The sequence below is a fragment of the Bacillus sp. FSL R5-0439 genome, from assembly GCF_038008805.1.
Classification (GTDB): Bacteria; Bacillota; Bacilli; order Bacillales; family Bacillaceae; genus Bacillus; species Bacillus safensis.
Genome location: NZ_JBBOZW010000001.1, coordinates 2,532,736 through 2,590,406 on the forward strand (window position 1 = coordinate 2,532,736; position 57,671 = coordinate 2,590,406).

The following is a 57,671-nucleotide window of genomic DNA, read 5'->3' on the forward strand; positions in this document are numbered from 1 at the left end:
ATCGGTTTATAGATGTTTGTTGACAAGCTCAGCAAGTGCTTCTTTTGGTTTGAAACCAACAGAAGTTTCTACAACTTCACCGTCTTTTAAAACAAGAAGTGTTGGGATACTCATAACGCCGTATTTACCAGCAGTTTCTTGGTTATCGTCTACATCAATTTTTACAATTTTCATTTTGTCGCCCATTTCTTGATCAAGTTCTTCAAGAACTGGAGCAATCATTTTACAAGGTCCACACCATGGTGCCCAAAAGTCTGCAAGAACAACACCTTCTGCAGTTTCTTGTGAAAATGTTGCGTCAGTAGCTTTTACGATTGCCATTATTCATTCCTCCAATGTAAATTATGCTTTTTAGTATAGCATCTACCAATGTGACTTGCGAATGAAATGCTTACGAATCATTTTTTAGGAAATGAATTAAAAAACAAACCGTATAATCGCACCAATAACAACAATCGCACCGATGATCATTAGAATGGTTCTAAGCATATGACATGACACCCTTTCCGCTTCATTTACAATGTATGATGCCCCAACATTCTTCTCATCAAACATCGAAATATGCAATCAAGTGAGGTCGACAGTTATCATGACCACTGACATTGGCGGCAGCTCTACCGTTAATTCCCCGGGATTTACAGTCATTTGTTGAAAGTCTTTTGGCTGAACAGAATGAGGATCATCAAATGTATTATGCGCATTCATGCGATCAGCCGTCAGCACACGTCCAGTGACTTTCGTTTGTGCATCAACCCCTTCAATGGCAAGGGATACCTCTTTTTGTTCATGCGGATTCAGGTGACAGTAGCTAATATGCATCTTACTTGATGAACGCGAGGCTGACACACTAACCTGAGGAATTTTTTCACCTCTCCGTTCATACGGCGGTGAAACGAACTCAACCTCAAGAGCTTCTTCCTCTTGATGTACTTGAAACATGTGAAATACATGATACGTAGGCGTCAGAAGCATCTTTTCGTCCTTTGTTAATACCATCGCTTGCAACACATTGACCGTCTGAGCAATATTTGCCATATGAATCCGCTCGCAATGGCGATGAAAAATATGAAAATGGAGGGCGGACACAAGGGCATCTCTTAGTGTGTTTTGCTGATATAAAAACCCAGGATTTGTCCCTGGCTCTGGGTCATACCATGTCCCCCATTCATCAATAATCATCCCAATTCGCTTGTCTGGGTCATAACGATCCATGATTTCTCCATGGTCCTCGACAAGCCGTTCCATCTCATAGGCTTTTTTCAGCGTGATAAACCATTCATCCTCATCAAATTCAGTCGCTGACCCTTTCTTCTCCCATGTACCAGGTACAGTGTAATAATGTAAACTGAGCCCATCCATCCACGGTGCAGCCCGCTCCATCAATACTTTCGTCCAATTCACGTCATTAGAGTTCGCGCCGCAGGCGATTTTATAAATACGCTGCCCGGCGAATTCTCTTACGTACGTTTGATAGCGTTTATATAAATCTGCATAGTATTCAGGCGTCATATTCCCGCCGCAGCCCCAGCTTTCATTGCCTACACCAACATAGGTCAGCTGCCAAGGTTCTTGTTTTCCATTTTGAATGCGCCAGTCGGACATAGGTGTCCCTTTTGGAAATGTCATGTATTCGACCCAATCGGCTAATTCTTGAACAGACCCGCTTCCCACATTGCCACAAATGTATGGCTCACATTCAAGCAGCTCACACAATGCCATAAATTCATGCGTACCAAATGCATTAGATTCAACTGTACCACCCCAATGGGTATTTACCATCGGCTTTCGTTCACTGAGATCACCTACACCATTTGCCCAGTGATACTCGTCTGCGAAACAGCCCCCCGGCCACCTCAGCACCGGAATATGTAATGCTTGAAGCGCCTTCAGCACATCGGTACGAATCCCGTCAATATGGTCAATCTCTGAGTCTTTTCCTACCCAAATCCCGTCATAAATCCCTCTTCCTAAATGCTCCTGAAAGTGCCCATAAATGTGTTTAGAAATGCGTCCGATCACGTCATTGACTTTTACTGTCCCCTTCACTTGTCAACCGCTCCTTTTCTTCTTGATTACATACAAAAAAACCCAGAATACCTAGGCATTCTGAGTGTATGAGCGTTACGAGTGGATATTCATCTTTTTTAACTCTTCATTTAAAAGCGGTACCACTTCAAACAAGTCACCGACGATTCCGTAATCGGCGATTTTGAAGATTTCTGCTTCTGGGTCTTTGTTGATCGCCACAATGACTTTACTGTTAGACATTCCCGCTAAATGCTGAATCGCTCCTGATATCCCGCATGCAATATAAAGATCAGGTGTGACGACTTTTCCCGTTTGACCAATTTGCAGGGCATAATCACAGTAATCGGCGTCACAGGCGCCACGCGAGGCTCCGACTGCTGCCCCGAGCGTCTCAGCGAGTTCATTCAGCGGTTCAAAGCCTTCCTTGCTCTTAACCCCGCGCCCTCCGGCAACAATGACCTTTGCTTCCGATAAATCTACACCTTCTGACGTTTTTTTAATGACTTCCTTCACGATCGTCCGAAGGTTTTGAATATCGACTGAAACTGGTGTGACTTCTCCGCCTCGTGACGTATCCCGCTCAAATGGCGCCACGTTGTTTGGCCGGATGGTCGCTAGTAACAGGCGGTCTGTGGAAATGACTTTTTCGAAGGCTTTTCCAGAGTAAATCGGTCTAGTGAAAACAAGATGTTCGCCGGTAACGCTTACATCGATCGCATCTGAAATCAAGCCAGTCTGGAGACGTGCGGCTATTTTCGGTGACAAGTCTTTTCCAATAGACGTATGGCCAAAGAGCACAGCATCTGGATCGACCTGATCTAATATGGCTTGAAGCGCCTGCGCAAAACCATCTGACGTATAATATGAAAGGTGCGGATGCTCCACAATCATGACATGATCCGCTCCATAGTAAAGCAGTTCATCCGCTAGGCCTTTGACGTCATCCCCTATTAACACGCCAATGACCTCACCACCATCTGCCACTTTGTGAGCGGCAGCAATGGCTTCAAATGTCACATTTCTTAATTTACCGTCACGACTTTCTCCAAGTACAACAACTTTTTTACTCATCTTCAAGCTCCCCCTTGTTCTCGTGATATCGTAAAGTGGATGTTTAGATGACTTTTGCTTCATTTCTGAGTAGATCTGTCAGTTCTTTGACTTGATCCTGAAGCTCGCCGCTCAGCACCTTGCCACCCTCTTTTTTCTCCGGTAAGTAACGTTCAATTGTTTTGATTTTATATGGTACATCGTCTTCGTCCAGATCTAAATCATCAAGTTCCAATTCTTCTAAAGGCTTTTTCTTTGCCTTCATAATGCCTGGTAAGGATGGATAGCGAGGCTCATTGAGTCCTTGCTGAGCTGTGACGACTAGCGGGAGTTCGGTAGAAATGACTTCCACATCACCCTCTGCATCTCGTTCAATCGATGCAGAGCCGCCGTCAATTTGAATACTTGTTATCGTTGTCACATATGAAAAGCCGAGTAATTCAGCAAGACGCGGAGCTACCTGTCCAGAGCCGCCGTCAATTGCTACATTCCCTGCTAAGATCAAGGAAGCTTCTTTGTCTTTTAAATAGTGATAAAGAATGGTAGAAGCTGAATATTGGTCCCACTCTTCTAAATCATCTTCCACGTTTAATAAGACGGCCCTGTCACAGCCCATTGCAAGCGCTGTTCTAAGCTGTTTCTCCGCATCTTCACCGCCAACTGTCACAACGGTCACTTCTCCCCCGTGCTCATCACGAAGCTGAATGGCTTCTTCAATGGCATACTCGTCATAAGGATTAATAATGAACTCTGCTCCATCTTCTTGAATTGCACCAGACTGAATAGAAATTTTCTCTTCCGTGTCAAACGTACGCTTCATCAAAACAAATATATTCATTTATTTCTCCCCCTTGTGTCGTGCTTATCCCTTATTCCCCTTTAAAGTTCGGTTTGCGCTTTTCGATAAAGGCCTGGATGCCTTCTTTGGCGTCATTTGATTGGAAAACCTCACCAAACTTTTTGGCTTCCAGCTTCATTCCGCCGTCATACGAATACAGTTTTGTTGCGTTCAATAAATCAAGCACATATTCAAGTGATTTTGGGCTTTTCGCTGCAAATTTCCCCGCAAGTGTTTTGGCCGCTGTGAGCGCTTCTTCCTCTGTTTCTGCCAGCTTTGTAACAAGTCCGCAGGCAAATGCTTCTTCACCTGTAATCGGTTCAGCTGTTCCCATCATTTCAAGCGCTTTAGCAGAACCAACGTAGCGCGGGAGGCGCTGCGTGCCACCGAATCCTGGAATAATGCCGAGGTTTAGTTCTGGAAGTCCAAGCTTCGCATCTTTTGTTGCGATTCGGATATCACAAGACATGGCAAGCTCAAGGCCTCCGCCTAATGCTGCTCCGTGAATCGAGGCAATGACTGGTTTTGGACATTGTTCAATCCGTTCAAAAACTTGCTGTCCTCTATCTGCGAGGCTTGCATAATCAGACTCTTCCTGTAAAGTGGTAAATTCTTTAATATCAGCACCTGCTGAGAAGAATCTGCCTTCTCCGTGAATCACAATCGCTCTTACTTCTTCATTCTGTTCCAGCTCATCGAACATGTCATTAAGCTCAGTGAGCAGCTGAGAGGATAAGGCATTTGCAGGTGGGTTCTGAATCGTGATGAGCGCTGTCTGTCCTTCATGATGTAAGCTGAGTATCTTTTCCATGTCAATCATCCTTTTTCACATTGTCTTTAGGATTGATGTATTCCGCTTAACAGCAGATCATGTACATTTTCTGCGAGTGCAGGCAGATCATACTTTTGATCATTCATGACCCATGTTGTTGCGGTTTCATCAATCGTCCCAAATACCATTTGTCTCGCTAAGCGGACATCTAAATTTTGTCTGAATTCTCCTGTTTTCTTTCCTTCTGTTAAAATTGACTCGAGCATATTTAAATACCCTTTTAGCACTTCATTGATTTTTTGCCGCAGCTCAAGGTTTGACTGCCTGAGTTCAAGCTGTGTCACAAGAGCCAAATGATGATTTTGCGCCAGCATGCGAAAATGCTCCTCAATCAACAGTAGAAGCTTTTCTTTGGCAGACGGCTTCTTTTGAATATCTGTTTCCATCCGTTCGATGAATTGTCCCATTTTTTCTTTGAACAATGAGATGAGAATATCCTCTTTGTTTTTGAAATAAAGATAAATGGTTCCGTCTGCGACCCCTGCTTGTTTCGCAATCTTTGAAACTTGTGATTGATGATAGCCATTCTCTGCAATCACCACAACTGCTGCATCAATAATTTGCATGTACTTCGGTCTTTTCTGCTTCAATGTGCTTCGTCCCTTTCTAAATTGAATGAGCATTCATTCATAACTTTATGTTAAAAAGAAACGGGTGATTTGTCAAGAGATCTTCTTCTTTCTTTTCAACCTTTATCATACCAGAGCAGGCTGTTATCATTCAAATCATCCGGCCGCTCGACCGGATGATAAAGGTCGTTATTTCTTTAACTGATCAACAGCTGTTTCAGATGATGAAGCGTGCTTTCTTTTTTCTTCTTCAATTAAAACTCTGCGCAAAATTTTTCCGACGGCCGTTTTAGGCAGTGACTCTTTAAATTCATACACGCGCGGTACTTTAAATGAAGCAATTCTCGTTCTCACAAAGCGATCGAGTTCATCCTCTGTTAAATAAGCATCCTTTTTCGGCACAACAAATGCTTTTACTGTTTCTCCTCTATAAGGGTCTGGTATACCTGCGACAACAACTTCTTGGACAAGCTCATGCTCATAAAGGGCTTCTTCGACCTCTCTTGGGTAAATATTATAACCGCTCGCAATAATGACATCCTTTTTCCGGTCAACGATATAGAAAAAACCGTCCTCATCCATATACCCAATATCTCCGGTGAAAAACCATCCATCCCTTAATACAGCTGCTGTCTCCTCTGGCTGATTCCAATATCCTTTCATAACCTGCGGTCCTTTGACGATAATTTCTCCGTGCTCATATGGCTCTTTGAGGCCACCCGTTTCCTCACAATAAATACCTGCGTCTGTACCAGGCCACGGACAGCCAATGCTGCCTGTTTTGTTCGCTCCCCATAAAAAGTTAGAATGGGTCACTGGTGAGGTTTCGGATAGACCATACCCCTCCACTAAACGCCCTCCTGTTAATTTCTCAAAGTTCTGTTTGACTTCAACAGGAAGAGCCGCCGAGCCGCTTAAACATGCAGTGATGGACGACAGGTCATACTTTTCAATGTTCGGATGATGCAGCAAGGCGATATACATGGTTGGTGCACCTGGAAAGAGTGTCGGTTTCTGTTTTTCAATCGTTTTGAGGGTATCAGCTGCGTCAAATCGAGGAAGGAGAATCATTGAATGCCCTTCTTTGACAGCAAGATTTAATACGGTCGTCATTCCGTATACATGAAAAAACGGAATAATGCCGAGGATTCGTTCTTTTCCTCTTGTCGTTTTATACATCCAAGAAGCGCACATTTCAGTATTCGCTAAAATGTTTTCATGCGTCAGCATGACCCCTTTTGGTAAACCGGTCGTTCCACCTGTATATTGCAAAACAGCGACATCCTCTTTCGGTTCAAAGGCAAGCTGCGGGATTTGTTCTCCTGATGATTCTTTTATGATTTGTGAGAAGTGATGAATGGTATCACTTTTCTCGACTTGGATGACTATTTTATTTTTTCTTTTTTGAACGATAGGAAACAGAATGTTTTTTGGAAATGGTAAATAATCCTGTAGTTTGGTGATGATCAAGTGTTCCATACTTGTCAGCGCTTTCATTTTATAGGCCTTTGGATACAATAAATCCAATGTAATCAGCACTTTGGAGCCGCTGTCCTCCATTTGATATGCCAATTCTTTCTCCGTATAAAGCGGGTTCGTTTGAACGACGATGCCGCCTGCAATTAAAACAGCATAATAAGAAATGACCGATTGAGGACAGTTTGGCAGCATAATCGCTACTCTGTCGCCTTTTTTCACGCCAATTTCCATCAGATGACCAGCTAGTTTCAATGCGTCTTCTTGGAGCTGCTCATAGGTGATGTTTTTTCCTAGAAAATGAATGGCTGTATGCTCAGGTGCAGCCTCTGCGGAGCTGAATAAGTAAGATTGTAACGTCTCATTTGGGATGGTGAGTTCGTGGGGAATTTGATTCGGGTAATGCAGAAGCCAACGTTTATCTGACTGCATAAAAACCCTCCTTCCTGAACTTTCGTACTATTTTATTATAGCAAACTTTTCCTTAAGGCAGTTTGCTTTTTTCAAATAGAGCTTGGTTCCATGACCTCTTTATTTCTTCGCTGGTGTTTCGATCGATGCTCTTTTTCCTTCATGATGCCACTGTTCATATAATCCACCGATTGCACGGAATGACTCATTTACTCTCTCCACGATCTGTTGATGGATACTCGGATCATTAGGTAAATGCGTCTGGATGTTGTCGACTTGATACTGCCTCATCATGTCGATGTAGACTGTGAGAAAAATCGTGTCTTCTAAAATCCAGTAAATGACTTCATCCGCCTCTTCTGTTCTTTTATGCAGCATTTGGATTCCTCGTTCATATTGAATGAGAATATAGCCGCTCGGATCGATTTGAACATAAGGACTCAAATCATCAAAAAATCCAGTCGTTTGAAATGGGCGTGCAATATACGGTTCATATATGTCTCTTGGCAGGGATGTCATTTGGAGACATGTATCAATGCGCTTTATGATTTCGTCTTTTTGCAGAATTTGCTTCATATGATTCGCCGCCTTCGGGTGAGATAAAAGCTGCCAAGGGACCCCTGACAGCTTTCTCACTTTGTCTTCTTCATTTCACAGGAACATGTAAACGGCACCAATGACCGCAAAAGTGCAGGCAACTACGATTAAAACTTTTGCTAGCTTTTCCATGTCGTCTCCTTAAATGCCGGCTGCTACTACGTAAGACAGCCCAACTGAAATAATGAGTGAAATAAACCCGACCGCTCTATTATCATTCTCAATCTCTTTGTCTACTTTAAATCGTGGTGTTAAAAATTCAAAAATGAAATAGCTGACAAGCAGCATCACAAAGCCGTATACGCCCCATCCAATCATTTGCAGAAGGGAATTGTGCTGTGCAATAGAATGCTGAAACACATTCGCAATCCCAAAGATCTTTCCACCTGTTGCCATGGCAACAGCTAAGTTCCCACGCTGAATCTCTTCCCAGTTTTTATAGGAGGTGACGAGTTCAAAAATGGTTAGAAATAAGACAAGACATAGAACGGCCACGCTGTAATAGGCGGCAATTTCCACAAGTTCATTTTCCCAAAAGGCTTTCATGCGTTTTCTCCTTTTTACTTTAATTCGACGATGGTAACGCCTGATCCTCCCTCGCCTTGTTCCCCAAAACGAGCATTTTTCACACTTCGGTGCTGTTTCAGTAATTCCTGAACCCCTTTTCTAAGGGCGCCAGTTCCTTTTCCGTGAATGATCGACACACGCGGATAACCAGCTAAGACAGCATCATCTAAATATTTCTCGACTCTGCTTAAGGCATTTTCATAACGCTCTCCCCTTAAGTCGAGCTCAAGCGATACATGATAATCTTTTCCTTTGACTGCCGTAATGGCTTTCTCCTGCTTAAATTCAGGTGCCGATTTGATAAATTCCATGTCTTTTTCTTTTACTTTCATTTTCAGAATGCCCATTTGGACACTCCATTCTTTGTCACCTGTTTGTTCAAGCAGCGTTCCTTTTTGCCCGAATGTGAGCACTTTCACTTCGTCGCCTGATTTTAGCTGTCTTGCTGCTTTTTTCACCGGCTCTGGCTTTTTCTTCCGGTCAAACTCAGGCACTGCATCTTCAAGACGCTTTCTCGCATCGATGAGTTCATGCTCTTTGAATGAGCGATGCTCATTTTTTATCGAACGAAGCTCTTGAATGATGTCTTCTGCTTCTTTTGAGGCTTGTTCAATTTTTTCTGCCGCTTTTTGTTCAGCTTCTTCAAGCAGTTTGTCCTTTTGCTCATTCCATTCAAGAATTTGTCTCTGCAATTCTTTATGAAGTTTTTCTGCTTCTTTTCTATAGACTTCTGTCTCATGCAGCTCTTCTTCTGCTTGTTTCTTGCTGTCTTCTAATGAAGCAATCATTTGGTCTACTTCATTATGCTCAGCATGCATATCCGCTTTTGCCCGGTCAATGAGGTGATCTGGCAAACCAAGACGTTTAGAAATTTCAAATGCATTACTTCGTCCAGGCACACCGATGAGCAATCGGTACGTTGGTGATAAGGTTTCAATGTCAAACTCCACGCTCGCATTTGTGACACCTTCTCGGTTATATCCGTAAGCCTTCAGCTCAGGATAGTGAGTTGTTGCGATGACGCGTGCATTTGTTTGATGCACCTCGTCTAAGATACTCATGGCCAGCGCGGCACCTTCAGCAGGGTCTGTTCCTGCCCCTAATTCATCAAATAACACGAGTGAGTTAGATGTCAAATTCTTTAAGATATCCACAATATTGACCATATGAGATGAGAACGTACTCAAGCTTTGCTCAATGGACTGTTCATCTCCAATATCAGCAAAGACTTGGTCGAATACAGCTACTTCCGAGCCTTCTTCAACTGGAATATGAAGGCCTGCCTGCGTCATCAGCGTCAAAAGACCAAGCGTTTTCAAGGTAACGGTCTTACCCCCTGTATTTGGACCAGTAATGACGATGGTTGAAAAATCTTTGCCGAGTTCAATGTCATTTGCCACAACCTGATCACGAGGCAATAAAGGATGTCTTGCCCGTTTTAAATAAATCTCCCCTTGATCGTTCACAGCAGGCTTTGTGGCTTTTTCTGCCTTTGCATACTTGGCTTTAGCAAAAATAAAATCTAGCGTTTGAAGCTCCTTTACATTGTGAAGCAGTTCTTCAATGTGTTCTGACACGCTCGCTGTCAGCATTTGCAGGATCTTTTCGACCTCTTGTTTTTCTTTTAAACGGGTTTGCTGCAAAGTGTTATTTAAATCCACGACCACTTGCGGCTCGATAAAAAGGGTTGCCCCAGATGATGACTGATCGTGAACAATTCCGCCGTAATTCGAGCGGTACTCCTGCTTTACCGGAATCACAAACCGGTCATTACGAATGGTAACAATCGTGTCTGACAGCATTTTTGAAGCAGATTGTGAACGAATCATGGATTCTAATTTATCTCGAACTTTTGATTCTAATGAACGTAATTGCGTACGTATTGTTCGTAGCGCCGGAGTTGCATGATCAAGCACTTCTCCATTATCACCGATACAGCTTTCGATTTCTTTTCTGACTTCAGGCAGTAATATCAGCGTCTCTGCATATGTATGAAGGCGCGGTATATCTACACCATCTTCATACAGGGACGTGAGAAAGTGCTTCATATTTTTCGCAGTGTATAATAGCGCTGCAATTTCCATGAGCTCAGATGGGCTTAATGTACTGCCGATTTCTGCCCGTTTGACCCCGCGTCTAATATCCGTCAGCCCGCCAAATGGCGCAGATCCCTTTAAACGGATGACATCCTGTGCTTCTGCTACCTCTTCAAGCAAATGCTGAATGGTTTCTATATCCGTCAGCGGCGTTAAATCCTGCGCTCTTTCTTTTCCTAATGAGGATGCGGTATAGGACATGACTTTTTCTTTTACTTTATGAAATTCTAATGATGCTAACACTTTTTGTTGCAGCATGGTCCAGCCTCCTAACGACTACCTGTCACGCGTTAAAAACTTTTTGATCTCGTTTAGAGAAAAAGTATTCACGACATTTGCTTTTGGTGTCCAGCCTTTTCTTGCAGCTGTTACACCAACTTCCATATGATCCAGCATGGTGATATTGTGCGCATCTGTATTGATCATGATGTTCACACCTGCTTCGTTTGCTTTCATTAAATGCTCTGTTTTCAAATCAAGTCTTGACGGGTTGCTGTTGAGCTCTAGTGCAGTTCCCGTTTTCTTCGCAAGCTCTATGAGCTGATCTATATTTAAGGCATAGCCGTCTCGTCTGCCGATCAAACGGCCTGTTGGATGTGCAATTAAATCTACATGCTGATTCCGCAGGGCATTTTCAAGGCGCTCCATGATGACTTCCTCCGGCTGAGAAAAGCTAGAATGGATAGACGCAATCACAAAATCCATGTCTGCTAAAAAGTCATCATCATAATCTAATGATCCATCCGGGAGAATATCTATTTCGACCCCTTTGAAAATGTGAAAATGCTCGAATTCTTGATTGAGCTTGTCAATTTCTTTTGCTTGCAGACGTAAACGTTCTTTTGTTAAACCGTTTGCTACTTTTAAATATTGCGAGTGATCTGTAATCGCCATGTATTCATAGCCTTTTGCGATACATGCCTCTGCCATTTCACGAATAGAAAATGCGCCGTCACTCCAAGTTGAGTGCATATGAAGGTCGCCTTTAATATCTTTTAGCTCGACAAATTGCATACTTTCTTTATACGTATCAATCTCCGCTCCGGTTTCACGAATTTCTGGCGGAATGAGCGGAAGTTGAAAATGCGCATAAAAAGCGGCCTCGTCTTCGAACGTTTTTACTTCTCCAGTTTCAATTGTTTCCACACCATATTCACTAATACGCTCTCCGCGTTCCTTCGCCAGCTGACGCATTCGAATATTGTGGTCTTTTGAGCCAGTGAAATGATGCAGCGTTGTTGCAAATTGGTCTGTTGTCACAAGCCGGAAATCTACACTGATCTCAAAATCAAGGGCAAGAATGACAGATACCTTCGTATCACCGCTTGCGATGACGTCTTTGACATCTTGAAGTGCAACGAGCTGCTCTCTGACTTGTTCAGGATTGTCAGTCGCGATGATATAATCTAAATCTTTGACTGTTTCCCGTGCACGTCTTAAACTGCCAGCTCTTGAAAAACGAAGAATCCCCTTCATCTGTTCAAGCGCATGATCAATCCGCTCTGCCACATCTAATGCAAAGCCAATTGGCAGTCGTTCTGGCTGTTTTCCAGCCTCCTCAAGAGCGGCGAGTATCTTTTCTTCGGTTTTTTTACCGAAGCCTGCAAGCGCTTGTACTTTTTCCGCTTCGCATGCTTCTTTTAATGATTGTGCATCATGGACACCAAGCTCTTGGTAAAGCTTAGCAATCTTCTTCCCGCCAAGTCCTTGCAATTTTAAGAGCGGAACAAGTCCTTCAGGCACTTCCTTTTTTAATTGTTCGAGTGTTTCTGATTGTCCTTTTTCGATATACTCTGTGATCACAGCAAAGGTTCCTTTTCCAATGCCGGGTAATGCTAATAGATCATCTATTTGCGAAAGGCTGCGGTCGTCTTGTTCCAGTGCCGCCGCTGCTTTACGAAAGGCAGAAATTTTAAAAGGGTTATCTCCTTTTAGCTCCATATATACTGCAATTGTTTCAAGAAGTTTGATAATATCTTTTTTATTCATCTCTCATCCTCCAGCCGCTTTGGCATCTTCCTATATAAATATACAAACTTTCCCTTCATCCTACAACTTTCTGTCATGGAATGAGAAAAAACTTCTCCAGGAAAGGAGAAGTTTTTAAACTCCATACGTCGACCATAGGTCTTTGACAAGACCGGACAGGTAAGGGGTGTTGTTTACGATCACATCTGCTAACATTGATTTGCTCATCATTGTCTGCAGTGCATCTACTGGTAGTAATGCAGCGACAAACAATAGAATAAACACAAATAAATAGGTTTCAAGAAATCCTAAAACACCGCCAAGCAGTTTGTTCACCTGTTTAATCACAGGTATACTTGCAATGGTTGTGAGCAATCCGCCAATGATGGCGAGCAGGATTTTGGTCAAGATAAACAGAATGATAAACGCAATGGTATTATAATAAGCTGTTTCTAGATTTCCACTAAAGAAAGCAAGCTGCGGTTGACCGCCGCTAAAATTAGGTGCTGGAATCCACGTAAGCTGTGGTGCAAGTGACTGATAAAACATGGAAGCCACTAAGATAGAAACAACAAAGCTGATCAATTTAATAAATTGAAGAATAAACCCGCGTTTTAGACCGACAAGCGTTCCCATAAGAAGCAAAAACAAAATGATGATATCGATCACGGTAATTTCATTCCTTTTCTTTTAGCTGAATCTCTAATTTTTCGTATTGCTCTTTTAATTTCAAGTAGTCGTGGACGACATTGACTGCTGTCAGTACAGCTAATTTGTTTATATCAAGGTATGGATTTTTTTCATTTATTTCTCTCATTTTATCATCAACAATTGACGCAACATGTCGCATATGCATCTTCGTTTCTTGTCCGATGATCGTATAGGACTGTCCGTAAATCTCAACTGTTGTTTTCGTTTTACCGCCGTCAGACAACGTTTCTCCTCCATTCCACGAGAATCCTAGTCTCTATCATAACATGTTTAGACATTGAATGGAAAGACGAGCCCTTCCCTGTTATGGTACACTTTAGAAATCAATGATATCAAGGTAAAAAGGAGTTATCCACTGTGCCCCAATCCGTTTTAAAAGCAACATCAGAAGACCTCAAAAAGATGAAGAGCGCGTATGCGCACCATTTAACAGACACTTTGCCGCCAGGTGCCCTCTTTCAAGCAAAAGTCCCTGGCTGTACGATTACAGCCTATCGATCTGGGAAAGTGCTCTTTCAAGGACAAAGGGCAGAAGCTGAAGCCAGTCAATTCAGCCATTTACAAGCAGCTGATACGAAAAGTCAAAAAGCACCTGCTGTCACAAAATACAGTCCGCCGCCCGGCATTGCTTCCATGTCGGTCATCGGTTCAGATGAAGTAGGTACAGGAGATTATTTCGGACCGATCACAGTCTGTGCGGCCTATGTTGATGCCAGCCAGCTTGCTTTAATGAAAGAGCTTGGCGTAAAAGACTCAAAAGGATTAAAGGACCCGCAAATTATCAACATTGCCAAGGATCTCATCAAAACCATTCCGTTCAGCCTTCTCGTCCTCCGAAATGAAAAGTACAATACGATGCAGGAAAAGGGCATGAGTCAAGGAAAAATGAAGGCACTGCTTCATAATCAAGTCATCACCTCTGTGCTAGAAAAACTGGGCGGACAGCAGCCTGAGGCTATTTTGATTGACCAGTTTGCAGAACCAGGCATTTATTTCAGGCATCTGGCTGGGAAAAAAATCATTCGGGAGCGGACGTATTTTAGTACAAAAGCAGAAGGCATCCATTTGTCAGTCGCTGCGGCTTCCATTATCGCAAGGTACGCCTTTTTAATTGAAATGGACAAATTATCAAAGGCTGCAGGCTTTGACATCCCAAAAGGAGCCGGCCCTCATGTAGACAAGGCCGCCGCCAAGCTCATCAAGCTGCATGGTGAAGATGCTTTACGTCAATTTACAAAGCTGCATTTTGCCAACACACAAAAAGCGAAAAAAATGCTATAAAAAAAGCTAGGGCCCATGAGGCCTTAGCTTTTTTTCTTTAACCGCGTAAGATGGCTTGATACGTATCTTCTAGTGCTTTCAATACTTTTGTATGAACAGCTGTGACTTCTTCCTCAGTCAACGTTTGTTCAGGGTTTAAATATTGAAGAGAGAATGCAACAGATTTTTTGCCTTCTTCCATATGTTCCCCTTCGTACACATCAAATACAGAGAGGTCTGTGAGTAGATGACCACCTGCTTCATAGATGACTCGCTCCAGCTGTCCGCTTGAGATATGCTGATCGACAACAAGTGCGATATCTCTTGTCACAGCAGGGAATCTCGGAATCGCTGTATATTTCATATCCTTCGTTTCAGATGTCATCACATCTGTTAAATCAAACTCGAACACATACGTTTCTTTTAAATCCAATTCTTTTTCAACAACTGGATGCAGTGCGGCAACAAAGCCAATGACTTTACCATTTAAGTGAACATCTGCTGTTCGACCTGGGTGAAGACCCTCACGCTCTGCTTGAACATATGTGATTTGGTCTGACACACCAAGCTTTTCGAACAATCCTTCAGCAATTCCTTTCGCTACATAAAAATCGACGGCTTTTTTCTCACCCTGCCAAAGATTTTTATGCCATAAGCCTGTCAGCGCACCAGCGACATGTTCTTTTTCCACTGGTTTTGCTCCTTCAGCTTCTGCTAAGAAAACAGATCCCGTTTCATAAAATCCAAATGAATCGGCTTGTCTTGCCAAGTTATATGCAACAGAATCAAGTAAGTTTGGCAAAAGGCTTTGTCTCAGCACACTGCGTTCCTCACTCATTGGCAGAGAAAGCCTCGTTTCATAAGCTGGATGAAGGGCAAAAGCTGTGGACTTATGCTGATTCGTCAATGAATACGTAATCGCTTGAGAAAGTCCTGCGCCCTCTAAGAAACGTCTTACCTTTCTGCGCTTCACTTGGTATGGCGTGAGACCGCCAACCGTGCCAGCTGTCGCAGGCAGTGTAGATGGAATATTATCGTAGCCGTATAATCTTGCGACTTCTTCAATGAGGTCTTCTTCAATCGTAATATCCATTCTGCGGGAAGGAACTGTTACGACAAGAACATCATTTGATTCGCCCACTGTGAAGCCTAGTTTGTTGAAAATCTGAATCATATCTTCTTTTGAAATGTTCATTCCAAGCACCTTGTTCACACGCTCAGTTGATACGTGGATGACATTCATACTTGCTTCAAGATGATTTTCCTCAACTGTACCGCTTAGCACTTCACCGCCTGCATACATGCTGATCAATTGAGCTGCTCTTTCTGCTGCCGGCTTCGTACGCTGCGGATCGAGTCCTTTTTCAAATCGTGTGCTTGATTCACTGCGAAGTCCTAAGTCTCTAGATGCTTGACGGACTGTTTGACCGTTGAAATATGCCGCTTCTAAAAGAATCGTCGTCGTCTCATCACGCACCTCTGATTCAAAGCCGCCCATGACGCCTGCTACCGCGTGCGCTTTCGTTCCATTCGTAATGACAAGATGCTTTGATGACAATGTACGCTCTTGTTCATCGAGTGTTTGAATGATTTCGCTATCAGTTGCTTTACGAACGACCACCTGTTTTGAACCAAAGCGGTCATAATCAAAGGCATGAAGCGGCTGGCCGTATTCAAGCAGTACAAAATTTGTAATATCCACGACGTTGTTAATTGGACGAATGCCTGCATTCATCAATCTTGTTTGCATCCAAAGCGGTGCTGGTCCAACCTTTACATTTTTAATGATCTTTGCTGCATAAAGTGGATTCGCTTCTTGATCCTCAATTTTAACAGAAATATAGTCTGCTGCTTTTTCGGAAGAAGTGTCATGTGCTGTATCAGGAAGCTTGATGTCTCTTCCTAAAATGGCCGCAACCTCATAAGCGACACCTAGCATATTCAGGGCATCGGCACGGTTTGGTGTTAAGCCAAGCTCAAGTACCGCATCATCTAATTGAAGTGCTTGAAGGGCATCATCCCCTGGTTTCACGTCATTCGGGAAAACAAAAATACCTTCTGCATATTCTTTTGGTACGAGCTTGCTCTCTACACCTAATTCTTGCAGAGAACAAATCATGCCATGAGACTCTTCACCGCGCAATTTTGCTTTTTTAATTTTGAAGTTGCCAGGAAGGACTGCACCAACTGTTGCGACGGCCACATGCTGTCCTTTCTCCACATTCGGAGCCCCGCAAATAATTTGCACCGGTGCGTCTTCGCCGATATCAACAAGACATTTGTTTAATTTATCTGCATTCGGATGCTGTTCACGTTCAATGACGTGTCCAACGACAACCCCTTTGATGCCTTCACCTTTATATTCAACGGCTTCCACTTCAATTCCGCTTCTTGTGATTTTTTCTGCTAATTCATCCGGCTTGATGCCTTCTAAATCGACATAGTCTTCTAACCATTTATATGAAACAAACATGTTGATTTCCTCCTCTTAGTCCTGCTTGAATTGCTTTGTGAATCTAATGTCATTTGTGTAGAAATGGCGAATATCATCAATGCCGTATTTCAGCATCGCAATCCGTTCCACACCCATTCCAAAAGCAAAGCCTTGGTAAGTTTCTGGATCAAATCCGCTCATTTTCAGGACATTCGGATGAACCATTCCTGCACCTAAAATCTCGATCCAGCCTGTTCCTTTACATACAGAGCAGCCCTTCCCGCCGCATTTAAAGCAAGACACATCAACTTCAACAGACGGTTCTGTGAATGGGAAAAAGCTTGGACGCAGTCTAATTTCACGATCTTCTCCAAACATTTTTCTTGCGACTGTCTCCAGCGTTCCTTTTAGATCACTCATGCTAATATTGTGATCGACGACAAGCCCTTCAATTTGCATAAATTGATGTGAATGAGTCGCGTCATCACTGTCACGTCTATATACTTTCCCAGGACAGATGATCTTCACAGGACCTTGTCCTTTATATTTCTCAAGTGTACGTGCTTGAACTGGTGATGTTTGTGTTCTCATCAGTGTATCTTCCGTAATATAGAAGCTGTCCTGCATATCACGTGCCGGATGCTCCTTTGGAAGATTCAATGCTTCAAAGTTATAGTAATCCGTTTCCACTTCAGGACCTTCCTCAACGGTATAGCCCATTCCGATAAATAAATCTTCAATGTCTTCGACAACTATCGTTAATGGATGTCTTGCCCCTATTTTGATTGGACTTGCCGGCAAAGTAACATCGATCGTTTGAGAAGCAAGTTTTTTCTTTACTTCTTCTGCTTCAAGCTGTTCATTTTTTTCAGCAATGGCACCAGCAATCTGCTCTCTTACTTCGTTTGCGAGTGCACCCATTTTTGGTCTTTCTTCCGCGGAGAGCTTGCCCATTCCGCGAAGTACTTCTGTAATCGGTCCTTTTTTCCCTAAATATTGAACCCGAATGTCATTGACCTCTTTGAGCGAGCTAGCTGCTTCAACCTTCGCTATCGCCTCTGTTTCAAGCTGTTTTAACGTTTCTTGCATGAGTGTAATCCTCCTTTTGATATACAAAACCGCTCGGATAAACGGCTGTTTGATCGTTTGAAGACAATAAAAAAACCCGTCCCTCCATAAAAGAAGGGACGAGTTGTGGTCGCGGTACCACCCTTGTTAAGCACAAATGCATGTGCGAATAAGCTTCATTGACATAACGGAATCAAACGAATCCGGTTCACCTTTACGCAAAGCAATGCCTGCGGTCCCGGTGACAACTCCAGAGGTGAATTCCTGTTTCAGCTTTCCTTAAATGCACTTTCAGTCTACGATGCATTCTCCCTATAAGGCTGCTTCTTGAAACAATCTTCCTCTATCATGGTTTTTAAAATATTAGTTTTATTATAGTGAAAATGAACGCATGTTGCAACATTATCCACGTAAATGATAGACAAGAACAGCTGCTGCAACAGCTACATTTAATGATTCTGCCTGCCCATACATTGGTACATATAAATTTTGGTCTGTCATTTGCAGAATCTCTGGATCAATACCAGCTCCCTCATTTCCAACAATTAATGCAAATGGGCCTTCTGCCGTTACGCTTTTATACTCTTTCGCATCTTTTAAAGCACTGCCGTATACAGGTAAGCCTCGTTCTTTCAGTTCGATTATTGCCTGTTGAAGGGATTGCTTTAAGATGGGCAGATGGAAATGAGACCCTTGTGCGGAACGGAGCGTTTTTCCGTTAAACGCATCAACTGTTCCTTCTCCTAAGATCACAGCATCAAGACCAGCGGCATCTGCTGTTCGAATGAGTGTGCCTAAATTCCCCGGGTCCTGCACTGCGTCTAATAAAAGAAGCCGTTCAACCTTCTTTTCTTCAAAAACAGGAACTGTACAGACCGCGGCAATGTGCTGAGGCGTTTCTGTTTCTGTCATGGCAGAAAAGGCCTCTTCGCTCAGTTCATAAAGCTCAATGTCAGGCTGGATATGAGAAGGAAGCCTATCGGGCGAAGTGACCATTAATTCCTTCACAATCCCGCTCTTTAATGCTTCTTCGACTAAGTGTATTCCCTCAACGAGAAACAGCCCCGTTTTCGTTCGTTCTTTTTTCGTATGGAGCTTTTTCCACTGTTTAATGTTTGTGTTTTTAGCTGATTCTATATATTTCAAGCGACGTTAACTCCTTTAATTATCATGAATTTATTATATCTCATGCACACTACATAATAAACCTGTCTTTGAGACAGAATAGGGCTATTACCATCAAAAAAGGAGTGTGGGCAATGGATTTTAATTTAAGAGGCGCAGTCATTCAAAACATTACTGGCCATAATCAAGAGCAGCTTGAACATACGATTTTAGATGCTATTCAAAGCGGCGAGGAAAAAATGCTGCCAGGTCTTGGCGTGTTGTTTGAGGTGCTATGGCAAGAAGCATCAGAAAACGAAAAAAATGAGATCCTTGAAACATTAGAGCAAGGCTTAAAGCCTCAGCAGCAATAAAAGAAGCCGGTTTGCTTATAAAAGCAAGCCGGCCTTTTTCATTTAGCCAGTGATAGGCGTTTCCATTCGAAGCGCTGGATCACGCCAGATTTCAACCCATTTTTTAATTGCAAACACAATAATCACAAACCCTAAGATCAGCATGATGATCGAAAGCACCGCATTTAGCACACTATAGCCGGATGCTTCAGGATTGAGATATACATTCGCTACCATCCAATAGCCTGCATAATTCACCGTCACATATAAGTAAGCAAGCGGAATTAAACAAGTCAGCATATAACGTCTTTTATCTGCAATTTTTAATACAACCGTTGCCCCAATGATCAACCCAACCGAAGCCATTAACTGGTTTGAAACCCCAAACAGCGCCCAAATAGACCCGATGTCACCTGAGTAAAGTAAGTATCCCCACATAAAACAAGCAAGCGCACTTGCAAACACCGAACCTAGTACCCAGTCAGTTCGTTTAAGCGGTTTATATGCTTCACCTAAGAAGTCTTGAATCAAATAGCGTGCCACACGTGTCCCCGCATCAATAGCGGTTAAAATAAAAACAGCCTCAAACATAATGACGAACTGGAAGAAGTAAGAAGCCAAATGACTAAAGAACGGAATTCCCGTAAAGATATACGCCATCCCTACCGCTAATGTTACGGCACCACCCGTTCTTCCTTCTAAATCAAGGCCGATTTCCTTACTCAGCTGCGGAAGGTTTTCAACGCTCATACCAAGTGTCCGGAACACTTCTGGCGTACTGTTTATCGCAAAATAATCTCCTGGATGCAGGGCCGTAGCCGCAATTAAAGCCATAATCCCAACTAAGCATTCGACCAGCATTGCGCCAAACGCAACAGGCTTCATATCACTCCAGCGGTCCAGCATCTTAGGTGTTGTCCCTGAACCAACAAATGCGTGGAAACCAGAAATAGCACCGCAAGCAATGGTAATCGAAATAAATGGCCAGACAGGACCAGCTAATACAGGTCCTCCTCCGTTCACAAACTCTGTAAACGCCGGGAATTGAATGGACGGATTCACCACAAAGATGCCGGCAATCAGCGCAATGAATACACCAATTTTCATAAAACTACTTAAATAGTCCCTCGGTGCAAGCAGCAGCCAAACTGGCAGAGCCGCAGCAAAAAAGGCATAGATCGGCAGGGCAAGAGCAAGCGTTTTTGTATCAAGTGTTAAAAAATCACCTAGTGCCGTTCCTTGAATATTTGGACCAAGGAATACACCAAACATCAGCAAAATAAATCCCGCAGATGTCGCCAGCTTTAAATTGCCTGTTTTTTTATAATACAGACCAACCCCCATCGCAATCGGAATCGTAATTCCAACTGCAAATGTCCCCCAAGGGTTTCGTTCAAGAGCATGAAGCACAACCATAGACAAACCTGCCATTGTGATTGTAATAATAAACAGCATCGCAAGCCCTGTACAAAAACCAGCAACAGGTCCCAGCTCTTCCTTCGCTACCTCTGATAATGATTTCCCCTTTTTACGCATCGACGCAAATAAGACGACTAGATCATGTACAGCTCCACCTATGACGGCACCAATTAAAAGCCAAAGGAGACCAGGTAAATACCCAAATTGAGCGGCTAATATCGGACCCACTAACGGACCAGCAGCTGCAATCGCAGCAAAGTGATGCCCAAATGTGACCCATTTGTTTGTCGGCACATAATCTTTCCCGTCCTCTAGTAGGTGAGCCGGTGTAGGATGATCATCTGTCACCTTTAATACCTTGACCATCATAAATGTGCCATAAAGACGATAGGCAATCGCTAAAATACACATAGATCCTATTACAATTGTAACCGCATTCATTTAACCATCCCCTTTGTATAAACAATTTGTTACAAATATAACATAAATTGATTGATTTTTCTTTCTTTTAAAACCAAGTTGACAAATAAGAATAATGTGTTTATTCTTAAGGTAGCTTCACCTACTTCCATAAACTCTCTTTTGGCAGGGCATTCTATGGCTCTGTCCTTTTTATTGCTTTCATCTTACAAAAATAAACGCTTGATCACATGTGCCTTATTCACTAGGAAATGTTCTCTTCTTTTGCCAAAAACAGTTCTTTTGGTGCATCTTAAAAAAACACCGTTCATTTCCTGGGAAATTCAATAAAAAAAGCCTTTCCCCTGCTGAGGAAAGGCTTCCTTACTTATGAACCGTACGTAATTTGTTCGACGGTTTTTTGATCAAGTCTTTTGATCACTTCTGTTAAAAGCTTCACTGCATTTTCATAATCATCTCGGTGAATCATTGCAGCATGGGTATGAATATATCTGCTCGGAATCCCGATAGATAGTGATGGAACACCATGCCCCGTTAAATGAATACCGCCAGCATCTGTCCCGCCGCCAGGCATTGAGTCATATTGATAAGGAATGTTCAGCTCATCCGCTGTTTGGACAACAAAATCACGAAGTCCTTTATGAGAGACCATTGAAGCATCAAATACAACAATCGTTGGGCCTTTGCCAAGTTTGCTTGTTGCTTCTTTCTCAGTGATGCCTGGTGTATCTCCTGCCACACCTACATCAATGGCAAATCCAATATCAGGCTGAATCGTAGCCGCTGCTGTTTTAGCTCCGCGCAGGCCTACTTCCTCTTGGACAGTTGCGACGCTGTAAGCAATATTCTCATGCTCAGCATTGTGTAAGTTTTTCATAACATCAATGGCCACCGCACAGCCAATGCGGTTGTCCCATGCTTTTGCAAGGAGCATTTTTTCATCATTCATGACTGTAAACTCAAAGTAAGGAACGATTTGATCTCCAGGCAGTACGCCCCACTCCATTGCCTGTTCTTTGCTTGACGCCCCAATATCAATAAACATATCCGTAATCTCAATTGACTTTTTGCGAGCTTCAGGTGACAAGACGTGTGGTGGTTTAGAACCAATGACCCCTGTAATCTCTCCCTTTTTCGTTACAATGGTGACACGCTGAGCGAGCATGACCTGTGACCACCAGCCGCCGACTGTTTGAAAACGAATGTAGCCTTTGTCATCAATTTTTGTCACCATGAACCCTACTTCATCTAAGTGACCTGCGAGCATAATTTTAGGCCCGTTTGCGTTTCCTTCCTTTTTAGCAATCAAGCTGCCAAGGCGGTCTGTAGAGACTTCATCTGCATATGATTCTATGTATGTCTGCATGACTTTTTTGACATCACGTTCATTTCCTGGGATCCCTTTTGCATCCGTTAGGTCTTTCAGCATAGTTAATGTTTGATCTAGCTTTGTCATTCCATTTATCCTCCTTTATCTTCATGGTGCATTCTTATTATACAAAACCTCTTTCGTTCAATACGATCTTTTTATGAATATTTTTTCGTTTTACGAAATATTTTTTTAAAAAAAGTTGAAACCTTTTGGCGTTTTCATTCGTAGTACATCAGATAACGGTATTGGAGGTGCATCCTGTCATGTTTGTAATCCTCATGAGACTAGCTCTTGTTGCACTGCTTGTCTACATCTTCTACATGGCGGTAAAATTCTTCTCAAATCCGAGAAGAAAGCTGAAACAAGCACAATTAAAAGAAGGCTTTTATTTTATGGACGAACAGCAAAACGCGCGCAAAAACTTTAATTTCGTCTATAAAGGTGTCTTGTTTGAAGGGGAGAAGCATGTTCCTTCTAAGGATCATCCTCTGTTTGTCCACTCCATTTACGTTTGGACGGAGTCACCTGAGAAGCTGAGTGAATTTACATTAGAAGACTTTGAAAAACTAGAGGAAAACATTATCGAGCGTTATCCTCAAACCAAAATTGATTGGGATCAGCCCATTAAAAAAATCAAACAAAAAAAAGGAGCAGACACGCCGTCCTGATGGCGTCTGCTCCTTTTTCAAGTAACTTGGATATAGCCCAATAGAATCAACTGCAAAATCATTAATACAGGCATGCCGATTTGAAAGGCAGGATGCTTTGTTTTATGCCGGAAATACTGCATTCCCAGATACGATCCAGCGGCGCCAAAAAGCACCGCAGCACTCCATAAATGCGCCTCTGAAATTCTCCATTTATGTGCTTTGGCTCGGCGTTTGTCCTCACCCATGAGAAAAAAGCCGTAGCCATTCACTAAAATAAGCAGCAGGATCAAAGCCATATTCATTCATTTCACCTCACATGATGAGAAAAAAAGATCACCCCTCAAAGGAATGATCTTTTATAAAACTTACTTGTCTAGTTGTGCTTTTGCAGCATCAGCAAGCTGATTGAATGCATTTAGGTCATTCACAGCAAGGTCAGCAAGCATTTTGCGGTTTACTTCGATACCAGAAAGCTTTAAGCCATGCATTAAACGGCTGTAAGAAAGACCGTTCATACGAGCTGCAGCGTTGATACGAGTGATCCATAGTTTACGGAAGTCACGTTTTTTCTGACGACGGTCACGGAAAGCGTAGTTTCCAGATTTCATCACCTGTTGGTTTGCTACTTTGTATAATCTATGTTTTGAACCGAAATAACCTTTTGCTAATTTAAGAACCTTTTTACGACGCTGACGCGACACAGTTCCGCCTTTTACTCTTGGCATTGTAATTCCCTCCTATGATTCCTATTCCAAATTACTTGATGTTTGCAAGTTGTTGTTTGATACGTTTGAAATCTCCAGCACTTACGATTGCGCTCTTACGCAATTTACGTTTTTGCTTTGTAGATTTGTTAGCGAACAAGTGACTTGTGTACGCATGAGAACGTTTAAGTTTACCAGAACCTGTTTTTTTGAAACGTTTAGCAGATCCGCGGTGAGTTTTCATTTTTGGCATTGGATGTTTCCTCCCTCTGTTACTTTACTTTTCGACTTTTGGTGCAAGCATGAGGAACATGCTGCGTCCGTCCATCTTAGGTTTTGTTTCTACTGTTGCTACTTCAGCGCAAGCTTCAGAGAAACGGTCTAACACGCGCTGTCCGATTTCTTTATGCGTAATCGCACGGCCTTTAAAGCGGATAGAAGCTTTCACTTTATCTCCCTTTTCAAGGAATTTGATTGCATTACGGAGCTTCGTGTTAAAATCATGTTCATCGATTGTCGGGCTCAACCGAACTTCTTTTAAGCTAATGATTTTTTGATTCTTACGTGCCTCTTTTTCCTTCTTCTGCTGTTCGAATCGGAACTTACCATAGTCCATGATTCGGCAAACAGGTGGTTTTGCATTTGCAGCAACTAACACAAGGTCAAGATTAGCTTTAGCAGCAATTTCCAGAGCTTCCTGGCGGGTTTTAATCCCAAGCTGATCGCCATTTTGTCCGATCAAACGAACTTCACGCGCACGAATACCTTCATTAACTAATTGATCTTTGCTAATAGTGAGCCACCTCCATGAGATTTTGAATTGAGTTCACAATTCATTTTGACCATTTCGTTGTATGTTTTACAGGCAAACAAAAAGTGTGGGCATATAAAACACCCACACTGCGAACATTTGCATGAAAAAATAAATGTACGGTCAACCTGTCAACTACAAACATGTGTCAATCAGGTGAGAAGCGGGTGCTTCTGCTTGTGATATCTATTCAATTCGTTAACTATTCTACACAATTTTCATTTGTCCGTCAAGTAACCGAACTCTTGAAACAACTTTTTCAGTGTAACATGATGAGACGAATTGGGCAAGACTTTTTCACACAATGACGCCATCAAAGAATCAATTGCATAAAGATTGGGATGACGATAACGGTCACAACTCCTACGACCACAACGGCGATACTTGCCATAGCTGCTTCTACTTCTCCCATCTCAATTCCAACAGAAACCCCAAGCGCATGTCCTGATGTACCAAGTGCAAGACCTTTTGCCACTGGGTTTTTAATGCGGAACAATTTTAAGAAGAAGGCACCTAGTGCATAGACAATGACGGCATTAAATATGACCGCAAAGGCTGTGATATCTGCGATTCCGCCAATATCCTTTGCAATCGGGAGAGCAATCGCTGTTGTCGCTGCTTGTGGAAGCATGCTTTTCATCACAGCCGCATCTAAATGAATTCCTTTTGCGACGAGATATACGATCGTAATGGAACAAAGTGAACCTACAAAAATAGCGGATAAAATTTGCCACCAATATTTTTTAAGCAAGGCTCTCTGCTTATAAAGCGGGATAGCGAAAGCAATCGTGGCAGGCTCTAAGAAAAATTTGATAATCTTGCCGCCCTCATTATAATCTGCGTAGGAAAAACCGCCAACTTTCAAAAATAAAATGCCCAGTACCATCGCCACAAACAGCGGGGTGAACAAGAAGAAACCTTTTGATTTTTTAAATAAAAATGTCCCTATTCCAAAAGCGACTAATGAGACGACAATGCCAAAATAAGGACTCATTGTACTTGTACCCATTTTGCATCTCTCCTTTAATGCGTACTTGAAGCTGGTTTATTTGAATGAGAAGGAGCAGATTTACTCTCCTTTGTCTCTTTACGTTTCTGCGGTCTTTCTGATAATTGCATGAGAAGCTGTGAAAACAGCCCTGTCGCTGCAAGTAACATAATGGTTGCAATGATAATGACACCGACTACTTGCACACCTACTTCTTGCATGACACCTAGTGATTGAATAACTGAGATCCCAGAGGGAACAAATAGAAAGCTAATGAGTCCTGTCAATGATGTACCTAATTGCTCCACCTGCTCCAGTTTGACAATTTTCGTTGTTAACAAAACAAATAATAGAACCAAACCAATCACGGATGCGGGCATCGGAATCGGTAAATACATTGAAATGAGATTAGAAACGAACATTACGGTTGCAAAAATAAATGCTTGAGATAAAAATCCATATACTTTAGTGGCACTCATGCCCCTTCACCTCTTTCTTCGACTGCCCTCAGTATACGGCATGAAATAAATGAATAAAGCGTTTACAATAAAACTCACCAGATTCAATGACTGAAATGCAAAAAACGAGTATTGAAATACAAACAAAAAAAGCCCTCCTACTCTAGCAGGAGTGACTTCTTTAATTCTTTGGCATATGTGCGGCTGACAGGAATGATGGACCCGTCTGTCATATGCAGATTGTACGTCGAATTAAACCACGGCTGTACTTCTTTCATATGAGAGGTATTCACGATATAGCTGCGATGGACCCTCATAAAATAAGCCTCAGGGAGTTTCTTTTCAATGACCACCAGCGGTTCTGTGACCTCATACATGTGATCCTTTGTTTTCACAACCTTTTTCCCCTCGCTTAGTCCTACATACATGATCTCTTCAACTTGCAGGATCACAATAGAGTCATCAACTGATATCGCTAATTTTTGCTGATGGGGTATTTTCTCATCTAACAGCTGGTGCTCTTGCGTTTCAACAGATTTCCATTTTTTAAACTTTTGAATGGTCTGGAGCAAACGCTCTTCATCGAATGGTTTTGTTAAGTAATCAAGCGCACTTACCTCAAACGCCTTCAGCGCATATTGATCAAAGGCTGTCGCAAATACAACCGCTGGCGGATCAGACATCCGGTTGAGCCTTTTGGCAATATCAAATCCATTCTCACCAGATAAATCAATGTCTAAAAAGAGCAGATCCGGCTTCTGATCAACCATCCGATCAAAAGCAGATTCTATATTTTCTGCTTCCTCTATTTGAACTTCCTCTTTCGTTCTTCGTAATAAGTATTTTAATTCATCTCTTGCTAACACTTCATCATCTACAATTAATACCTTCATCAATGAGAATCATCCTTTTTTACATAATCCATTGGAATGCGAAATGAGATGTCAGTGCCTTGGTCACTATGAATCGATAAAGCAGCTTGTCTGCCAAAAATCCCTCTTAACCGCTGATCTAAATTAAAAAGGGCTGTCCCTGTTCCTTCTAGTGATTCGACAGGCGCTTTTAATAGTTGAGCCATCTTATCATCTTCAATTCCCTGCCCATTATCTGTTACTTTCATATAAACATGCCCATCTTTCATCAAAGCGGATACGATGACTTCACAATTTGTTTGATGTTTAGGAAAAGCATGTCTCACAGCGTTTTCAACAAGCACCTGAATCACAAAGGGCGGAATCATCACCTGCTCCAGCTCCTTTTCAATTTGAAAGGTCACATGGTACTTATTTGGAAATCTTGCTTGTTCAAGTGACAAATATGCCTCCACATGCTGAATCTCTTTATGCATCGGAATCAGCAGCTGGCGGGCACCTTGCATATTTGAGCGAAAATAAATACTTAGCTGCAACAGCAGCTTCCTTGCCATCTCCACATTGGTTCTGCACAAAACAGAGATGGTATTAATGGCGTTAAATAAAAAGTGCGGGTTCACTTGTGCTTGAAGGGCTTTGATCTCTGCATCTTTTAGCAGGCGGCTTTGGGTTTCCGCCTCTCCAAGCTCAAGCTGTGTGGAAAACAGCATCGCCAAACCTTCTGCAAGCTCCTCTTCCACCCTGCTTAATCCGACCGGAGAATTGAAATACATTTTTAACGTCCCGATCGTTTGACCGTTAGAAGTGAGCGGCAGCACGATTGCGGCTTCAAGAGGGCAATGAGCGACGGAACAATTGATTTCGCCCTTCGAATGTGCCTTCATAATCTTGCCGCTCATCAAGACTTGTTTCGACAGCCCCGTAATCAGGCTTTTAGATGGAATATGATGATCTGTTCCATCTCCGACATGCGCTAAAATCTTTTCTGTATCTGTTAAAGAGACCGCATCTGTTTCAGTCAACCGATGAATGATCTCCGCCACACTTTTACAAGACTGTTCATTTAACCCTTGGCGGAAAAAAGGCAGTGTTTGATCGGCGATCAAAAATACACGATGCGTCTGCATCGCCTTTGCCTGCTCTTCTTGCCGAATGACTGACTGTAAAATAGATAAAAAGATAAAGCTACCGATTCCATTCACAAAAATCATCGGCAGGGCAATGATACTGACTAGCCCCCATGCATCGGCGAATGGCCTTGCAAACAGAAGGATAATGATCATCTGTAATGATTCCATCGCCACACCAAAAAAAGCTGCTTGGCGAGGTGTCACCATTCGATTCCTCCGCTTAAACCTGCTGCCGACATAACCTGCAATGACACCGGCTAAAATGGAAGAAATCGCACAGCTGAGCGCGGTGCTTCCTCCAAGGGAATAGCGATGAATTCCAGCTAAAAGCCCTGCACCAATCCCTACAAACGGCCCCCCGATCAAACCGCCCATTTCGATCCCCATAATTCTCGTATTGGCGATAGAGCTTGACGAGCCGAGATGATAAGAAAACTCATGATTCATGACAATTTGCTGCTGGATTTCAATTCCTGTGTAATTGCTGATAATGCTAAAAGAAGCAAAAATGAAGACAAGGATTGCCTTTTTCCGAAATCCTTGATTATGTAGCAATAGATTGCGAAAGCCCTTCACATGAGCAAGCACAAATCCTAGAATAACGATGATCCCTACACGCTCGATCATCATGATAATTAAATGAAGCAAACCGGCCACCTCAATTGATGTATGTCTTCTCTACTGTCTTTCTATTCTATCATGTGCGGTCAATGATCAAAGATCTCTCAAATCTTTTCTTTATTGGCCTCTTCTTCTATTGTAAAATGAACATGAGCCTGTCACTTGCAATTGAAGGTAACACATACATAACAAGGGAGAAGATCATGAAAGCCGTATTTTTCGATTTAGATGATACTTTGCTTTGGGACGAAAAAAGCATTCACACAACTTTTCAGGAAACTTGCCGGGAAGCGGAAAAAAAATATGGACTCGATCCAGAATCGTTTGAACAGATTGTACGTGAAGAAGCAAGAAAGCTGTACTCTTCCTATGAAACATATGATTATACTGTCATGATCGGCATTAATCCTTTCGAAGGACTGTGGTCCAATTTTAGTGAACCGATTAGCGAAGGCTTTCAAAAGCTGAACGCCATTGCACCAGAATATCGCAAAAACGCTTGGACCAATGGCTTAAGGGCAGCGGGAATTGACGATGAGGCATTTGGACAATATTTGGCTGATTTCTTTGCAGCAGAGCGTAGGAAACGCCCATATGTCTATGAAGAAACATACCCTGTTTTAAACCGCCTGAAAGGCAGCTACGAATTGCTCCTTTTAACAAACGGAGATCCTAGCCTTCAAAAGGAAAAACTTGCGGGTGTTCCTGAGCTTGCTCCTTATTTTAACGAGATTGTGATTTCAGGGGATTATGGGAAAGGCAAGCCTGATCCAGGTATCTTTGAGCACTGCCTTCAGCTGTTAAACTTAACAAAAGACGAAGTGATTATGGTTGGGGATAATCCAAAAACAGATATTCTCGGCGCATCTCGCGTTGGCATCCAAACCGTTTGGATCAATCGCCATGGCAAGAAAAATGAAACAGATGTGACACCTGATTACGAAATCAAAGACTTACATGAATTGTTTGATATATTAAAATAAAACAAAAAAACACCCTTCTCCTGACGAGATTGGGTGTTTTTTATTCACAGAGCTAAATGATTGCTGCTAGACTTTGCGCTTGCCGGTCTAAGCCGCGTGCTGCTTCTCCTACAATGATGAATTCTTCGCTTGCCAGCTTTACAAGATCCCGGTTTGTAAACACGGTTGTCTTTGCCCGGCTTGTTCCGCTGCTGACCTTCTCTACTTCTGCATGGATCGCCTTCACATATTGATCTACCTTGACGATCGCTTCTTTTGAATTTGTCGCAAGCTTTCGAATTTCTGCTGCCACTACACTAAAGCCATTTCCATAGGAACCCGCATGTGCCGCTTCTATTGCCGCATTTAAGGCGAGTAGCTGGGTTTGCGAAGAAATACTATTAATGGTTGCCGCAATAGAGCTGATGGACTCTACCTGCTCTGTTAATCCTTTTAGCAAGCTCATATTTTGATCGGTTTCGTTTGCTATATGATTAAAGGAGGCATTGACACTTTGACTATGCTGAATGCCAACTTCTGCTCGTTCCATTAATTTCGCAGACATCTCCTTTAAGTCTTCTACAACCTGTTTCATCGAGAGTTCTCTCTCCGTAATATCTGTCGCCACTTTCACAACACCCACTACAGTTCCTTCTTCATCTCGAACAGGTGAATATGTCGCTTCAAGCCATAAGCTGCTGCCGTCTTTTGTGACCCGCTGCACTTTTTCCTGAAAGACTTGACCTTCTCTCAAACTCTTCCAAAACATATGATAGCTTGTGTGTTCTGTAATATGTGGAGGACAAAACTGTCTATGTTTAAGACCGATCATCTCTTCTTTAGAATATCCCATGGCTTTTGCAAAAATATCGTTCACCCATAGAACTTCACCTGCCACATTAAATTCAATCATTGCCAGCGAGTGCTCTAAAGCACGAAGAACAGCTGATTGCTCCAATACTTGTGACGATAAAGTGTTTGTTGTTTGCTTCATCGATTTCATTCCCCCAATTTGTCTCAAACCAATAGTACATACTTACCCTTACTTTTGTACTATCTAAACGTCTCTTTTTAGGAATTGGATCACTATTGGAGAAAGTTTTCCAAAAAGAAAAAAGCCAGTGATCTAAAAAGAATCACTGGCTGCTTCATTATTTTTTCGCTTCTGCTACTGCATGTTTCACAAAGGCTTCAAGATCCATTGTTTCTGAATCTTGTTCCCCATATTTTCTAACATTGACAGCGCCATTTTCTGCTTCTTGATCTCCGACAACAAGCATGTACGGAATCTTTTGCATTTGCGCTTCTCTAATTTTGTATCCGATCTTTTCATCACGGCTGTCAAGCTCTACACGAAGACCTTCAAGCTGTAAACGTTCTTGCACTTTTTTCGCATAGTCTAAATGAACAGACGGTGAAACCGGGATGACTTGGAATTGTACAGGTGCCAGCCATGTTGGCAGCGCTCCTTTATATTCTTCAATTAAGAAGGCAACGAAGCGTTCCATTGTAGAAACAACGCCTCTATGAATGACGACTGGACGATGGTGCTTTCCATCTTCTCCGATATATGTGAGATCGAAGCGTTCTGGAAGTAAGAAATCAAGCTGTACAGTGGATAATGTCTCTTCTTTTCCAAGAGCTGTCTTCACTTGTACATCAAGCTTCGGACCATAAAATGCTGCTTCGCCTTCTGCTTCATAATAATCGTGGCCAAGCTCGTCCATTGCATCCTTCAGCATCGATTGTGCTTTATTCCACATCGCATCGTCATCGAAATACTTCTCAGTATCTTCTGGATCACGGTAAGATAAGCGGAATGTGTAGTCATTCAAGCCAAAGTCTTGATACACTTCTTCAATTAAGCGAACTGTACGGATGAACTCGTCTTTGATTTGATCTGGACGAACAAAGATGTGTGCATCGTTTAATGTCATACCGCGGACACGCTGAAGGCCGGATAAGGCACCTGACATTTCATAGCGGTGCATTGTACCAAGCTCTGCAATACGAATTGGCAATTCGCGATAGCTGTGCGGCTCGTTTTTGTAAATCATCATATGGTGCGGACAGTTCATCGGACGAAGAACAAGATCTTCGTTGTCCATTTCCATCACGGGGAACATGTCTTCTTGATAATGCGCCCAGTGTCCTGATGTTTTATACAACTCAACATTCGCAAGAACTGGTGTGTACACATGCTCATAGCCAAGACGCACTTCTTTATCGACAATGTAACGCTCGATGACGCGGCGGATCGTTGCGCCTTTTGGCAGCCAAAGCGGAAGTCCTTGACCAACTTTTTGGGAATTTGCAAACAGCTTCAGCTCTTTTCCAAGCTTACGGTGATCGCGTTCTTTCGCTTCTTCAAGCAGACGTAAATGCTCATTTAAATCTTCTTTGCTGAAGAAAGCTGTTCCGTAAATACGCTGAAGCATTTGGTTGTTACTGTCACCTCTCCAGTATGCACCTGCAAGGCTTAACAGTTTAAACTCTTTGATTTTCCCTGTAGACGGCAAGTGAATCCCGCGGCAGAGGTCAAAGAATTCACCCTGCTCATAAATCGTCACAGCTTCACCTTCTGGAATCGCCTCTAACAGCTCAAGCTTCAACTCATCACCAATCGCTTCAAAGCGCTTTTTCGCTTCTTCTCTTGATACTTCAATTCGCTCAATTGGCAGATTGCTGTTAATGATTTTCTTCATTTCTTTTTCAATCTTTGGCAAGTCTTCAGGTGTGATGGCTACATCGATGTCCACATCATAGTAGAAGCCATTTTCGATGACAGGACCTACGCCAAACTGAACGTGATGTTCTTTTCCATACAGGCGTTTGATCGCCTGCGCTAGCAAATGGGCTGTGCTGTGGCGCATAATGTCGAGTGCTTCTTCACTTTTGTCTGTGATGATCTCGATTGTTCCACTTTCTAATAGCGGCGTACGCAGATCTATTTCTTTACCGTTCAATTTACCGGCAAGTGCTTTTTTCTTTAGGCCCGGGCTAATTGATGCCGCGATGTCTTCTGTTGTAGCTGTTTTGTCAAACTCCTTGACTGCTCCATCTGGAAATGTAAGTTGAATTTGTTCTGACATCTCTGGTCACTCCTTTTTTTGGCAATATAAAAACCCCGCCCCCTGGAAAGGGACGAGGTTGAATAAACGGAATCGTGGTTCCACCCTTTTTCCCGTACTTGCAGCTTGCTTTTCATAAGCAAATACGGCTTGCGGTTCGATAACGGGAATTCCCGTCAGCCATTACTAAAAAGTTCACAGCTGATGTTCAAAGGTGGTAAAGCAAATGGTCCTCTGCTAGGAAGCTTTCAGCCGCGGCTTCCCTCTCTTTAAGCGGGTGTTCATTTGTTCATGTCCTTATCAATACGGTCTCTGTATGAAGTTACACCGTATTATAAAACGTTTTTTCGTGAAAATCAAGAAAGCTTTTCACTTTTCTTGTCGAAATGGTCATGTACAAATTGAACATTGTGCTCTTGGAATGAATGAGATGGGAACACCTCGACCCTTTCTTGAAAAATATTTTGAATCGTTTGCACCATCGAGTGACCTGTATCATTTGTAAATAGGTCAATTTTTTGCGGTGCAATGGAGACAAGCGGTGCAATCAGCTGCGAATCAATATACATTGGATGCTCTCTTACAAACTGTCTGTCTATGTATTGTTTTTGATCACGCTCAGAAGCGTAGCGAAATTCCCAAATCACCAGGCGGTCCTGATGCACAACATGTACTTTTTCGAGCCTAGGCTCTCTTGCCATCACATAGTCTCGAAGCGATTGAATGAAGTTTTGATACTCTTGCTCCATTTTGTATTCTTCAATGGACACTTCAACATAGTTCTTCAGCCTTCGATCATACTCTGACAGCCTAAATGTCATAAATGAACCAATTGAAAAAACACCTTGCTGTAAAGAAATTGCCTCAAGCTCCTTTTTTAAAAGGGCTTCTCTTGACGGCTCTTGCTGAATGCCGGGAATATCATCTAAGTCCCCGTTCATGATACTGTGAGCGATGGAAAGAATTTGGTGCTGCTCTTCGGGATCTTTAAATAAATAGGTGTTTTCAAGGATGCTGCGCATGCGCTCATTTTCTTTGCATTCCAAAAAAAAGTGAACCAATAATGGCCGCACAATGTGCTCAAGTGCTTCTTCTGATTCCTTCGCCTCTATGAGAAGCCGGTCTTTCCCTTGTTGAATTGACATGTGATGCCGACTGTCCAAGTGTTCAGCAAGATGTAAAAAAGCGGCGGTATCATATTCATCTTCAAAGATTATTTCAAGCATGTTTGTCCCCCCTAACGACATCTGTTACATATATATGGGGGAAACATAAAAAATAGACGCCTAAAATAAATCAGGCATCTTTCTTTTTAAAATGAGTGGAACGGAGATAAAGATCAAATAAATCAAACAAACAACCACTAAGGCGGCATAATTGCCGCTGACAAAGCTTGAGCCGAGAACATTTAACGCAATTGTACCCGGTATTAAGCCTAAAAAGGTGGCTGCCACAAATGCACGATAATTTGCACGTGAAGCAGCTGCCGCATAGCTGACGAAATCAAAATGAATCGGTGCAATACGCAATAACAAAATATAAAGAAATCCATGCTCCTGAATGCGGGACGTCACCGCTTTCAGCTTTCGGCTGTTTGATTCCGTTTCCTTCTTTTTTGCACGAAAGGTTGAAGCAATCATGAAGGAGCCTGTTGCCCCGGCTGTAGCCCCAATGAGGGCATAAATCGTCCCAAGGACACTGCCGAATGCCAAACCTGCCGCCAAAGAAAAGACTGTAATCGGGACGAGAACAAACGGGCGGAAAAGAGATAAGAAAAGAAAAACAAAGGGAGCCAGTATCCCAAATTGAAGCACCCAATTCTTCACATCTTTCGGCGCGAGCTGAAGATGCTGTTTATTCAGCCACCACAACGCAGCAGCAAGAATGCCAATCACAAGAAAAAGCAGCCATTTTCTTTTGTTCATTTCATTTGCTCCTCCTTCAGGTGACATACGTTTTTATAAATGACGGCGATTTTCTCCTTCGAGCAAGACCGGCTCTGCTAAATAGAGAATCCGTTCCATTAAACGAGCGGCTTTGACCTCTTCTTTTTCCCCGCGCTGTGAGTACGTAAAGTGATGCTTCAGCTCATTTGGTGAGAAATTAGAAGAGAAAAACGTCGGCAGCTGCTCTGCCATACGGTATTGTAAGATCGTACCGAGCAGCTCATCCCGCACCCAGCTTGTCATCGATTCTGCTCCAATATCATCAAGCATTAAAATCGGGGTGGATTTAACCATATTCAGCTTTTCTTCTAGCGTATGATCAGCTAACGAATTTTTTAACTCTCTCACAAATTCAGGCACGTAAACAAGGAGAGATGGGTATTCTTTCTCCGCTAGCTGCTGCGCAATGGCTGCCAGAATATACGTTTTTCCTACTCCAAATTTTCCGTGTAAATACAAGCCTTTTCCTTTTCCAGTCTCATCATAGCTTTGGAGGAATTGACCTACTTTTTGGATGACCTCTTGTCTTCCCACAACGTTCAGATCAGCGAACGTCGCTTGAAGGACATTTTGCGGAATATACATGCTTTTCATCAGCTCTTGCTGTTTTTTCTGTCTATCGAGCCGCAGCTTGACTGGACAAGGGGAATATTCAATATCAATACTCTGACCTTTGATCACAAGCTTCGGGTGATACCCATCTAAAATGGCATTGACGTTTTCGTCATCTAAGCAGTAAGAGCAGCCCTTCGACTGCTGCACATATTCAAAGAGCCTGTTCAAGCTGCGATTGATCATGTCTTCATGTATCTCTTCTTGATGCTTCTGTAAAAAGGCCTTCACATCTTCATCAGATAACACACTTTCTTTAATCTGATTGTATCTCACACGAAAATCTACTCGTCCTTTTAGCTGTTCAAATGAACGACCGATCGGTTTCATCCCATCTCACCTCACCTTAATGTGCATTGTACTTTTTCATATTTTTAAACTGATCTAACAGTTTTTCTTTTTCTCGTTCGAGGTCTTCTGTAGACAGATTGTCCGTTTGCTCTTTTGCCGGCTGTTCTTTCGTTTCGGTTTCTTTCATCCAGTCAGGCAGTTTCTCTTCCCTGACGACTTTTCCTGAACCGTATGTGCTGCGCTGCTTTTTCTGCTGCGCCCACTCTGTCATTTGTCTGTTCTCTTCTTTGGCAATTTTCATGGCCGCGGCAACGGTTTTGATTTTCTTTCTTACCCAATGAGCGGCGATTTTTTGCATGTATGTTTTCGACAGCTTCATATCTGTTTTGAGTAAGGTATAGTAGATGAGAACATTCATGACACCTGGCTCTAGCTGCTGCTCGAGCATGATATCTTCGACAATTCTTAAGTCGGCATACGTCGGCTCAATGCCATCTGCCATGTCTTTTAGCAGCTCTCTAGGCGAAATATGATCCAGCTTTTCAATCAATTTTGCATCTGGAGTATCCGCTGCCGGCGTCTTTGAAGCATCTTGCCGCAAGTGTCTTGGCTGTTTTTGATCAATCAGCTTTGGCTGTTCGCCTCTGTATTCAATTTGGTACCAGTCTCTTGCTGCTTTTCTCAGCTCTTCTGTTGAGATCATTTGATCCGAACCGCATGCACCTGCTACAATATTTTGCATTTGAAGCGGGGTGATGCCGTATACAACAGCTAACTTCTTAATTGTTTCTTTTACCTGCTTTGTCAAAGCCTTTCTTGGAATCATCATGTCAGACATACCCGCTAACAATAGATCGAAATCGAAGGATTCGTCTGAGAGCGGTGCCGGCTGACTCGATCCAACAGTCACATATTCATAGCCTTGATCAAGCGATGTCGCCTGATGAATCTCTTCTGTCATCTTGCGTTCGCCTGGCTGCAATACGTGAAAGACTTCTTCAAACGACCGTGAAATGTTCTTTGCTTCTGCAGGAACACCTGGATAAGAGAAATAATCACGAAGCTGCATATATTTTGCTTTCTCTACACGATGGTACAGCAGGACATTCAGCATACCATCTTGGAAAAATTCATCCGGTCTTAGCGGCGGTACAAGCTCATATGTAAACAGTCTGCCTTCTTCCGTTTCCTGTTCATATGTGCGGAGTAAGCCGATTGCTTCAAGCTTTAAACGTTCCTCAAAAATATCATTTAAATTCGTCTGCAGCATGACCATGAGCTGCCGGTGAGGTGCAGGTTTTCCCCACATACGATTTTGTTCCAGCTCTCCCCACAGCGTCATGTATAAGCTGAAAGCGGACATGCCAATAAGCGGCTGATATAAAAGAGTGATGAGCTGTCTATCGATGTCACCGAGCAATGAAGCGCTTTTGACGACATACGGATCGACGGCTAGCACTTCCTTCCAATGCTCTGTCATATGCTGATCCTCCCCATGAATTGCGATTGTTTCCATTGTACACTCTTTTTGCGTTTTACGCTTTACGCAGGAAAAAGAGCATGAAGAATCTCCAGCTCTTTTTAGCGTTCTTTCTTTAATAGATCTTTTAATTCATCAATAAAGACATTGATGTCTTTAAACTGCCGGTAAACCGAGGCAAACCTAACGTAAGACACTTCATCAATTTTCGCCAGCTCGTCCATCACCATTTCACCTACAAGCTCGCTTTTCACTTCTGACATGCCTTGATTGCGCAGTTCTTTTTCGATATTAAAGCAGACATCCTCCAGCTGCTTTAAAGCGACAGGACGCTTTTCACACGCTTTGATAAGTCCTCTCAGCATTTTTTCGCGGCTGAATTCTTCTCGAATTCCTTCTTTTTTCACCACAATCAGCGGTAATTCTTCTAATTTTTCAAACGTCGTAAAGCGATATTGGCAGCTTTCGCACTCTCTTCTACGACGGATGGATTTCCCTTCATCTACTGGTCTTGAATCAAGCACCCTTGTGCCAAGGTGCTGACATGTGGGACATTTCATATCATCAGCTCCGATCTATTCTTGGAAGTTGTTTGTCTAGTTCATCATAAAGGGACAGAACGGTCTTCTGACTATAGCCGAAATCTGTTGGCAGGGCCGTTTCTGTTGTCACATTAAAATCGACAGCTGTTTCAAAAGGACGAATTGAAATGACAGTCGCCACGAGAAAGGCTTTTTTCGGCAATCGTATGTTTGCGCTGATTTCACCTCGTTCTGCTGAAACAGATGTCACTTGATAGGAATCGTTTCGGGAAAGAATGGCTTCCACCGCTTGAAAAACTTGTGCATTCGTCGATTTGTAGTAATGGCTTTTCAGTTCTGACACTGGATGCTCGTCAGATGTTTCTGTATGGTTTGACATGAACCGTTTAAAATTTTGTCTTAAAATCATACACGTATCCCCTTTGCCATAATGCCTCTTTCTTTATTTTATAAAAAAAACCTTTGTTTTCCTAGAACAAAAGTATAGACAAGCTGGGGAATGTTGGATTTTTTCTCAAATAAATATAAAAAGGAGCATAACACAAAGGCATTTAATGCTTTTGGCCAGCTCCCATTGCAATCTTTTTTATGTTTACAGTGCTTTGGCTTGTGCCTGTTTTACTTGTACAGGTCCCATGCCTCGAGGAATTTCGATGTTTTCTCTTGTTTCAGCACCTAATTCATCTCCGATATGATCTGCTGCAATATTCGGATCTAGGTCGCCGCAAGTATAAACATCTATGCTCGCATAACCATGTTCAGGAAAGCTGTGAATTGTCAGATGAGATTCAGAAATAATGACAACTCCACTTACTCCTTGAGGTGCAAATTTGTGAAAAGCAACCTCTCTTACCTCAGCTCCTGATTTCAAAGCTGCATTTACAAACGTTTTTTCAATAAAATCCATGTCGTTCAGTTTATCACAGTCGCATCCCCATAGCTCGGAGATAACGTGACGTCCGATTGTTTCCATCATGGACCCCCCTTTAAACAAGAATGAAAGAGTGAAGTTCTAAGCAGCCGGACCGGACATATACCACGGGGGAAAGTTAGTCCTAAGAGGTCCTAACCCTTTAAGTATACCCGAATGAGTCTGCGAACAAGAAGTTCACGAAAAATAGTATACTTTGTTTAGACCCATTTTGCAAGCTGTGTTTTTAGTGGGATTTTCTCTCATTTCTTGAAAAGGGACGATCGTCTTCTTCATTTCAAACAGCAGAAAGCTCTTTCATCTGTGCGCCGACAAATTTCACAAGGTCAACCACTCGGCATGAATAACCCCATTCATTGTCATACCATGCAAGAACTTTTACTTTTCTCCCTTCCATTACCATCGTTGTCAATCCATCAACGACTGCTGAGTAAGGGTTCGTGTTAAAGTCCGTAGAGACAAGCGGCTCATCTGTGTAATCTAAAATACCAGCAAGAGATGTTTTAGATGCATTTGAGAAGGCTGCATTGACTTCTTCTGCTGTGACATCTTTTTTTAAGTCTACAACAAGGTCAACCATCGACACATTGGAAACTGGCACGCGGAGTGCAAGCCCATGCAATTTCCCTTTCATGTGCGGAAGCACTAAAGAAAGCGCTTTAGCGGCACCTGTCGTAGTTGGAATAATGGACTGAGCACATGCTCTTGCCCGGCGCAGATCCTTATGCGGGTTATCGATATTTTTTTGATCATTTGTATAAGCATGAACCGTTGTCATTAACCCGTTGTCGATGCCAAATTCATCATCTAACAGTTTCACAACTGGTGCTAAACAGTTTGTTGTACAAGATGCGTTTGAAATAATGACGTGCTTTTCAGGATCAAGATCATCCTCATTGACACCCATCACAATCGTAATGTCTTCATTTTTACCTGGAGCTGTTAGAACGACTTTTTTCGCTCCAGCATCTATATGGCCCATCGCTTGATCTTTTGAATTAAATTTACCTGTTGCTTCAATGACGATATCAATCCCAAGCTCTCCCCATGGAAGCTGCTTTGGGTCTCTATTATTAAGCAAAAGCACTCTTTTGCCATTTACAATCAAGGCGTCATCTTCTGCTGTCACATCACATTCGTAACGTCCATGATTTGTGTCATATTTAATTAAATGTGCTAGCGTTTCGGCAGGATAGCTTGCGTTCACCGCTACAATTTGAATTTGATCATCAAGCATTGCTTTTCTGAAGACCATGCGTCCAATTCTGCCAAACCCATTGATCGCTGCTTTTACCTTCATGAACAGGTCACTCCTCTATTATGTGTTATACTCAATAAATTTATTTATGAAATTAGTATATCACATTAGAATGTAATTGCCAGTATATAAACGTATATTTTCTAAAAAGGGCTGTTCTTTTCAAAGGAAATAAGAATAAAGCATAAAAAGAGAAGAGTACGTGTATGTACTCTTACTTATCTGTATGTTCCCATTCATTTAATATGTTCTGCAATTGCTTTCTGATAAACGCGAGATCTTGTGTGTTCTCTATCACGCGGTCTGCTTTTTTACATTTCTCCTCAAGAGACTGCTGAGAGTGAATACGATTCAGCGCTTCTTCCTCACTGAGGTCATTTCGATTCATGAGCCGCGACAGCTGCAATTCAGGCGTTGTATACACCACAATGATGCGGTCGACAAGGCTTTCCAGCTGACTTTCAAATAAAAGCGGGATATCGAGGACAACGAAGGTTTCTTGCTGACTAACCCCTTCATCTCGCTGTTTGAGCATTTCCTTTCTCACTTCAGGATGAACAATCGCATTCAGCTGCTTTCTTTTCTCTTCATCAGAAAAAATGATGGCTCCAAGCTGCTGCCGGTTCAGCTCCCCATTTGGCAGGAGAACATCCTCGCCAAAGGTTTGAACGATTTGTTGAAGAGCTGGTGTACCTTTGGCAACCGCTTCTTTTGCAATGACATCTGCGTCCACGACCCGGATGCCCTGCTCTTTTATCATTTGCGAGACGGTGCTTTTTCCACTAGCAATCCCGCCTGTTAATCCAATGACAAGCGTCAATTGATTTCCTCCTTTACAGCTTCCACACCCCAATTAAAATGAGCAGAAGCCCTGGTAAGCATGCAAGCTTATCGATCCAGCGCCATTTTGCCAAGTAATGACCAGAACGAAGCCCGATACATACAAAGAGTGAGCTCATCACGGCCACAGTGATACTCATGACAATTGGTGAAAAGCCTAGAATCGCAGCGCCAATCCCTGCGCCAAATGCATCAATGGATAAAGCAATCCCAAGAAGCACCGCTTCTATTCCATTAATCGTCCCAGAACGGTCAATATCTGCACTTGTCGGTTTGCGCAAAATTTGAATGACAAGACCAAGTGATTGCACTTCCACATTAAGCAATGTCTTTTCATGAAGTAGCAAGTCACGCTCTTTCGCTGGTTTGTAAAATTGATAAAGGACCCAAAGTCCAATGGCGATCAAAATGCCTCCACCAAGTTTATCTGTCACTGAGACAGGGAGGAATGTCGTCAGCAGGCTGCCAATCAGCATAGAAATGAGCAGCACAATCCCTGAACAGCATGCAATAATGACAATCGCTTTAAATGGAATCTTCATTTTACGAAGTCCATACGTAAAGCCTACAGAAAAGCTGTCAATGCTGACTGCAATAGCTAAAAACAGGAGCGAAATCGAAATCATACCTGAACTCTTCCTTTCTGTTCATGCAACGATGATCAAGAGTCTCTAGGCGTCCTTAGACTCTTCTTCACTATATGAAGAGCAGGTGGGCTGTGTGTCAGTCTACACCTTGCTGAAAAATGAATGTTTTTTATCGTATGCACAGCAAAAAGGAAGCATGCTGATGGCTGATTTTTATTGAGGACGTTTTTGGCAGGTTACACAAAAATGTGTGCCGCGCCCTCCGACTACTGTTTTCTCAATGATGCTTCCGCATGTTTGACAAGGCTCTCCCCGCCGGTCATACACAAGAAGCTGCAGCTGAAATGTTCCAATATCACCTTGTGAATTGATATATGAGCGAATCGTGCTTCCTCCTGCATCTACCGCTACTTGAAGTGTATCGATAATATGCCTGTGAAGCACTTTACACGATTCAAGGCTGAGCTGATTCGCTTTTGTTTCTGGATGAATGCCTGCTTTAAACAAAACCTCATCTACATAAATATTACCTAGTCCCACGACAATCTTTTGATCAAGCAGCGCTGTTTTGACCACACGAGATGTTTTTTTCAATTGCTCCCATAAATATTCCGGAGTGAATTGATCATCAAAAGGCTCATACCCCAGCTGTGAGAGCGGGAGTTCCTTTTCCTCTTCCCCCGGCTGAAATAAATGCATTGTGCCAAATTTACGCACATCATGATACCGAAGCTCAGTACCATCTGTAAAAGTAAAGACGACGTGTACATGTTTATCGTATGGCTCATGCGCTTCATGTACACGGTATTTCCCTTCCATCCTTAAATGGGAGACCATTACGTAGTGGTCTAAATGAAAGAGCAGGAACTTTCCTCTTCTTTCAATGGTTTGTATCGTTTCTCCTACCATCCTTCTTGCGAACTCTTCCGGCTCCCCAGGACGTTTGATGATATTTGGCCATTTGATATCGACCGTTTCAATCGTTTTTCCTTCGACTAACCGCTTGAGTGTGCGCCGGACGGTTTCAACTTCTGGTAATTCCGGCATGCTCCTCGCTCCTTTTTCTCTCTCTATTATTTTGCGTCGTACCAAGATGGGCCTGAAGCAAAATCAACTTTTAGCGGCACATCTAGCTGAAGTGCATTTTCCATGACTTCAGGGACAATTTTTTCGAGTATGGCAATTTCTTCTTTCGGCGCTTCGAAGATCAATTCATCGTGCACCTGTAATAAAAGATTTGCCTGCAAGTTTTCTTCTTTTAACTTACGCGCCATATCAATCATGGCTTTTTTAATAATATCAGCTGCACTTCCTTGGATCGGTGTGTTCATGGCTGTTCTTTCCGCAAAGCTTTTGATATTAAAATTACGGCTGGTGATATCCGGGATATACCGTCTGCGTTTGAGAAGTGTCGTGACATATCCTTTTTGTTTCGCTTCCTGCACAATCTCTTCCATATAGGTTTTCACGCCTTTAAAGCTTGTTAAATAGCGTTCGATAAAGGCAGCCGCTTCTTTTCTTGTGATCCCAAGATTTTGAGATAATCCATAGTCACTGATTCCATATACAATTCCGAAGTTGACAGCCTTGGCTTGTCTTCTCATAGAGGAAGTCACTTCTTCTTCTGAGACATGGAACACGTCCATCGCTGTTTTCGTGTGAATATCCATATCTTGCGTAAACGCTTCGATCAAATTCTCATCCTGAGAAATATGAGCGAGTACACGCAGCTCAATTTGTGAATAGTCAGCAGCAAACATAAGCCAGCCTTCTTTTGATGGAACGAATGCTTGACGAATCTTCCGTCCTTCCTCTAAACGAATTGGGATGTTTTGCAAGTTGGGATCTGTTGAGCTTAGTCTTCCTGTTTGCGTGAGCGCTTGATTAAATCGTGTATGCACTTTATGTGTATCCTTGCGCGTTACCTTCATTAAGCCTTCCACATAGGTCGATTGGAGCTTTCCAATTTGGCGGTAATGCAGAATAGACCGAATGATTTCGTGCTTATCTTCAAGCTTTTCAAGAACATCCGCAGATGTCGAGTAGCCTGTTTTTGTCTTTTTAATAATCGGCAGACCTAATTTTTCAAAAAGAATCACGCCAAGCTGTTTAGGAGAATTGATGTTAAACGTTTCACCTGCTAAGCGGTGAATGGTTTCCTCATATTCTTTCAGCTTTTTCGCTAACTCTTCACCCATCTTCTCTAGGCGCTCAATATCTACCTTTACGCCAAGTGATTCCATTTCACCTAAGATGAGGGCAAGCGGCAGCTCTAAGTCTTCATACAGTTCATGTTGATCATTTTTTTCTAGTGCTTCAAGTGTTAAATCATGCAGAGCAGAGATCGCCGCTGCTTTTCGTCCAAGATGTTCCTTCAGTTCATCTTCAGGTGGGATCGCCTGCTTTGCTCCTTTTCCGTACACTTTTTCATCAGAAAATGCGATGTTAAGACCGTATTCCTTCGCTACACTTGCGACGTCCTCATAGGATTTCTGAGGATTGACGACATAGGAAGCGAGCAGGACATCGTTATCGACACCTTTTAGATCGACATCGTGCCATCTGAGGGCGACAACTGCTCTTTTTGAATCGAAGACCCATTTCTTCTTCGTTTCATCCTGTACCCATTGTTTAAATGCATCTGATTGAAGTGCATCTTCTTTCGTGATAAAAAACGCACCGTTTTCATTATGGATCGCAAAACCGATCAAATCCGCTTCATGATAATTATCTCCAAGCTGTTCTACCACAAGGGCGGCGTGATCTGTCAGCATTTCATCCGTTACATCAGTCATTTTTTTCACTTCTAATGCTTCAACTTCGACCTGTTCACCTGTTTCTGGTGCTTCTCCTAGACGCTCTAGCAGCGTTTGAAAGCCTAGTTCTTTATAAAGAGAGATCACTTGATCCATATGAGGACCTTCATATGCGAGATCCTTGCTTGATACATCAATTGGCGCTTCTACAAGAATCGTTGCGAGTTGTTTACTCATCACCGCTTGCTCTTTATATTCTTCAAGCTTTTCTTTGAGTTTTTTACCACTGACTTCGTCAATATGTTCAAGCAGGTTTTCTACCGTTTCAAACTGCTTTAACAATTTTATCGCTGTTTTTTCCCCTACACCGGGCACCCCTGGGATATTATCTGAGGAATCTCCCATCAAGCCTTTCATGTCGATGATTTGATCTGGGCGCAGACCATATTTTTCTTCAATATGAGCCGGTGTGTAATATTCTACTTCTGTAATGCCTTTTTTCGTAATTGCTACCGTCGTATGGTCTGTTGAGAGCTGCGTTAAGTCCTTATCTCCTGAGAAAATTTTCACTTCAAAGCCGTCTTTTTCTGCCTCCACAGCCAATGTCCCGATAATATCGTCAGCCTCGTATTGAGGAAGCTCGTACCTTTTCACCTGATAGGCATCTAATAGTTCACGGATAAACGGCATTTGTTCTGATAGCTCTGGCGGCGTTTTTTGTCTTCCGCCTTTATATTCTTTAAATGTCTCGTGGCGGAACGTTGTTTTCCCCGCATCAAATGCGACGAGCATATGGGTTGGCTTCTCGTCCTCGAGCATCTTCATTAAGATCATTGCAAAGCCATAAATGGCATTTGTATGGACGCCTTTATCATTTGATAATAGCGGCAAAGCAAAAAAAGCTCGATAAGCGAGACTGTTTCCATCCACTAGTACTAATTTCTTTTTGTCTGTCATGTTTTAATCCTCCATCGGCTGAGCCATTTCAGCCGTCTCTTTCACACATTGTATCATCATTTTATCAAAGTTTATTTTGAAAAGAAAATAGTCGAACCTGCATAAAAAAAGGGACGAAAACAACAAGTGTTTTCGTCCTTACAAAATTGGCTCCTTGGATGAAGGGGTTCCTATTCATCCTACCAATGATTGTTTAACTAAACATGAATCCATTGTAAAGATCATGTAAATTTTAACGTGACATTCCTTTTTTCCCTATTTTGATTTCAGGCTCACTGTAAAAGTCGTTCCTTTGCCTTGTTTGCTATGGACTGAAATCGTCCCTTCATGCGCCTCCACAAGGTGTTTGACAATCGCAAGACCAAGTCCTGTTCCGCCTGAATTTCTACTTCTATCTTTATCAATTCGATAAAATCTCTCAAATATTCTTGGAATCTCTCTTTTCTTCATGCCGATTCCTGTATCTGCTACATCAAATTCATAGGCGCCTTTCCGCGGTCTTGCCGAAATGGTGACACTCCCTCCCTCTGGTGTATAGGTAAGAGCATTGTTGACGAGATTGAGGAAGATTTGCTTTAATCTCAGCGGATCTGCCATCACATAGACAGGCTCTTTCGGGATACGCACTTGTAATTGAATACCTTTTTCCGCAGCCTTTTGTTTTAAAAGGACTTCAATCTCTTGAATGATTTCTGACGCATTGGCGTCTTGAATATTTAATTTGAAATGCTGCTGCTCGATTTTGGAAAGATCGAGTAAATCTTGAATGAGAGTTTCGAGTCGGACACTCTCTTTTAAAATGATGGAAAGGAATTGTGTCAGCGCTTCTTTGTCATCAATCGCTCCATCAAGAAGGGTTTCGGAGAATCCTTTAATCGACGTAATCGGCGTCTTTAATTCGTGAGACACATTGGCGACAAAATCTTTTCGCATCTGCTCGAGCTGCTTTGTTTCTGTCACGTCATGAAACACAAGGACAATTCCTTTCCATTCATCGTCTGTACTTAAAATCGGGACACCATCCACTTGGAAGTAGCGCCGTTCAATGTCAACGGCTAGACGTAAAAACTTTCGCACCTTCGTTTCTGTCATAAAAATTTCATCAATCAGCTCAATAATTTCGTCATGTGTAAATGCTTCATGATACAGCTTGTGCATGTAAATGTGCTTTTGCACCTTAAACTGCTTGCGGAAGGTTCGATTGACTAGGTTGATATACCCCATCTTATCAATCAAAATAATTCCTGCACCGATGTTTTCAATGACTGTTTGCAGACGGTCCCGCTGCATTTCCCCAGTGCTTGTCATTTCTTGAAGGCTTTCTGCCAGACGCTTCATTGATGTATTAAGCTCACTAGTTTCAATGATGAGCTCTTCATAATGATTGGTATCATAGTTCCCACGTTCCAGCTGTTTGGCTACCTTTGTGGCATAATCTATCGGTTTTACATATTTCATCGACATGCGGTATCCAAAGAAAACGATGATAATAATCGCCGAGCCAAGACAAACGGCTAATGCGAGCCAAAGCTGGCCATCAATTTCGTTTAAAGGCTGGAATGACGCATGGAGAAATAAATAGCCTGCCGGTTCGTTTTGTTTCAGAATAGGGACTGCGTAATGAAACAGCGCATCCTTCTCATCCTCAATGACGACGCCTTTTGTTTGAAGCCGTTCATTGTTCAGTGTGTTTTGAATGATGCCCCTTTGCTCCGCTTGACCCGTTGTATGTATGATATTCCCCTTCAGATTCACAATTGACGCATTCATGTCGAGATGCTGCTTTGCCTGATTGAGGATCTCCTTGTTTTGCTTCGCCTGCAGATCATCACCATCCATGGAAGAAAGAAGAAAGCTCGATTCATTTTCCATTCGTTCCGTTAATTTTGTTTCATAAAAAACATGGAACATGTGATCCAGAAAAAGGCCAAGTGCGACAAACACAATAAAAAGGAGAAAAATAAGTCCCGAAAACAGGCGGGTTCTTATTTTACTCATTTGGCTTTGGCTCCTCCAATTTGTAGCCTAAGCCGCGAATGGTTTTAATGTATGTTGGTTTTTTCGTATTCTTTTCAATTTTGTCCCGCAAGTGGCTGATGTGTACATCCACAATACGAGTGTCTCCTGCAAAGTCATAATTCCAAACGGCACTTAGCAGCAGATCACGTGTGAGGACACGTCCTTTATGCTTGGCCAAATAAAGCAGCAGTTCAAATTCCTTCGGCGTAAGCTCTAGACGTTCTTCTTGGAAGTAGACTTCGTAGTGTTCTGGTAAAATGCGCAGTTCACCAATTTTGATTTGGTCTGCAATGACCTCTTCCTTGTCCTCTTGCGTGGGGGCAGGCTGAGATTGCTGCGCTCTTCTTAAGATGGCTTTTACCCGAGCACCCACTTCTCTAGGACTGAATGGCTTTGTCATGTAATCATCGGCTCCAAGTTCAAGGCCGAGCACCTTATCAAATTCATCGTCCTTTGCTGTCAGCATTAAAATAGGGAACATCATTTTTTGAATTCTCAGTTGTTTGCACACTTCAATGCCGTCCATTTTCGGAAGCATTAAATCTAATACAATGAGATCAGGCTGTTCACTTGCTGCTTTTTCAAGCGCTTCTTCCCCATCTCTTGCTGTGACGACATCATAGCCCGCCCTTTCAAGGTTATAGCTTAGAAGTGTTACAATCGATTCTTCATCATCCACAACTAATATTTTTTTATTCATGTTGTGCCTCCAATTAGTGATTTCCCCTGCATCCGTTTTTTTGTATCTTATGTGAAAAGCGAGAAGTCACGCTTTCTCTTTCATTTTAACGAAAGCTTAACAAGAGGACAATTTAAAATTTCGACAAGATTTGTTTTGTAAACAAAAAGAAGGCCCCTCATAAGAGAAGCCTTCCTTTTTCATATTAAGACAATACTTTCATGACGTTCTTAACAGATTCAACAGAACGGTCAAGCTGACTTCTTTCTTCTTCTGTCAGCTCAAGCTCAATGATCTGCTCAAGGCCGTTTCCACCTACGATTGTTGGTACACCAAGGTAAATGCCTTCGTAGCCATATTCACCTTCAAGGTAAGCAATCGTTGGGATTACGCGGCGCTGATCTTTTAGAATCGCCTCAACCATTTCTACAAGTGAAGCAGCAGGTGCATAATAGGCACTACCGTTACCTAATAGGTTCACGATTTCGCCGCCGCCTTTTCTTGTTCTTTCAACAATCGCATCAATTCGATCTTTTGGAATCAATGTTTCAAGCGGGATACCGCCTGCATAAGAGTAACGAACAAGCGGAACCATGTCATCACCATGTCCACCAAGGACAAAGCCCGTCACATCTTTGACAGATAGGTTTAATTCTTGAGCAACAAACGTACGGAAACGTGCTGTATCAAGAATACCCGATTGTCCAATGACTTTTTCTTTTGGTAATCCTGATTCTTTATAAACTGCATATGTCATTGCATCAACAGGGTTTGTTAACACAACAATAATGGCTTCTGGAGAATATTTAACGATTTCGCGTGTCACGCTGCGCATGATTTTTTCATTTGTTGACACGAGATCGTCACGGCTCATTCCCGGCTTTCTTGCAATTCCTGCCGTAATGACCACGACATCAGAACCGGCTGTATCTTCGTAGTTAGAAGTGCCTGTAATGTTCGCATCGAAGCCTTGAACAGGGCTTGCTTCCAGCATATCAAGAGCTTTCCCTTTTGTTGGGTTCTCAAGCTGCGGGATATCAACTAAGACGACATCCGCTAATTCTTTTTGAGCTGTTAAAAATGCTGTAGTTGCTCCAGTAAAACCTGCTCCGATGACAGATACTTTTTTACGCTTGTTTGCCATTTCCTTTTTCCCCTTTAACTTTAAAGTTTAAGAATCAAGACAAGTTTTTGATGAGCTCGTCAGCAAACTCAGAACATTTTACTTCTGTTGCGCCATCCATTAATCTAGCAAAATCGTAAGTGACGACTTTAGATGCAATTGTTTTTTCAACAGATTGAATCACTAGATCAGCTGCTTCCTGCCAGCCAAGGTGCTCAAGTAACAGCACGCCTGATAGAAGAACAGAAGATGGATTCACTTTATCAAGACCAGCATATTTTGGTGCTGTTCCGTGAGTCGCTTCAAAAATAGCGTGTCCTGTTTCGTAGTTGATGTTCGCTCCTGGTGCGATACCAATTCCACCAACTTGTGCTGCAAGTGCATCAGAGATGTAATCTCCATTTAAGTTCATTGTAGCCACAACATCGAACTCAGCTGGACGAGTTAGGATTTGTTGAAGGAAAATATCTGCAATGCTGTCTTTGACAATGATTTTGCCAGCAGCTTCTGCTTCACTTTGCGCTTTGTTTGCCGCATCTTTTCCATCTTGTTCTACAATACGATCATATTGTGCCCATGTAAAGACTTTGTCGCCAAACTCTTTTTCAGCCACTTCGTAGCCCCAGTTTTTGAAGGCACCTTCTGTAAATTTCATGATGTTTCCTTTGTGAACAAGCGTCACAGATTTACGGCCTTGGTCAATTGCATATTGGATAGCCGCTCTGACAAGACGGGATGTTCCCTCTTCAGAAACTGGCTTGATTCCGATACCTGACGTTTCTGGGAAACGGATTTTGTTCACACCTAATTCGTTTTTCAAGAAGTCAATTAACTTCTTCACTTCGTCTGAACCTTTTGCATACTCAATACCAGCATAGATATCTTCTGTGTTCTCACGGAAGATCACCATGTCTGTGTCTTCTGGACGTTTAACAGGAGAAGGTACGCCTTTGAACCAGCGAACTGGACGTAAGCATGTGAATAAATCAAGCTCTTGTCTAAGTGCCACGTTTAATGAACGGATTCCTCCGCCAATTGGTGTTGTTAGTGGTCCTTTAATCGCAATTAAGTATTCACGAATGTCTTCAAGCGTTTGCTCAGGAAGCCACTCTCCAGTTTTATTGTAAGCTTTCTCACCTGCATATACTTCTTTCCAAGTGATTTGCTTTTCACCTTTATATGCTTTTTCTACAGCTGCTTCAAGTACTCTTGATGCTGCTTTCCAAATGTCAGGACCGATTCCGTCCCCTTCGATAAACGGGATGATTGGATTATTTGGTACATTCAATACGCCGCCAGTAACTGTAATTTTTTCGCCTTGTGACAATGATATTACCTCCCAGGTTATGTAGTGAATATTTGAAACTTCTTGGCTTGATTTCTGCAAGCAAAAAAGTTTTTCACGTGATTCGTTTTTTGTTGATGTTGATATGGAGGCTGATTAGCCTTTTGAAATCAGCCCCCGCTTATTCTATAAACATTAGTCTCTTTCACTGATCGGAACAAAGGTTTGAAGATCAGGTCCAATGTAATCAGCTCTTGGACGGATGAGTCGGTTGTTGTCATATTGCTCTAGAATATGAGCAATCCATCCAGAGAATCGGCTGATCACGAAAATTGGTGTAAACAAGTCATGATCAATGCCAAGACTGTGATATACAGATGCAGAATAAAAATCAACATTTGGTGGAAGATTTTTCTCTGATGTCACGATTTCCTCTGCGCGAACAGACATTTCATACCATTTCGGCTCGCCAGTGAGGTTTGTTAAACGCTGGCTCATTTCTTTTAGATGCTTTGCACGCGGGTCACCTTGACGATATACGCGGTGGCCAAAGCCCATAATTTTTTCTTTCTTCTCTAGCTTACCATGAATATAGGAATCTACGTTTTCAACTTCGCCAATTTCTGAAAGCATCTTCATCACGCCTTCATTAGCGCCGCCATGAAGCGGTCCTTTCAGCGCACCGATAGCCGCTGTCACACCAGAGTAGATATCTGATAGTGTAGCAACACATACACGTGCTGTAAATGTCGATGCGTTTAATTCATGATCCGCATGTAGAATAAGCGCCTTATCAATGGCTTCAATTTCTACTGGTGACGGCTCTTCGCCATTTAGCATATACAAGAAGTTTGCAGCATAGCTGTATTCTTCTTTTGGCTGTACAGGCTCAAGTCCTTTGCGAATGCGAGAAAACGCAGCGACTAGTCCAGAAATTTTCGCCTGTAAGCGAATTGCCTTTCTGTAATTCGCTTCTTTGTCCATAATCTCTGATTCGTCATCTAGTAAACCTAGTAAGGATACTGCTGTACGAATCGCAGACATTGGATGAACCCCATTGCGCGAATAAGATTTAAAATGCTCAATGATTTCTTGCGGAATCTGAGCATTTTCATTGAGCTGTTGTTTTAATTCACTCAGCTCCTGCTCATTCGGCAGCTTTAAGTGCCATAACAGGTAGACAATTTCTTCGAATGTAGCTTTTTCAGTTAAATCATCGATATTGTACCCTACATAAGTAAGAGTATCATCAATAATTGAGCTTACGGATGAAGTTGTTGCCACGATACCTTCAAGACCTCTTGTTGCTGTCATGTTCAATCTCCCCTTTTTAAAAAGATTCCCCTTCGTTGCAGAATTCTCACTTTTTGAAAGCGCTATCCAATCCGAATAAGATGGCAGGTTCTGAAAAGAAAATGCTTACATTTACCTATACGGTTAGAGCGCTTTTAGCCTCATATCTCTTGTGTGATCAATGAGTTCAAAATTAAGCCTATTCCCATTATAAACAATAATCAGACATTTGTTAAATGTTTAACTATAATTTTTTTTGATATTTTTTTTTCCAGTCTCCCATATCAGGCATGGAATAAAGGGAATTTGCTTCTTTTAATATATTTAATTATGTTTTTTTGCAAAAGCTCACGCAAGAAAAAATTAAAAAATGAAAGTGGCAGGAACCACTCTCTTTTCACCCGCTGAAAAATTTCACAGCCTGCATCGCCAAATAAGCAATTCCTGCCCCGATGAGCGGTCCAACAGCCACCCCTTTAAATAAGCTGACTGCCAAAATGGTACCGAACACAAGCGCTGCCGTAATATGCGGATCATTTTCGAGTAGCACAATCCCGTTTTTTGCAATTAATGCTACTAATATACCCGCTCCAAGAGCTATCCAAGCATAGGAAGATTTCATCGCTTCTCCAAGCTGCTTAAATCCAATGTCACCTGTTGCAATCGGGACTAGCACAGCAATGGTAATAACGGTCACTCCCCAATTAATGCCTTTAGATTGGAGAACTGGGAAAATTTTTTGATCCAGACCAACCAGCTTAATTGCGATCAGTACAGAGACCGCTAAAATTAACGAATTGTTTTTTGCAATAAGTGCAATAACGAGTAAAAGTACCAAAAATAAATTTGCTTGAGTAAACATACGCCGCTCCTTTCTTTCTTTTTATTGCGACCTTTTCATATTACTAATCTTTTTGAATAAAATGAAGTATCGGACATGCTTGTTTTTTGGAGGGGATTGTGTGAATCACGCCTATGTGGCCATTTTTCTGCGAAGTTTGATGATGATCAGCATTGCTGTTTTTGCTGTTGTCTTTTTATATCAGTCTTTTCCGTTTTTATATCCTTTTTGGATCGCCCTTATTGTGTCTTGTTTGATTCACCCTGCCGTCTGCAAAATCGAAGAGATCACCGGGATGCCAAGAGGACTTGTTGTGGTCATTGTACTGTTGCTCTTTTTAGTCGCAGCCGCCGGCTTCATGACGCTTTTAGTTGCTGAAATCATTTCAGGTAGTGCTTATTTGGCAAAGGTGCTGCCTAGCCATCTTGATCAATTGATTGGTATTGTAGAGCAATTTTTCACAGATAAAATTCTGCCTTTATATCATGATGTCACAGCCCAATTTAATACGCTTCAAGCAGGTCAAAAGGAATCGATTTTGGGACAAATTCAAGCACTCGGTGATGAAGCTGCCGCAAAAATCGGGACTTTTCTTTCAAAAACACTTGAGCTTATTCCGGCTTTTTTAGGCCTTTTGCCTGATGCAGCAGCAACATTGTTATTTTCTGCTCTGGCAACTTTTTTTATCACGAAAGATTGGTTTACATTAAAAACATATGGCTCACGTATCTTTCCCGCAAAATGGATGCAGCATACACGCGCCATTTTATCTGAAATCAAAAAAGCCATTACCGGTTTTATGAAGGCTCAGCTTCTGCTTGTGGCCATGACGATTGGTATTGTATTGATTGGACTCATCGTTTTAAAAGTCGAGCATGCCCTTGTAATTGCTTTATGTATTGGATTTGTCGATTTACTTCCATATATCGGGAGCGGTACTGTTTTCCTACCGTGGATCATTTATTCTGCTATGACAGGAAATCTTTCACTCGCCATTGGACTGGGCATTTTGTATATTGTTGTCCTCATTCAAAGACAAATATCAGAGCCAAAAGTCTTAAGCAAATCCATCGGACTTAATCCTCTAGCAACGCTTGTGGCGCTATTTGTCGGGTTAAAATGGTTTGGTTTTCTTGGACTTGTGATTGGCCCTGCTTCCCTTGTCGTGTGGCAGGCATTCCGTAATGCAGGAGTTTTCAGAGATATTTTTGAGTACATTCGGTATGGCATGCAAAAATAAAAGAGACCTAGGCTGAAGGTCTCTTTAGCGAATGATTGTATAGCGGTTGCGATTAGACAAGTTTCTAAGCCAGCGTTCAAAGAGCGGCTTGATTCCCTTTCTCGTCACCGGAATGAGCAGCAAAGCCCCAATGAGATCTGATAAGAAGCCTGGAATGAGCAGCAACAGACCGCCAATCAGAATACAAAAACCATCGACAATCGCTCCCCCTGGCATCTTGCCATATTGTAAATCTCGCTGCACTTTTTGGAAGGCTTCTATTCCTTGTTTTCTTGCGAAATAAGCACCTAATGCACTTGTCAGCACGATGAGCAGCATCGTTGGCAAAATGCCAATGATTTTACTTGAGATTAAAAATAAACTAATTTCCACCGCAGGGAACAGAATTAATAATAGTAGAAAATATTTCTTCAACCATATCACCTCATGGGGTATCTTTCATCGAAAGCTGTTTACTTTTTTTAGTGTAACATAAAAAAAGAGAGGAGTCAGACAACTCCTCTCTTGGATGATTTAAAGGACGCTTGCACGGCCTTTGTAGATCGCTCCGCGTGCTGGATCTACTGTAATCTCTTCGCCTTCTTTTAATAGTGTTGTTGCGCCGTCAAGACCAACAATTACTGGAATGCCAAGGCTTAATCCAACAACAGCTGCATGGCTTGTTAAACCGCCTTCTTCTGTGATAAGGGCAGATGCTTTTTCTAAAGCTCCCATCATATCACGATCTGTGCAGTTTGCGACTAGGATCGCACCGTCGTACATTTTTTCTTCTGCTTCTTTTCCGCTTTGTGCAATGACAACCGGTCCAAATGCAGATTTACGGCCAATACCTTGACCTTTCGCAATGATGTCACCGACAACATATACTTTCATTAAGTTCGTCGTACCTGTTTCACCAACTGGCACACCTGCTGTAATGACGATTAAATCGCCGTGTCTTACATAGCCTGTTTCAATAGACTTTTCTACTGCATTCTCAAGCATTTCATCAGTAGACGTCGTTTTTGATCCGCTCTTTGCAAATACACCGAATACGAGTGAAAGCTTTCTTGCCACTGATTCGTTTGCTGTAACTGCTACGATTGGTGCTTTTGGTCTATATTTTGAAATCATTCTGGCTGTATGTCCGCTTTCCGTAGGCGTCACAATGGCTGCCACATCAAGCTTCATTGCTGTATGTGCAACAGATTGACCGATCGCATCTGTAATGCTGACTTCTACTTCTTCGCTTCTGCGGGAAAGAATTGCTTTATAGTTTAGTGCTTCTTCTGAACGTGATGCAATGTTATGCATCGTTTGTACAGCTTCTACTGGATATGTTCCTGCTGCTGTTTCACCAGAAAGCATAATCGCATCTGTACCGTCAAAAATAGCATTGGCCACGTCACTTGCTTCCGCGCGGGTTGGACGAGGGTTACGCTGCATGCTGTCCAGCATTTGAGTCGCTGTGATGACAGGCTTGCCTAAACGATTGCATTTTTTGATCAGCATTTTTTGAACAAGCGGTACTTCTTCTGCCGGGATCTCTACACCAAGATCTCCACGCGCAACCATTAAACCGTCAGATACCTCAAGGATTTCGTCGATGTTATCAACACCCTCTTGGTTTTCAATCTTAGGAATGATTTGAATATCAGTCGCATTGTTCTTTTCAAGAAGCTCACGAATTTCAAGAACATCAGAAGCTCGTCTAACAAAAGAAGCTGCGATGAAATCGACGCCTTGTTCAATTCCAAACAGAATATCATTAGCATCCTTTTCTGTAATACCTGGCAGGTTCACACTGACGCCAGGTATGTTGACGCCTTTTTTGTTTTTGAGTGTGCCTGTATTCATGACTTTAGTGACGATTTCTTTGCGGTCCTTGTTAATTTCTTTTACTTCTAAACCAATCAGACCATCATCTAATAGAATCGTTGAACCTACTTCTACATCATGAATTAAATCTTCGTATGTCACACTAATTTTTTCCGTATTTCCAACAATGTCTTCCATACTCACGATAAGATCAGCACCAGCGACTAGCTCAATTGAGCCGTTTTCAACTGTACGTGTACGGATCTCTGGACCTTTTGTATCTAGAAGGATCGCAATGTCCTTGCCTAATGTTTTACCTGCTTTACGTATGTTTTCAATGCGTGCACCATGCTCTTCAAAATCTCCGTGGGAGAAGTTTAGTCTGGCTACATTCATTCCTGCTTCAATCAATTCAGTCAGCTTTTCAATGCTTTCACTTGCTGGACCGATTGTACAAACGATTTTTGTCTTTCTCATTACTGTTCCTCCTAAGGTCTTCTCGTTTTATATAGAGAGCTCTTGTGAAAGTCGGTACATATTTTTATCGACTGTATGTTTTTTATCTAAGATTTCTAAAATATCATGATGGACAAGTTCATTGCTTTGAATGCCTACACAGCGTCCTCCTTGTCCTTCAAGGAGAAGCTCGACTGCGTATGCTCCTAAACGGCTTGCCAGTACACGGTCAAATGCACTCGGAGAACCTCCGCGCTGAATATGTCCTAAGACAGATACACGTGTTTCAAGGCTTGTCTCCTCTTCAATCCGCTTACCAAATTCAACACCGCTGCCTACGCCTTCTGCAACGATAATAATACTATGCTTCTTGCCGCGCTCGTGACCTCTTCTTAACCTAGCAATAATTTCGTCCATGTCATAGTCTGCTTCAGGAATCAAAATAGATTCGGCTCCGCCCGCAAGACCTGACCAAAGGGCAATATCACCAGCATGTCTTCCCATTACTTCCACTACGTATGTACGTTCATGAGATGTGGCTGTATCACGAATTTTATCAATGGCATCAATGACAGTATTCAGTGCTGTATCAAAGCCAATAGTGAAATCAGTACCTGGAATATCGTTGTCAATCGTGCCAGGGACACCTACACATGGAAAACCGAGCTCTGTTAATTTCTTCGCTCCCATAAATGACCCGTCTCCACCAATGACTACAAGTCCTTCAATACCGAATTTTTTTAAGTTTTCAATTCCCTTTTCACGACCTTCAACTGTCTTGAATTCAGGACATCTTGCAGTGTAAAGTTTTGTTCCTCCACGATGAATGATATCGCCTACCGAACCTATTTCGAGTTTCTCAATTTTACCGTTAATTAGACCTGAGTATCCATTATAAATACCGTAAACTTCAACATTATGGTAAATTGCTTTCCTTACAACTGCGCGCACAGCTGCATTCATTCCTGGGGAATCCCCACCGCTTGTTAAAACTCCTATACGCTTCATCTTTTTCACCTCAGAGACCATATATGAATTAAACATACCATTTCCACTGCTTGAAAACAATCATGAGCAAATTTGGATGTTTTCAATACGAATTTCTAAAACCGTACTTATTATACAATTAAATAAACCGTTTTTAAACAAAAGTTAAGAACGTCGTGAAAGCAAATCTCTCTGAAATCTGTAAAGGCAAGTGCTATAAACCTTATCATATCAAGGTTTTCAGACGTTTCAAATTTTATGAAAACAAAAGAAAATTATTTTCAAATAGCGCTTACATGAGGTCGGTTTTCATGAAAAAAGATGAAAAAAATAAACGCCAGCCAAAAAGGCTGTACGTTTATTTAGTTTACCCCAATATATTGATTTTCAATCGATACTTTCCCGATTGCTTTGTATTTTTCATATCTTTGTTCGACTAGTTCTTCAGGTGTTAGTTTGAGCAAAGATGTAAGTGATTGTTTTAATACATTTTCCATGTAGGCTGCTTGTTGTTTCACGTCTCGATGTGCTCCACCTTGCACTTCTTTAATAACATCATCTATAATATCTAATTCTTTTAGGTCTGGAGCGGTAATTTTCATTGATTCTGCAGCTTTTTTCGCAAGTGATGAGTCCTTCCAGAGCAGTGCTGCTGCACCTTCAGGTGAAATCACTGAATACGTTGAGTTTTCTAGCATGAATAGGTGGTTTCCTACGCCTAGGCCTAGTGCGCCGCCGCTTCCGCCTTCTCCAATGACAATACAGACAACCGGTACACGAAGTCCTGCCATTTCGAATAGGTTTTTCGCAATTGCTTCACTTTGTCCGCGCTCTTCAGCTGCTTTACCAGGATAAGCTCCTTTTGTATCAATAAAGCAAATGATCGGGCGATTAAATTTATCTGCTTGTTT

At 42.3% G+C, this 57,671-nt stretch carries 55 protein-coding genes and 2 other annotated features (1 of these 57 running past the window's edge); of the genes, 5 read left to right on the forward strand and 50 right to left on the reverse strand.

Annotation, left to right across the window (positions count from 1 at the left end; all coding sequences use genetic code 11):
• Positions 1-6 precede the first annotated feature (6 nt).
• The 13 genes from trxA to zapA all read right to left on the reverse strand — a co-directional run bounded on the left by trxA (position 7) and on the right by zapA (position 13,366).
• Entirely contained in the window at positions 7-321 is a 315-nt protein-coding gene (gene trxA / locus NST59_RS13020; RefSeq protein WP_007501629.1) for a thioredoxin, read from the reverse strand.
• 246 nt (positions 322-567) lie between these two features.
• Positions 568-2,046, reverse strand: coding sequence for an alpha-N-arabinofuranosidase (locus NST59_RS13025; protein WP_064497845.1), 1,479 nt, complete (start codon positions 2,044-2,046; stop codon positions 568-570).
• Between the two features lie 75 nt (positions 2,047-2,121).
• Complete coding sequence (locus NST59_RS13030; RefSeq protein ID WP_144491333.1) at positions 2,122-3,099, reverse strand: electron transfer flavoprotein subunit alpha/FixB family protein; 978 nt, start codon at positions 3,097-3,099, stop codon at positions 2,122-2,124.
• 43 nt (positions 3,100-3,142) lie between these two features.
• Positions 3,143-3,916 (reverse strand): electron transfer flavoprotein subunit beta/FixA family protein, encoded by a 774-nt coding sequence (locus tag NST59_RS13035; RefSeq protein ID WP_064497843.1) that lies wholly within the window; start codon positions 3,914-3,916, stop codon positions 3,143-3,145.
• A 31-nt stretch (positions 3,917-3,947) separates the two neighbouring features.
• Entirely contained in the window at positions 3,948-4,727 is a 780-nt protein-coding gene (locus NST59_RS13040) for an enoyl-CoA hydratase (protein ID WP_024423220.1), read from the reverse strand.
• Between the two features lie 26 nt (positions 4,728-4,753).
• Positions 4,754-5,338, reverse strand: coding sequence for a TetR/AcrR family transcriptional regulator (locus NST59_RS13045; protein WP_039180499.1), 585 nt, complete (start codon positions 5,336-5,338; stop codon positions 4,754-4,756).
• Positions 5,339-5,506: 168 nt separating this feature from the next.
• Positions 5,507-7,225: an AMP-binding protein gene (locus NST59_RS13050; protein WP_144491332.1), complete on the reverse strand. Its 1,719-nt coding sequence runs from the start codon at positions 7,223-7,225 to the stop codon at positions 5,507-5,509.
• 99 nt (positions 7,226-7,324) lie between these two features.
• The gene (locus tag NST59_RS13055) at positions 7,325-7,780 is read right to left on the reverse strand and encodes an Imm63 family immunity protein (protein ID WP_144490390.1); all 456 of its coding nucleotides are present in this window, start codon (positions 7,778-7,780) and stop codon (positions 7,325-7,327) included.
• A 162-nt stretch (positions 7,781-7,942) separates the two neighbouring features.
• Positions 7,943-8,347, reverse strand: coding sequence for a DUF350 domain-containing protein (locus NST59_RS13060; RefSeq protein WP_008345990.1), 405 nt, complete (start codon positions 8,345-8,347; stop codon positions 7,943-7,945).
• A gap of 14 nt (positions 8,348-8,361) precedes the next feature.
• Positions 8,362-10,719, reverse strand: a complete 2,358-nt coding sequence (locus NST59_RS13065) for an endonuclease MutS2 (protein WP_126681703.1) — start codon at positions 10,717-10,719, stop codon at positions 8,362-8,364.
• Positions 10,720-10,740: 21 nt separating this feature from the next.
• Positions 10,741-12,453: a DNA polymerase/3'-5' exonuclease PolX gene (polX, locus tag NST59_RS13070; protein ID WP_327842242.1), complete on the reverse strand. Its 1,713-nt coding sequence runs from the start codon at positions 12,451-12,453 to the stop codon at positions 10,741-10,743.
• Between the two features lie 114 nt (positions 12,454-12,567).
• Entirely contained in the window at positions 12,568-13,101 is a 534-nt protein-coding gene (locus tag NST59_RS13075; protein WP_024423226.1) for a CvpA family protein, read from the reverse strand.
• Positions 13,102-13,108: 7 nt separating this feature from the next.
• Complete coding sequence (gene zapA, locus NST59_RS13080) at positions 13,109-13,366, reverse strand: cell division protein ZapA (RefSeq protein WP_012010831.1); 258 nt, start codon at positions 13,364-13,366, stop codon at positions 13,109-13,111.
• Between the two features lie 134 nt (positions 13,367-13,500).
• Between zapA and rnhC the strand changes: the two genes are divergently transcribed.
• Positions 13,501-14,424, forward strand: a complete 924-nt coding sequence (rnhC, locus tag NST59_RS13085; RefSeq protein WP_041115042.1) for a ribonuclease HIII — start codon at positions 13,501-13,503, stop codon at positions 14,422-14,424.
• Between the two features lie 37 nt (positions 14,425-14,461).
• Here rnhC and pheT read toward each other — a convergent pair whose 3' ends face one another.
• The 3 genes from pheT to NST59_RS13100 all read right to left on the reverse strand — a co-directional run bounded on the left by pheT (position 14,462) and on the right by NST59_RS13100 (position 19,051).
• Positions 14,462-16,876, reverse strand: coding sequence for a phenylalanine--tRNA ligase subunit beta (gene pheT, locus NST59_RS13090; protein ID WP_268464409.1), 2,415 nt, complete (start codon positions 16,874-16,876; stop codon positions 14,462-14,464).
• A gap of 15 nt (positions 16,877-16,891) precedes the next feature.
• Entirely contained in the window at positions 16,892-17,926 is a 1,035-nt protein-coding gene (gene pheS / locus NST59_RS13095) for a phenylalanine--tRNA ligase subunit alpha (protein ID WP_047202641.1), read from the reverse strand.
• 381 nt (positions 17,927-18,307) lie between these two features.
• Positions 18,308-19,051: a TrmH family RNA methyltransferase gene (locus NST59_RS13100; protein ID WP_144491329.1), complete on the reverse strand. Its 744-nt coding sequence runs from the start codon at positions 19,049-19,051 to the stop codon at positions 18,308-18,310.
• Between the two features lie 113 nt (positions 19,052-19,164).
• On the opposite strand from NST59_RS13100, the gene sspI reads away from it, so the two are divergent.
• Positions 19,165-19,383, forward strand: a complete 219-nt coding sequence (sspI, locus tag NST59_RS13105; RefSeq protein WP_129193005.1) for a small acid-soluble spore protein SspI — start codon at positions 19,165-19,167, stop codon at positions 19,381-19,383.
• A 42-nt stretch (positions 19,384-19,425) separates the two neighbouring features.
• Here sspI and cstA read toward each other — a convergent pair whose 3' ends face one another.
• Entirely contained in the window at positions 19,426-21,222 is a 1,797-nt protein-coding gene (gene cstA, locus NST59_RS13110; RefSeq protein WP_228280367.1) for a carbon starvation CstA family protein, read from the reverse strand.
• A gap of 346 nt (positions 21,223-21,568) precedes the next feature.
• Positions 21,569-22,657, reverse strand: coding sequence for a M42 family metallopeptidase (locus NST59_RS13115; RefSeq protein ID WP_064497840.1), 1,089 nt, complete (start codon positions 22,655-22,657; stop codon positions 21,569-21,571).
• A gap of 179 nt (positions 22,658-22,836) precedes the next feature.
• Between NST59_RS13115 and NST59_RS13120 the strand changes: the two genes are divergently transcribed.
• Positions 22,837-23,241, forward strand: a complete 405-nt coding sequence (locus tag NST59_RS13120; protein ID WP_024426127.1) for a hypothetical protein — start codon at positions 22,837-22,839, stop codon at positions 23,239-23,241.
• Between the two features lie 17 nt (positions 23,242-23,258).
• On the opposite strand, the gene NST59_RS13125 is transcribed toward NST59_RS13120, so the two are convergent.
• The 8 genes from NST59_RS13125 to NST59_RS13160 all read right to left on the reverse strand — a co-directional run bounded on the left by NST59_RS13125 (position 23,259) and on the right by NST59_RS13160 (position 28,834).
• A complete protein-coding gene (locus tag NST59_RS13125) occupies positions 23,259-23,525 on the reverse strand; it encodes a DUF1294 domain-containing protein (RefSeq protein ID WP_039180532.1) in 267 nt (88 codons plus the stop codon).
• Between the two features lie 63 nt (positions 23,526-23,588).
• Complete coding sequence (gene rplT, locus NST59_RS13130; protein WP_007501659.1) at positions 23,589-23,948, reverse strand: 50S ribosomal protein L20; 360 nt, start codon at positions 23,946-23,948, stop codon at positions 23,589-23,591.
• Between the two features lie 31 nt (positions 23,949-23,979).
• Positions 23,980-24,180 (reverse strand): 50S ribosomal protein L35, encoded by a 201-nt coding sequence (gene rpmI, locus NST59_RS13135; RefSeq protein WP_003216324.1) that lies wholly within the window; start codon positions 24,178-24,180, stop codon positions 23,980-23,982.
• Between the two features lie 24 nt (positions 24,181-24,204).
• Positions 24,205-24,720 carry a translation initiation factor IF-3 gene (gene infC, locus NST59_RS13140; protein ID WP_024425720.1) on the reverse strand — a complete coding sequence of 172 codons (516 nt, stop codon included), beginning with the start codon at positions 24,718-24,720 and terminating at the stop codon, positions 24,205-24,207.
• A 71-nt stretch (positions 24,721-24,791) separates the two neighbouring features.
• Positions 24,792-24,923: a sequence feature (ribosomal protein L20 leader region), on the reverse strand.
• Between the two features lie 128 nt (positions 24,924-25,051).
• Positions 25,052-25,747, reverse strand: coding sequence for an antiholin-like protein LrgB (gene lrgB, locus NST59_RS13145; protein ID WP_024425719.1), 696 nt, complete (start codon positions 25,745-25,747; stop codon positions 25,052-25,054).
• A 14-nt stretch (positions 25,748-25,761) separates the two neighbouring features.
• Positions 25,762-26,205 carry an antiholin-like murein hydrolase modulator LrgA gene (gene lrgA, locus NST59_RS13150; RefSeq protein WP_024425718.1) on the reverse strand — a complete coding sequence of 148 codons (444 nt, stop codon included), beginning with the start codon at positions 26,203-26,205 and terminating at the stop codon, positions 25,762-25,764.
• Positions 26,206-26,342: 137 nt separating this feature from the next.
• Positions 26,343-27,080: a LytR/AlgR family response regulator transcription factor gene (locus NST59_RS13155; RefSeq protein WP_039180535.1), complete on the reverse strand. Its 738-nt coding sequence runs from the start codon at positions 27,078-27,080 to the stop codon at positions 26,343-26,345.
• Complete coding sequence (locus NST59_RS13160; RefSeq protein WP_064497837.1) at positions 27,077-28,834, reverse strand: sensor histidine kinase; 1,758 nt, start codon at positions 28,832-28,834, stop codon at positions 27,077-27,079. Before NST59_RS13160 ends, NST59_RS13155 begins: the two co-directional genes overlap by 4 nt.
• Positions 28,835-29,010: 176 nt before the next feature.
• Between NST59_RS13160 and NST59_RS13165 the strand changes: the two genes are divergently transcribed.
• Complete coding sequence (locus tag NST59_RS13165) at positions 29,011-29,790, forward strand: HAD family hydrolase (RefSeq protein ID WP_041086561.1); 780 nt, start codon at positions 29,011-29,013, stop codon at positions 29,788-29,790.
• Between the two features lie 52 nt (positions 29,791-29,842).
• On the opposite strand, the gene NST59_RS13170 is transcribed toward NST59_RS13165, so the two are convergent.
• The 20 genes from NST59_RS13170 to NST59_RS13265 all read right to left on the reverse strand — a co-directional run bounded on the left by NST59_RS13170 (position 29,843) and on the right by NST59_RS13265 (position 52,301).
• A complete protein-coding gene (locus tag NST59_RS13170) occupies positions 29,843-30,763 on the reverse strand; it encodes a methyl-accepting chemotaxis protein (RefSeq protein ID WP_341040740.1) in 921 nt (306 codons plus the stop codon).
• 157 nt (positions 30,764-30,920) lie between these two features.
• Positions 30,921-32,861 carry a threonine--tRNA ligase gene (thrS, locus tag NST59_RS13175; RefSeq protein ID WP_024425713.1) on the reverse strand — a complete coding sequence of 647 codons (1,941 nt, stop codon included), beginning with the start codon at positions 32,859-32,861 and terminating at the stop codon, positions 30,921-30,923.
• A 45-nt stretch (positions 32,862-32,906) separates the two neighbouring features.
• Positions 32,907-33,153, reverse strand: a binding site (T-box leader).
• 43 nt (positions 33,154-33,196) lie between these two features.
• Complete coding sequence (ytxC, locus tag NST59_RS13180) at positions 33,197-34,066, reverse strand: putative sporulation protein YtxC (protein ID WP_039180544.1); 870 nt, start codon at positions 34,064-34,066, stop codon at positions 33,197-33,199.
• Between the two features lie 60 nt (positions 34,067-34,126).
• Positions 34,127-34,765, reverse strand: a complete 639-nt coding sequence (locus tag NST59_RS13185) for a TVP38/TMEM64 family protein (protein WP_039183253.1) — start codon at positions 34,763-34,765, stop codon at positions 34,127-34,129.
• Between the two features lie 33 nt (positions 34,766-34,798).
• Positions 34,799-35,728 carry a primosomal protein DnaI gene (gene dnaI / locus NST59_RS13190; RefSeq protein WP_024425710.1) on the reverse strand — a complete coding sequence of 310 codons (930 nt, stop codon included), beginning with the start codon at positions 35,726-35,728 and terminating at the stop codon, positions 34,799-34,801.
• A gap of 16 nt (positions 35,729-35,744) precedes the next feature.
• Complete coding sequence (locus tag NST59_RS13195) at positions 35,745-37,169, reverse strand: replication initiation and membrane attachment family protein (RefSeq protein ID WP_058838328.1); 1,425 nt, start codon at positions 37,167-37,169, stop codon at positions 35,745-35,747.
• A 101-nt stretch (positions 37,170-37,270) separates the two neighbouring features.
• Positions 37,271-37,729 (reverse strand): transcriptional regulator NrdR, encoded by a 459-nt coding sequence (gene nrdR, locus NST59_RS13200; RefSeq protein ID WP_003216720.1) that lies wholly within the window; start codon positions 37,727-37,729, stop codon positions 37,271-37,273.
• Positions 37,730-37,733: 4 nt separating this feature from the next.
• The gene (locus NST59_RS13205) at positions 37,734-38,120 is read right to left on the reverse strand and encodes a hypothetical protein (RefSeq protein ID WP_047202651.1); all 387 of its coding nucleotides are present in this window, start codon (positions 38,118-38,120) and stop codon (positions 37,734-37,736) included.
• A 183-nt stretch (positions 38,121-38,303) separates the two neighbouring features.
• On the reverse strand, positions 38,304-38,684 hold the full coding sequence (gene speD / locus NST59_RS13210; protein ID WP_003216492.1) for an adenosylmethionine decarboxylase: 381 nt from the start codon (positions 38,682-38,684) through the stop codon (positions 38,304-38,306).
• A 235-nt stretch (positions 38,685-38,919) separates the two neighbouring features.
• Entirely contained in the window at positions 38,920-39,942 is a 1,023-nt protein-coding gene (locus NST59_RS13215; RefSeq protein WP_024425707.1) for a glyceraldehyde-3-phosphate dehydrogenase, read from the reverse strand.
• A gap of 172 nt (positions 39,943-40,114) precedes the next feature.
• Entirely contained in the window at positions 40,115-40,720 is a 606-nt protein-coding gene (gene coaE / locus NST59_RS13220) for a dephospho-CoA kinase (protein ID WP_047202652.1), read from the reverse strand.
• A 13-nt stretch (positions 40,721-40,733) separates the two neighbouring features.
• Positions 40,734-41,366, reverse strand: coding sequence for a sporulation membrane protein YtaF (gene ytaF, locus NST59_RS13225; protein WP_058838292.1), 633 nt, complete (start codon positions 41,364-41,366; stop codon positions 40,734-40,736).
• A gap of 174 nt (positions 41,367-41,540) precedes the next feature.
• Entirely contained in the window at positions 41,541-42,374 is an 834-nt protein-coding gene (gene mutM, locus NST59_RS13230) for a DNA-formamidopyrimidine glycosylase (protein ID WP_024426140.1), read from the reverse strand.
• A gap of 26 nt (positions 42,375-42,400) precedes the next feature.
• Positions 42,401-45,040, reverse strand: coding sequence for a DNA polymerase I (gene polA, locus NST59_RS13235; RefSeq protein ID WP_041086577.1), 2,640 nt, complete (start codon positions 45,038-45,040; stop codon positions 42,401-42,403).
• Positions 45,041-45,295: 255 nt separating this feature from the next.
• Positions 45,296-47,038: a two-component system histidine kinase PnpS gene (gene pnpS / locus NST59_RS13240; RefSeq protein ID WP_039180556.1), complete on the reverse strand. Its 1,743-nt coding sequence runs from the start codon at positions 47,036-47,038 to the stop codon at positions 45,296-45,298.
• Positions 47,031-47,759, reverse strand: a complete 729-nt coding sequence (locus tag NST59_RS13245) for a response regulator transcription factor (protein ID WP_039180559.1) — start codon at positions 47,757-47,759, stop codon at positions 47,031-47,033. Before NST59_RS13245 ends, pnpS begins: the two co-directional genes overlap by 8 nt.
• A gap of 184 nt (positions 47,760-47,943) precedes the next feature.
• Positions 47,944-48,882: a malate dehydrogenase gene (mdh, locus tag NST59_RS13250; protein WP_008356047.1), complete on the reverse strand. Its 939-nt coding sequence runs from the start codon at positions 48,880-48,882 to the stop codon at positions 47,944-47,946.
• A gap of 34 nt (positions 48,883-48,916) precedes the next feature.
• Complete coding sequence (gene icd, locus NST59_RS13255) at positions 48,917-50,188, reverse strand: NADP-dependent isocitrate dehydrogenase (protein WP_024424789.1); 1,272 nt, start codon at positions 50,186-50,188, stop codon at positions 48,917-48,919.
• Positions 50,189-50,341: 153 nt separating this feature from the next.
• A complete protein-coding gene (gene citZ / locus NST59_RS13260) occupies positions 50,342-51,460 on the reverse strand; it encodes a citrate synthase (protein ID WP_327842248.1) in 1,119 nt (372 codons plus the stop codon).
• Between the two features lie 376 nt (positions 51,461-51,836).
• A complete protein-coding gene (locus tag NST59_RS13265; RefSeq protein WP_047202655.1) occupies positions 51,837-52,301 on the reverse strand; it encodes a DUF441 domain-containing protein in 465 nt (154 codons plus the stop codon).
• A 100-nt stretch (positions 52,302-52,401) separates the two neighbouring features.
• On the opposite strand from NST59_RS13265, the gene ytvI reads away from it, so the two are divergent.
• Positions 52,402-53,520: a sporulation integral membrane protein YtvI gene (ytvI, locus tag NST59_RS13270; RefSeq protein ID WP_144491326.1), complete on the forward strand. Its 1,119-nt coding sequence runs from the start codon at positions 52,402-52,404 to the stop codon at positions 53,518-53,520.
• Positions 53,521-53,544: 24 nt separating this feature from the next.
• Here the strand turns inward: ytvI and NST59_RS13275 are convergent, their stop codons facing one another.
• The 4 genes from NST59_RS13275 to accA all read right to left on the reverse strand — a co-directional run.
• Positions 53,545-53,934: an FxsA family protein gene (locus NST59_RS13275; protein WP_039180564.1), complete on the reverse strand. Its 390-nt coding sequence runs from the start codon at positions 53,932-53,934 to the stop codon at positions 53,545-53,547.
• A gap of 99 nt (positions 53,935-54,033) precedes the next feature.
• On the reverse strand, positions 54,034-55,794 hold the full coding sequence (pyk, locus tag NST59_RS13280; protein WP_039180567.1) for a pyruvate kinase: 1,761 nt from the start codon (positions 55,792-55,794) through the stop codon (positions 54,034-54,036).
• A 27-nt stretch (positions 55,795-55,821) separates the two neighbouring features.
• Entirely contained in the window at positions 55,822-56,781 is a 960-nt protein-coding gene (pfkA, locus tag NST59_RS13285; RefSeq protein ID WP_024424794.1) for a 6-phosphofructokinase, read from the reverse strand.
• A 341-nt stretch (positions 56,782-57,122) separates the two neighbouring features.
• Positions 57,123-57,671, reverse strand: partial view of an acetyl-CoA carboxylase carboxyl transferase subunit alpha gene (accA, locus tag NST59_RS13290; protein ID WP_039180569.1) — the 3' portion only. 429 nt of this gene lie beyond the right edge of the window; the window shows 549 of its 978 coding nt (coding positions 430-978); its start codon lies off the right edge, out of view; its stop codon occupies positions 57,123-57,125.

What these genes read in the sequence shown, in the direction of transcription:
- trxA (WP_007501629.1), bottom strand. Translation starts at nt 321, where the DNA reads ATGGCAATCGTAAAAGCTACTGACGCAACATTTTCACAAGAAACTGCA.
- NST59_RS13030 (WP_144491333.1), bottom strand. Translation starts at nt 3,099, where the DNA reads ATGAGTAAAAAAGTTGTTGTACTTGGAGAAAGTCGTGACGGTAAATTA.
- NST59_RS13035 (WP_064497843.1), bottom strand. Translation starts at nt 3,916, where the DNA reads ATGAATATATTTGTTTTGATGAAGCGTACGTTTGACACGGAAGAGAAA.
- NST59_RS13040 (WP_024423220.1), bottom strand. Translation starts at nt 4,727, where the DNA reads ATGGAAAAGATACTCAGCTTACATCATGAAGGACAGACAGCGCTCATC.
- NST59_RS13050 (WP_144491332.1), bottom strand. Translation starts at nt 7,225, where the DNA reads ATGCAGTCAGATAAACGTTGGCTTCTGCATTACCCGAATCAAATTCCC.
- NST59_RS13055 (WP_144490390.1), bottom strand. Translation starts at nt 7,780, where the DNA reads ATGAAGCAAATTCTGCAAAAAGACGAAATCATAAAGCGCATTGATACA.
- NST59_RS13060 (WP_008345990.1), bottom strand. Translation starts at nt 8,347, where the DNA reads ATGAAAGCCTTTTGGGAAAATGAACTTGTGGAAATTGCCGCCTATTAC.
- polX (WP_327842242.1), bottom strand. Translation starts at nt 12,453, where the DNA reads ATGAATAAAAAAGATATTATCAAACTTCTTGAAACAATTGCAGTATAT.
- pheT (WP_268464409.1), bottom strand. Translation starts at nt 16,876, where the DNA reads ATGTTTGTTTCATATAAATGGTTAGAAGACTATGTCGATTTAGAAGGC.
- pheS (WP_047202641.1), bottom strand. Translation starts at nt 17,926, where the DNA reads ATGCAAGAAACGTTAAAACAGCTTGAAACAGAGGCGATAGCGAAGGTT.
- sspI (WP_129193005.1), top strand. Translation starts at nt 19,165, where the DNA reads ATGGATTTTAATTTAAGAGGCGCAGTCATTCAAAACATTACTGGCCAT.
- cstA (WP_228280367.1), bottom strand. Translation starts at nt 21,222, where the DNA reads ATGAATGCGGTTACAATTGTAATAGGATCTATGTGTATTTTAGCGATT.
- NST59_RS13115 (WP_064497840.1), bottom strand. Translation starts at nt 22,657, where the DNA reads ATGACAAAGCTAGATCAAACATTAACTATGCTGAAAGACCTAACGGAT.
- NST59_RS13120 (WP_024426127.1), top strand. Translation starts at nt 22,837, where the DNA reads ATGTTTGTAATCCTCATGAGACTAGCTCTTGTTGCACTGCTTGTCTAC.
- NST59_RS13125 (WP_039180532.1), bottom strand. Translation starts at nt 23,525, where the DNA reads ATGAATATGGCTTTGATCCTGCTGCTTATTTTAGTGAATGGCTACGGC.
- rplT (WP_007501659.1), bottom strand. Translation starts at nt 23,948, where the DNA reads ATGCCAAGAGTAAAAGGCGGAACTGTGTCGCGTCAGCGTCGTAAAAAG.
- rpmI (WP_003216324.1), bottom strand. Translation starts at nt 24,180, where the DNA reads ATGCCAAAAATGAAAACTCACCGCGGATCTGCTAAACGTTTCAAAAAA.
- lrgB (WP_024425719.1), bottom strand. Translation starts at nt 25,747, where the DNA reads ATGGGTACAAGTACAATGAGTCCTTATTTTGGCATTGTCGTCTCATTA.
- lrgA (WP_024425718.1), bottom strand. Translation starts at nt 26,205, where the DNA reads ATGAGTGCCACTAAAGTATATGGATTTTTATCTCAAGCATTTATTTTT.
- NST59_RS13165 (WP_041086561.1), top strand. Translation starts at nt 29,011, where the DNA reads ATGAAAGCCGTATTTTTCGATTTAGATGATACTTTGCTTTGGGACGAA.
- NST59_RS13170 (WP_341040740.1), bottom strand. Translation starts at nt 30,763, where the DNA reads ATGAAGCAAACAACAAACACTTTATCGTCACAAGTATTGGAGCAATCA.
- thrS (WP_024425713.1), bottom strand. Translation starts at nt 32,861, where the DNA reads ATGTCAGAACAAATTCAACTTACATTTCCAGATGGAGCAGTCAAGGAG.
- ytxC (WP_039180544.1), bottom strand. Translation starts at nt 34,066, where the DNA reads ATGCTTGAAATAATCTTTGAAGATGAATATGATACCGCCGCTTTTTTA.
- NST59_RS13185 (WP_039183253.1), bottom strand. Translation starts at nt 34,765, where the DNA reads ATGAACAAAAGAAAATGGCTGCTTTTTCTTGTGATTGGCATTCTTGCT.
- dnaI (WP_024425710.1), bottom strand. Translation starts at nt 35,728, where the DNA reads ATGAAACCGATCGGTCGTTCATTTGAACAGCTAAAAGGACGAGTAGAT.
- NST59_RS13195 (WP_058838328.1), bottom strand. Translation starts at nt 37,169, where the DNA reads ATGACAGAGCATTGGAAGGAAGTGCTAGCCGTCGATCCGTATGTCGTC.
- nrdR (WP_003216720.1), bottom strand. Translation starts at nt 37,729, where the DNA reads ATGAAATGTCCCACATGTCAGCACCTTGGCACAAGGGTGCTTGATTCA.
- NST59_RS13205 (WP_047202651.1), bottom strand. Translation starts at nt 38,120, where the DNA reads ATGATTTTAAGACAAAATTTTAAACGGTTCATGTCAAACCATACAGAA.
- speD (WP_003216492.1), bottom strand. Translation starts at nt 38,684, where the DNA reads ATGGAAACAATCGGACGTCACGTTATCTCCGAGCTATGGGGATGCGAC.
- NST59_RS13215 (WP_024425707.1), bottom strand. Translation starts at nt 39,942, where the DNA reads ATGAAGGTAAAAGCAGCGATCAATGGGTTTGGCAGAATTGGACGCATG.
- ytaF (WP_058838292.1), bottom strand. Translation starts at nt 41,366, where the DNA reads ATGATTTCGATTTCGCTCCTGTTTTTAGCTATTGCAGTCAGCATTGAC.
- mutM (WP_024426140.1), bottom strand. Translation starts at nt 42,374, where the DNA reads ATGCCGGAATTACCAGAAGTTGAAACCGTCCGGCGCACACTCAAGCGG.
- polA (WP_041086577.1), bottom strand. Translation starts at nt 45,040, where the DNA reads ATGACAGACAAAAAGAAATTAGTACTAGTGGATGGAAACAGTCTCGCT.
- pnpS (WP_039180556.1), bottom strand. Translation starts at nt 47,038, where the DNA reads ATGAGTAAAATAAGAACCCGCCTGTTTTCGGGACTTATTTTTCTCCTT.
- NST59_RS13245 (WP_039180559.1), bottom strand. Translation starts at nt 47,759, where the DNA reads ATGAATAAAAAAATATTAGTTGTGGATGATGAAGAATCGATTGTAACA.
- mdh (WP_008356047.1), bottom strand. Translation starts at nt 48,882, where the DNA reads ATGGCAAACAAGCGTAAAAAAGTATCTGTCATCGGAGCAGGTTTTACT.
- citZ (WP_327842248.1), bottom strand. Translation starts at nt 51,460, where the DNA reads ATGACAGCAACAAGAGGTCTTGAAGGTATCGTGGCAACAACTTCATCC.
- NST59_RS13265 (WP_047202655.1), bottom strand. Translation starts at nt 52,301, where the DNA reads ATGTTTACTCAAGCAAATTTATTTTTGGTACTTTTACTCGTTATTGCA.
- pyk (WP_039180567.1), bottom strand. Translation starts at nt 55,794, where the DNA reads ATGAGAAAGACAAAAATCGTTTGTACAATCGGTCCAGCAAGTGAAAGC.
- pfkA (WP_024424794.1), bottom strand. Translation starts at nt 56,781, where the DNA reads ATGAAGCGTATAGGAGTTTTAACAAGCGGTGGGGATTCCCCAGGAATG.